The following is a 57,671-nucleotide window of genomic DNA, read 5'->3' as shown; positions in this document are numbered from 1 at the left end:
CTCGGCAAGAAGCACACGCAGATTGGCCAACGCCGGAGGTATGCTCTGCAAAAAATGCGGTTTGCGTTCAAAACGCCCCCTCAACCCATAGGCACCGAGCACCTGCAGCGTGCGTATAAGAGCCATCTCCCTCACCTGCTCTCTGAGCAGCCTGGCGTCCACCGGCCCGTAACGTCGGACCTCGTCGATATATACGTCGGTCAGCCGTTCGCGCAGTTCTGCCGGATATGCGGCCTTGGCCTGCCATAGAAACGATGCAAGGTCATAGGCAGCCGGCCCGCGCCGTCCGCCCTGGTAGTCTATCAGATAGGTCTCGCCATCCTTGACCATAACGTTGCGCGACTGAAAATCACGCATCATGAAACAACCGTGCTCCACACTCAGGCGTTCCACATCGGCGGCCAGCCTTACGAAATCCTCCTCCAGACGGGGTTCGCTGTAAGCTATGCCCGAAGTATTGAGAAACGAATATTTAAAATAATTGAGGTCCCACATCACGGCCCGGCTGTCAAACGTCCCGACAGGAAAACAGCGCGAATAATCCAGACCCACCGAGCCTACGCAATGCAGACGGGCCAGCACACGCATGGCTTTTTCGAGCAACGTGACTTTATCTCTTAGCGAAAACAGCGACACATCGCCAAGATCGCTCACCAGATAAGCCATGGCATCATCGCTCACGGCAAGTATCTCCGGGACAGGCAATCCGCACTCGCCGAAATGACGTGACAGATATATAAAAGCCTCGTTCTCGGCACGGTCGACACCCTCGACACCCACCACGCTGACAGGGCCTGACAGACGGTAATAACGGCGGTTTGATCCCGCGGGAGTGAGCGGTGTCACCGACTCAGGCTCTACGCCCGTGTATTTCCTGTAAAGTTCTTTCAATATCATGATACAAAAATAACGAGAAAAGATGACAAATCCTACAGCCTGGCAATCTGTACTGCGGTTTCATAGGCCTGAGATTTTACCAAGTTATATGTATAATGGCAAATGTACGAAAATTCTATGATTTTTCTTATCTTTGCAATGTGGAAACAGTCACTAACAACATATGCAAATCGGTGGCATCGCTCGATGAGCGCAAACACCGCCGCCGTGAAGGAGCCTTCAAGGCCGAGGGTTCCAAATGTGTGCTCGACACACTCGGCCATTTCTCACTGCGCGCCATCTATGCCATACAGGAATGGATGGACGAGCACCCTGACATTGCCCGCCTCCCCCAAGCCGTGACCGCCGGACGCGGTGACCTGCGCAAGATGTCTTCGCTCACCACTCCTGGACAGGTGATAGCCGTATATGACATACCCGAACGCACTTTCTCGCCGGCCGAGACTTCGGGCTCGCTCATGCTCGCCCTCGACACCATACAGGACCCCGGTAATCTCGGCACCATCATACGCGTGGCCGACTGGTATGGCATCACCGACATTCTTGCCTCGCGCGAGACGGCCGACTGCTTTGCACCCAAGGTAATACAGGCCACAATGGGGTCAATCTCACGTGTGGCCGTGCACTACTGCGACCTTCCGGCCACACTCTCCGCGTTGGACAACGTGAAAATCTACGGCACATTTCTTGACGGCGACGACATCGACACCGTGACACTCTCGCCCCAAGGCATCATCGTGATAGGCAACGAGGGCAACGGCATCTCCGACCCCGTAGCCTCACTCGTCACCGACCGCATCACCCTACCCTCATGGCCGGCCGGACGTCCCACAGGCGAATCACTCAACGCCGCCATAGCCACAGCCATCACAGTCTCTAAATTCCGTGCAGGAAGATAAACGCACCATATGAAAGCCATCAAGACCGTATGGTTCTGCAACAGTTGCGGAGCCGAATCACCCAAATGGGTCGGACGCTGTCCGGCATGCGGAGAATGGAACACCATGGTCGAGGAAAAGGTGCGCCCCGCCTCCAAGAGCCGCATCCTCATCTCCCCGGGGAGCAACCACCACATTTCGGCACCCGTAGCGGTCTCGGCCATCGAGACGGCCGACGAGCCACGTATCAAGATGCCGTCAGAGGAACTCAACCGTGTGCTCGGAGGTGGGCTCGTGCCCGGAAGCATCATACTCATCGGCGGCGAGCCGGGCATAGGCAAGTCGACACTCGTGCTGCAAAACATTCTCTCCATCAAATCGCGCACCATACTCTATGTGTCGGGCGAGGAGAGCGCGCGCCAGATCAAGATGCGCGCCGACCGTATAGGCCGGCCGAGCGATAACGTGTTTATCGTCTGCGAGACATCGCTCCAGAACATCGAGGAACACATCGAGAAGATACAGCCCGGACTCCTGATAGTCGACTCCATACAGACCATCGCCTCCGACGAGCTCGAGTCGGTGGCCGGCAGCGTCTCACAGGTGCGCGAGTGCGCCTCGCGTCTGCTCAAATATGCCAAAGAGTCGTCGGTCCCCGTAATGCTCATCGGCCATATCACCAAAGACGGCAATCTGGCCGGCCCCAAGGTGCTCGAACACATAGTCGACGCCGTGCTCCACTTCGAGGGTGACGGTCAGCACATCTACAGATTGCTGCGTGCCATAAAAAACCGCTTCGGCTCCACCTCCGAGCTCGGCATCTACGAGATGTGTCAGCGCGGACTGCGCGAGGTCAGAAACCCATCCGAAATGCTCCTCTCCACCCACACCGACGAAGACCTCTCGGGCGTAGCCATCGGAGTGACCATGGAGGGCATACGCTCGTTTCTCATCGAAGTCCAGGCTCTCGTCTCGACAGCAGCCTACGGCACTCCGCAGCGATCGGTCAACGGTTTCGACTCCAAACGTATGAACATGCTCCTGGCCGTGCTCGAGAAGCGCGCAGGATTCAAACTCGCGGCCAAAGACGTGTTTCTCAACATCGCGGGCGGACTCAAAGTCAACGACCCTGCCATCGACCTTGCCGTAATCAGCGCGATACTCTCGAGCAACATCGACATGCCCATCCCCCACTCCACCTGCATCACGGGCGAAGTCGGGCTCTCGGGCGAGATACGTCCGGTAGGCCGCATAGAGCAACGCATACGCGAAGCAGAAAAACTCGGCATGGACACCATCCTCATTCCCCGCGGCAACCTCAAGGGCATCGACACCTCATCGTTTGGCATCCGCATCATAGAAATAGCCAAAGTCGAGGAAGCCCTCCGCACACTCTTTGCCTGACACCGGGCCAAAAGAAGAAGATACAAAAGGACAAAAGATTCAGAAGAAACAAAAGTTTTTTTGCCATAAAACTGGGCTATCTAAAAATTTTTGTTTCTTCTGAATCTTTTGTCCTTATGTATCTCCACGCGCCACGGGCAGTATCATCTACCCGGCTACGCTGTCGGCAAACACCGAACCGGCCGCGACTATGACCATCACATAATGCTCGTCGATGTTGCCGCCGAGACGCTCGCGCAACATGTCGAGGAGCTTGGCCTTACGCTTTTTCACCGTAATCTCCGCAACATTGAGCATCGAGGCCACCTCGACATTTCTGAGGCCCTGTTCAAAACTGAGTTCAAAGACACTCCTGTATTTCTCAGGCAGCGACCTGACCACCGAAAACAGTGCCACATACACCTCCTGTTCTATCATCGCGAGCGACACATCCTCGGCCTCATCCTCCGAGAGCATTCCGTGCTCCACATACCGGCGGCCAAGGTCCTCCTTGCGGAGCATCATCAGGGCATTGTTGCGCACAGCCGTCAGCAGCCATGCGCGCCACTTGTTAATGTCAGAGAGTTCGTCGCGTCGCACATAGGTATTCATCACCGCCTCCTGCACACTATCCTCCGCCATATATGACAGTTTCGGCCCAAGTATGCGTGAGGCATAGCTGAGCAGTCGCGGATAGATCACCGAATAAAAAGGTGTCATCCTCCCGGCCAAAAAAGATGTGAATATGTGCTGATAATCCGCCACGTTGTGTAATGTTGCGGATGCAAAGTTAAGGTTTTTGAGCTATTTTTTCGTAAAAAGTATATTTTTCTTCAAAAAAATGTATACTTTTTGAATCCTTACGCATGTATATACCGACATCACACCTCTAACCGCAATGGATAGGATCAGCTTACTCATATTAAAGAAAATCACGTCATCGCTGTCGACCGACGAGGCCATGGAGATTGAGACCTGGATAGGAAACAATCCTGCAAGGCGCAACCTCGTCGACCGTCTCACCGACCCGTCGGCTCTCGACGAAGAGTATGCCGGCGAGCTACGCATACGCCACGAGCGGCCTGCACGCGACATGGCTCTGCGCATACACCACATGCATCGTCAGCATACACGCCGCCGTGTGCTCAGAACGGCAGCAGCCTTCGCTGCGACAACGGTGATCGGAGCGGCCGCATGGCTCTACATTACCGGCGGCTCCGACAGCTCAGGCAGCGCGACACCGCCCCTGGCCGGAGCCATACTGTCGATCGACGACATAGCTCCCGGCAAGACCGGAGCAGTCTATAAGACAGCCAACGGCGATGCCGTTGCACTCGGCGCGTCCGACACAGCCATCATGGCCAACCGACTCCCCATAAGACACCCCGACCGATGCGATGCCAACCGGCCGGCCGACAACCTGTGTCTTGAAGTGGCCCGCGGACACGAATTTAAAATCATGCTCGAAGACTCCACCGTGGTGTGGCTCAACTCCGAGTCGACGCTCAGCTATCCCGAAGTGTTCAGCGCGTCCGAGCGTCGTGTACACGTGACCGGCGAAGCCTATTTTGCCGTCAAGCCCGACGCCTCGCGCCCCTTCTATGTCGAGACCGACGAGCAGGTGGTGAGAGTCTACGGCACGGCTTTCAACGTCAGGACCTATGCCGACGACCCATGCGTATGCACCACCCTCGAGCACGGCTCCATTTCCATCTCGCTCGCCGAGACACCGTCGGGCGAAGTGCGCCTCTCACCCGGCCATCAGGCCAGGCTAAACCGTCAGGACAGCAAGCTTGACATGCTCGTGGTAAACCCTCAGGTCATCACCAGCTGGCGCAACGGACGCTTTGTGTTTCAAAACCAGCCTCTCTCCGTAATCATGCGCGACCTCGCCCGATGGTATGACTTTGAATACGAGTTTGACGACCCCGACCTTCAGGACATAATATTCATGGGCAGCATACCGCGTTACAGCGACTTCTCTGTAGCCAAACGCATCCTCGAGCGCAGCGGCGGCATCGAACTCAAGGCCTCGGGCAGCAAAATTATAATCACCACGTGCAGTAAATAAACCAAAACCAATTATTCATCATATTATTATCACGTCATGAGAAAAAGTTTTTTGATTTTCATTGTGTCGGCCCTGCTGCTAATCCCGTTGGGCGGCTATGCAAGGAGCTTCAATGTAACGTTTCGCAACGATAACGTCGAGGCCGCGCTCAACATTCTCCAGAAAGAGACCGGCTATGACTTCGTGTATCGCAAAGACCTTATCAACGGCATCTCGACGCCCGTCTCGGGCAGCTACCGCAACGTCGACCTCGACTATCTGCTGCAACATGTCGTGACCGCACAGATGGGCCTCGGCTACGAGGTAATCGACAAGACGGTCATACTGCGCAAAGGCGAACCCGCCTCATCGGAAAAGACAACCGTCTCAGGCACCGTCACCGACGAGCACGGCGACCCCGTGATAGGCGCGAGTGTCATCATGAGCGGCTCCACCAAGGGCGTGGCCACCGACATGGACGGACGTTTTACGCTCAATGATGTCCCGGCCAACGGTTCGTTCAACATATCATATATCGGCTACAAGCCTGTGACCGTCCACGTCAACGGACGCTCATCCTTCAGCCTCTCGCTCGTGCCCGACCAGCAGAAACTCGACGAGGTGGTAGTGGTGGGCTACGGCACAACCAACATCAAAGACCTCACCGGCTCGGTATCGTCAATCGGCGAGCGCACACTGAGCCAGCTCAACGTGCCCAACGCCTCGCAGATGCTGCAAAACCTCGCCGCCGGCGTGCAGGTGTCATCAGGCACAGGCGTCCCCGGCGAGACTGTCAGAGTGCGTGTGCGCGGTGCCACATCGCTCACAGGCAGCAACGAGCCGCTGTTTGTAATCGACGGCATACCCGTCACCGACTCGAGCGCGCTCAACGACATTCCTCCCAGCGACATCAAGTCGATGGACGTGCTCAAGGACGCATCGGCAGCCGCCATCTACGGCTCCCGCGCAGCCAACGGTGTTGTACTCGTGACCACCAAGCGCGGTGAAATCGACCAGAAAGCCACCGTATCGTTCTCCTACAATGTCACAACCGACAAGCAGATCAACAACTTCCGCATACTCTACGGCAACGAATGGCGCGAGACCATCAGACGCTTTGCCCGCGAGACTCTGGCCATCGACCCCTCCAACTCAGCCGCCAACAGTATTCTGGCCGAAGGCTCGACCGACCTGGGCTCGGCCAACACCAACTGGTTTGACCTCGTGAAGCAGACCGCTATACGCCACAACGCCACAATGAGCGTGTCGGGCGGCGGCAAAAGCTCCAAATATCTTATGTCGCTCTCGCTCATGGATCAGAAAGGCATGGTGATAGGCGACCGCCTCAAACGCTACAGTGCGCGCATCTCGGCCGAGGCTTCGGTGCTCCCCATACTGCGTTTCGGCATGAACGCCAACATGACCTACAACGACAGCCACAGTGCCAACACCTCGCTCTTTACCGCCCAGGGGGTGCGTCCCGACCTCTCGCCCTACTATGAGGACGGCTCCTATGACCTCTCCAACTCCAACAATCCCGTGGCGGCTCTCGAGAAGAAAAACGCCAACGAGAACTCGACCATAATGGGTACAGTCTACGGCGAGCTCGACATCATCAAGGGACTCCGATTCCGCACAAGCCTCTCGGGCACATACGGCCACACCGACTCCGAGACCTTCACCCCCTCGGTGCTGAGCACCCGCAAGGAAAACTATGGATCGGAAGGCCACTCGCGCCGCAGCAAGACCGTGTGGGACAACACGCTCAACTACAACAATAAGTTCAACGACATCCATTCGATCGACGCCATGGTGGGTGTGTCGTGGGAACGCTACATCTCCAAGACCCAGAGCCTCAGCGGACAGACCTATCCCGACGATGAGATATTCACCAACATAGGCAGCGCGGCCACCCTATCCAACTGGAGCAGCGGCTACTCGTCGACAGGCCTCTTCTCGTCATTCGCTCGCGCCAACTACCGATTGTTTGACCGCTATCTCTTCACATTCACATGCCGCTATGACGGCTCGTCGATGTTCGGAGCCAACAACCGCTACGGCTTCTTCCCCTCGGGAGCCATAGCCTGGCGCATCAACAATGAGCGATTCATGCGCGACCTCACATTTATCGACGACCTCAAGCTCCGTGCGAGCGCGGGTGTGACAGGCGTGCAGAACTTCGGCTCCTACACCAACCGCGACCTCTACTCGTCGGGCAGCTACAACGACGGCAGCACCATCTACCACTCACGTGTGGGCAATCACGATATACGCTGGGAGAAGTCGACACAGTATGACCTCGGTCTTGACTTCTCATTCCTCAACAGCCGTATACGCGGTTCGCTCTCGGGCTATTGGAAAGTCACCAACGACCTCATATGGTCATTCTCATTCCCGTCGAGCGCGACAAGCGGCACCATGTCACGCAACATCGGAGCCGTACGTAACGCCGGCGTGGAGCTTAACGTCACAGGCCGCGTCATCGACACCCGCGACTGGAATCTTGAACTGACACTCAACATGTCACACAACCGCAACAAGGTGACCCGTCTCGTCGAGGAGGGCCGCGCCCAGTCGGCGATGACCGAAGTGGTGCAAGGCTCGGGCAACCAGGTGCTTGTCGAGGGTTATCCCATGGGGGTTTTCTTCGGCTACAAATACAACGGCATCATCCAGTCCCAGGCCCGTGTCGACGAGCTCAACGCGTGCGCCCAGTCAATGGGCAACTCCTATTATGACAGCAACACGCTCAAGCCCGGACATCTCGAGATAGCCGACCTCAACGGCGACGGCATCATCAACTACTATGACCGCACCGTCATCGGCAGCCCAGAGCCCGACGTGTATGGAGGTCTCATCGCCAACCTCGGCTACAAGGACTTCACGCTCTTTTGCAACTTCGGCTATCAGATAGGCGGTAAAAAACTTTACACCAAGGCTCTCCAGAACCTTCCCGGCCAGCTCACAGGCCTCATCGACTATGGACTCAACGACCGCTGGACACCTCAGAATCCCGATGCCAAATATCCGGCCCTCTACATAGGCGACGGTGTGCCCAAGCTCACCGACCACCAGCTCTTTGACTCCTCGTTCTTCCGTCTGCAGGAAGTACGCCTGTCCTACAATCTACCCCTTGGCCGCGTGGCCCGCGGCAGCCTCTTTGTCTCGGCCACCAACCTCTTCACCATCACTTCCTATCCCGGCACCGACGCCGCCACCGTCAACCAGGCGAGCAACTATGGCGGCAACTACGAGACAAGCAACTATCCCGGTCTGCGTTCGTTCTCGGCCGGCGTGCAGATAACACTCTAACCGATAAATTTGTGTACAAAACGATGAAAAAGATATTATCATTAGCCCTCATATCGCTGTGCGTATCGTCGTGTGAGCTTACCGACGTTCTGGATCTTCCCCCGAAATATCAGGCCGACCTCGACGGAGCCATCACTACCCCGGCCGCAGTGGAGCTTGCCCTCAACGGTGTGTATCAGCAGATGCCCGGCTCTGTGGCCAACGTTGTGTATCCCACCGTCAGCGGCTCGTTCAAAGCCGGCACCATGACCCGCCCCGACGAAGTGACCGGCACACTCAACTGCGTGTATTACTCCGAGCGCACACTCCCGCTACTGAGCTTTGCCGACGCTACAGAGTGGAGTGCCGACTATGCCGTGATCAAGAACGCCAACTTTCTTGAAGTAGCCGTCAACCGAATGGCCGACTCGGATTTCTCCGGCAACCGACGCCGGGAGATACTCGGCGAACTGGCCTATTTCAAAGCCTTCGCCTACTTCCGTATTCTCTGCCGCTACTGCGAGTTCTGGGACGAGGACAGCGAGTATGGCGTGGTGTTTCGCAACGAAGCCCCCTCGGTCGAGAATGCGCCAATGGCACGAAGTTCGGTCAAGGCCTCATATGACTACATACTCTCGCAGCTTGACATCGCCGTAGCCAATACACCGCAGTATACCAACCTGTCAAAAGTCAACGTCAAGGCCGCCGGAGCCCTCCGCGCCAAGGTGCTCTTCTATGCCGGAAGATATGATGAGGCCATCCGGGCCGTCGACGATGTGGTCGACACCAACGCTCCCCTGGCTGAGACAAGCTATGGCGGCATCTTCGACAACTTCGGCTCCACTCCCGAGATTTATTTCGCAAGAGTGTTTGACAAGAACGACGCCGGCCGCTCGATGCGCACATCGGCCTTCGGCGACGGCTCCAAGACACAAGGCTACTGGGGCCCGTCAGTCAAGTTTATGGATTATGTAGGCGATGACCCGCGCACGACTGCCATATACCGCAACATACCAGAGCTGCTCGTCAACCGCAACACCCAGACTCTCTATGACTATCAGACATGCCGCAAGACCTGGAACCAGGCCGACAACATGCCCGTGATATTCAGCCGCGAGGCCGAGCTGTATCTCATCAAGGCCGAGTCGCTCTTCCGCACAGGAGCCGCCATCGCCGACTGCTATGCGCCCGTCGCCAAGATACGCTCACGTGCCGGCGCGACAGTGGAGGCTCCCGCCTCACGCGAAGAACTTGAGGATGCTATCTTCCGCGAGTGGATGATAGAGATGTCGTTTGAAAACTGGCACGAATGGTTTGCCATGATTCGCTTCGCCGGATATGAAAACCCCGATTTCAGCCGTCTGCTGGCCATGAATCGTCATCTGAAAGAAGCTCTCGACAAGGAGTATGAGAAGTCGCAGGCGAGCGGTGACACATATTACAAGCGCATCACTGACCGCCGCATCGACGCCATCCCGACTTCCGAGACAAGTGCCAATCATCTGTGCAAGCAAAATCCAGGTTACAACTAATCAGTCCGTCACATGAAAAGATTATTCACCATAATTCTCGCCCTCGGCTGTCTCGCCGCAATGTCAGCCAAAGAGCATGGCATAGAGTTTCGTCACGATCTGAAGTGGCAACAGGCACTCGAGGAGGCACGAAAGTCGGGCCGGCTGGTGTTTGTCGACTTCTACACCCAATGGTGCGGCCCCTGTTACAACATGGCCAAGACCGTCTTCACCCTTCCCGATGTTGCCTATTTCTACAACAACAACTTCATCAATCTCAAGATTGACTGCGAGGAGCCTGAGGAGGGCGTGGAACTCGCCCGCAAATATGGCGTACGCTCATTTCCCACTTATGGATTCATCGACCCTGCAACGGGCGAGATGGTCCACCGCAGCGGCAGCCGTCAGAGCCCCGAACGGTTCATACGCACAGGCCAGGATGCCCTCGACCCCGCGCTGCGCTCGTTCAGACTCGACTCGCTCTACGAGAGCGGCGACCGTTCGCGCAAACTTCTCGCCGACTACATCCGATATTACGCCTCGGTTTACAAGCAGGAGAAAGTCAGCAAAGCGTTTGACGAACTCATCGCTTCAGGGGCCCGGCTGTCTGACCCCGACGTGTGGCCGCTGTTTGATGAGCACATCAAGGGTGTCACCACCTATCTGACCGAAGTCTCCGACAATTATGCCTCATACTGCTCACTCGTGGGCAAAGAGGCTGTCGACAGCAAACTGAGCCGCGAGACACAGTATGGCGACCCGCAACGCATCGCATCGCTGTGTGACTTTGCCGGCAAGGACTTCAACCTCAGGATGATTGACATCAACCGGCAGCTACAGCAGAAAGATTATGAAAACGCGGCCGCCACAATCGATGCCATGATAGCCGACAGCTCGGTCGACCGCCAGACGCTCATCGACCGTCTGAAATTCATGGTCCGTCTCAGCTACAAATCCGACGAGATGCCCGACTTCTGGTTTGAGAAATGCGTCGGCTACCTTCGCTTTATCGCCTACAACAATCGTGAACGCGATGACGCGCAGGTGCACCAGCAGTATGCCGACGCCCTCGAACAGTTGATCACACGCCGTCAGTTTGCCGCCCCGACCGTCACCGCCGTGCCGACCGCCGGCAAGACAGTCTATGACATGAGGCCCGACGACCTCAAGCAGAAACCGCGCAAATAACCACGGCCCACCAGCCGCAATCACCCCCCTCGGGTACACATTAAGAACGATAGTCCCGGAAGAGACATCAGCTTTCAGTTATGGCTGCCTATCAGCCGTGTAACAAGGCCGGTGTCACTCCCGGGACTATTGTCTCTACAGATCTCCGGCCCGCGGAAAACTCCCCTGCACGGCAGGTCGATTTTTATATTTTGCAATCTCGACTAAAATCGCTAATTTTGCCGTCGGAAATAATCCCAATATTATAATAAGGTAAAAATGAGAAAAAACATCGTTGCAGGCAACTGGAAAATGAACACCACCCTGCCCGAAGGTATCAAGCTCGCCGAGGAGGTAAACGCCGCCCTGGCCGGTTGCACCCCCAAGTGTGACGTGGTTATCTGCGTGCCTTTCACCCACCTGGCATCCATCAACAACGTTATTGACAAGACCCGTCTCGGTCTCGGAGCTGAAAACTGCGCCGACCACAAGAGCGGAGCCTATACCGGCGAAGTGTCAGCCCCCATGGTGGCATCGACCGGTGCGACATATGTAATCCTCGGCCACTCGGAGCGTCGTCAGTATTATGGCGAAACCGCCGAGACCCTCCGCGAGAAGGTGCGTCTGGCCCTTGACAACAACCTCACCCCCATCTTCTGCATCGGCGAGGTGCTAGAGGAGCGCGAGAACGGCACATTCTTTGACGTAGTGAAGGCTCAGATCGAGGAAGGCCTCTTCAACCTCTCGGCTGAAGAGTTTGGCAAAATCATTCTCGCCTACGAGCCCGTATGGGCTATCGGCACCGGCAAGACCGCTACCGACGACCAGGCTCAGGAGATGCACGCCTTCATCCGTCAGACCATCGCCGACAAGTATGGCAAAGAGGTGGCTGACAACACTTCAATCCTCTACGGCGGTAGCTGCAAGCCCTCCAACGCCAAGGAACTTTTCGCCAAGCCCGACGTTGACGGCGGTCTTATAGGCGGCGCAGCCCTCGAAGCCGAATCATTCATGGGCATCGTTACAGCTTTCTAAAAAGCCTTGTAAAGCCATAAGTCACAAAAGTTAAGATAATGTCATGAAACAAGGGATATTATCTTAACTTTTTAAACTTTTTCTCAATCTCCCCACCCCACCACCACAAATTCTGTATCAGCATGCGCGCCTATCACATAGCAATCATAACGCTTGCCCTCAGCGGACTCACTGCCCGGGGCGAGGAAAAGGTTGTGACCATCGTCGACCACATTACCGAGGGAACGGCCAACACAGTCACCCAGCCCGAGGCACTGCTCAAACGCCTCTGCAAGATAGTCGATAACACTGAGAAGGAGGACCGCACAGAAGAGCCCTCCAAGCCCGTTGCAGGACGTCTGGCCGGATATAGAGTACAGGTGTTCAGTGACAACAACGTGCGCACCGCCAAAGCCGAAGCCGCCTCCAAGCAACGCGTCATATCGGCACGCTTCCCCCAATATCAGACCTATGTGCGCTACACCTCGCCCTACTGGCGACTCAAAGTGGGCGACTTCAGGACTCAACAGGAAGCCAACGCCGCCGCCGAGGAGCTGCGCAAGGCATTTCCCGCCTACAGCAAAGAGATACGCGTGGTACGCGACCGTATAAGTATGCCCCACGACTGATAGACACCCCTCTCACCTCCAGATTAGCCCCCTCTCAATCCAACCATCAACATCCGACAATGAGCACACAGGTATCCAACATTTCAGACGAGACTATCGCAGAGATCGCGCGCCACTATAAGGCCATAATCACTCTGCTTGGTGAGGACATAGAACGCGAAGGACTGGTCAAGACCCCCATGCGCGCTGCCAAAGCCATGGTATATGCCACACGTGGCTATCGTCAGGATGCCGACACGATTATCAACGAGGCCATATTCACCCACGAGGGATCCGACATGGTGATTGTGCGCGACATCGAGTTTTACTCGCTGTGCGAGCACCACATACTCCCTTTCTTCGGCAAAGTGTCGATAGGTTACATCCCCGACGGCCGCACCATCGGACTTAGCAAACTCGCCCGCCTGGTCGACTTCTACGCCCGCCGTCTGCAGGTGCAGGAGCGCATGACTGCGCAGATATGCCGGATAGTCATGGAGAAACTCGGAGCCAAAGGCGTGATTGTGGCATGCACGGCCGACCACCTGTGCATGAAGATGCGAGGTGTCGAAAAACAGATGTCGGCCACCACTACTGTAGAGAGCGCGGGAGCGTTCAAAGAGTCGGCTTCGCTGCGCGAGGAGTTTTTCCGCGCCCTCGCTCAAGGACGCTGACACCGCCCGGCATCCCCGGCCCCACCCGGCCCGGCTGACCGACAGGCAATACATCCCCCCACACAACCGTTTTTTACATTATTTTAGTAAATTTACAGTCAAAATCCACCCTGGCGACGGGGCGGATGTTAAACTGCGCTCCGGTTTAACCAATTAGAGTTAAAGCTCTTGCGCATAATTGATTAATGCAGTAATTTTGCATCAGAAAAATAACACAATACTATCGGAAAACACACAAATAATAGTCTACAATTAAAATTTTACTAAAACTACACAGCAAATAATCTTCAGCCATTATCTGATACTTATTTTAAGAAACGTTCATTCCTTTTTTTACCATTAATGTCAAATCTAAGATTGCTGACACCGCCTGACGATCAAGGCTCATAAAAGCATACCGATAATTAGAATTGATGATTATAATTACGGGCACTTTCTGCGCGACGCAGAGGGTGCTTTTTTAATTGTTTCTGAAATATCATCTTAGGGAGATACAAAAGGACAAAAGACTCAGAAGAAACAAAAGTTTTGAATAATTCATCGGCAAAGCAAGTGCTTTATGAAATAAAAAAACTTTTGTTTCTTCTGAGTCTTTTGTCCTTTTGTATCCTCTCCCCCTGTTTTTACCGCAAAGTCAGGGCTACGACGTTTTCGACGTGCTGTGTGTGGGGGAACATGTCGACGGGCTGCACTGCCTCGATGTCATATTTTTCATGAAGCAGGGCGAGGTCGCGGGCCTGTGTGGCCGGATTGCAGCTCACATATACTATGCGGGCCGGAGAGGCTTCGAGTATCACCTTGACCACATCTTCATGCATGCCGGCACGCGGGGGGTCGACTATCATCACGTCGGGACGGCCGTGACGCTCTATAAACTCGGCCGTGAGCACGTTTTTCATATCTCCGGCATAAAACTCGGTGTTGTCCAGACCGTTGACACGGGCATTGACCTTGGCGTCCTCGATAGCCTCGGGCACATACTCCACACCCACCACATGGCGGCATGAACGCGCGAGGAAGAGCGCGATGGTGCCGGTGCCGGTGTAGAGGTCATAGACGAGTTCGTCGCCCGTCAGACGCGCGAAGTCGCGCGCCACGCTGTAAAGGCGGTAGGCCTGGCGCGAGTTGGTCTGATAAAACGACTTGGGACCGATGCGGAACCGCAGCCCTTCCATCTCCTCCTCGATATATTCACGACCTTTCCACGTAACGATGTCGAGGTCGCCCACGGTGTCGTTGACCTTGGTGTTGATCACATATTGCAGCGAAGTGATTTCGGGAAACTCCGCGTCGACGGCCTTCATCAGTGCCTCGATGGCCTCGGGATTGTCCTCACCGACGGCCATAAGCACCATCACCTCGCCGGTCGAGGCTATGCGTATCATGAGTGTGCGCAGAAAGCCGTGGTTGGCGCGTATGTCGTAAAACTCCAGATTGTGCTCCTTGCCGTAATTCTTTATAAATGTGCGTATGCGGTTGCCGAGATCGTCCTGAAGATGGCATGCGTTGATGTCGAGCACCTTGTCAAATCCGCCCGGGATGTGAAATCCGGCTGCGCGGCGGTCGGGAAACTCCACGCCTGATCTCATCTGGTCAAACGTAAGCCACATTTTTGACGAGAAAGTATATTCCATCTTGTTGCGATAGTGCCATATCTCCTCCGACCCGAGTATGGGGGTGATTTCGGGAAACGGCACCTTGGCTATCCTCTCGAGCGCGTCCTTGACCTGACGCTGCTTGCACTGCAACTGAAATTCATACGGCAGATGCTGCCAGCGACAGCCGCCACATACGGTGAAGTGCTCGCAGCGCGGCTCCACTCTGACGGGCGAAGGCTCGACAAGACGCTCTATATGCCCCTCGGCATATGACTTCTTCTTGCGGTCGAGCTTGACGTCGGCCACATCGCCCGGCGCGCCAAACGGAATAAACACTACCATATCATCGACGCGCGCCAGGGCATTGCCCTCGGCGGCCACATCGGTTATCTTGACCCCTTCGAGAGTGGGGAGCTCTTTGCGTTTTCTGCTCATTCAGAATTATATGTGATAATATTATTGGCTGTGACAATCGGTCGAGGGTGAGGAGGACCAAACCGAGATTCAAAATTACGCAATAATTCCGCTCGCGCCCCTTTCTATCACATTTTTTAACATTTGCAAGGCTCATCTCACATCCGTTATACGGCTGAAAACCACGTGATTTCAGCATGATGAATTTCACCACGCGGCACCACCGAACAAACTACTGATTAACAATGATTTATAAACGTATTGATGAATATTTTTCAGCTTTGATTTTTTGCAATCATCCACTTCTTCCTATAACTTTGCGACATCATCAACCAACAAAAATTTCACATTTTATGAAACATTTAATCAAACTGCCGTTCATCGCACTGCTCCTCTCGGTCCTGTGCATCGCGTCATGCTCATCGGATGCTGATTTATTAGACATTTCAGAAACCTTCACCGACCAAACATTCACGACAAAGAATAACGATTCTTGTTTAGAAAAAACAGACCGCATTCTATATATGCACACAATATATCCGGCAACCGACTCCACACCTAAATGCATAATAAAAACCCCCGTTAAAATCATTAAATTAGATGACACAAGAACTTCACGTGTATTACGTGCATCTAATGACACCATCAAAACAACCATAACAGAAGATTGATGAAATATCAAGCGACCCAACATTATCAATATCTCCAAAAAAAATTTTAATTTCATTTTATGTATACAAAGTTATTAATGGCACTCTATATGAACCAAAGGAAGTGTCCTGTGCTTTTTACATTAATGAAAAGGGGGAATTTTGTGTTTAAGTATATTACACCATTGCTATAACAAAATTCTAAAAATATTATCTAAATCAGCACTTTTTGCTCTTTAATTTAATTCAATCTAATTTGCATAGAGTGTTTTCATTTCATATCTTTGCAATATGCAATTTTCATACCATAAATTCATATTGCTCATACTTGTTCTTCTGTCCTGCTCATGTAGCGGGTCAGAAGACTTGGATGCATACAACTATTATCTGAAAGGCAAAGCAAAACTCGATCTCCACAACTATCCCGAAGCCATGGAGGCGTTTCTTAATGCCGAGAAATGTGCCGAGCAGACAGGCAACGACAGTGTGCTCGCACTATCGAGAGTAGGCATGATGAATCTTTACGACTCGATATGCGACATTAACGAGAAGGGTCACTATGCCGTTAAAGCATGCGAGGTATACGAAAAATATCACGACTATGACAATATGTATGCCATACTGTCAGATTTTACCAATTACATTACTCCCGAAGAAAGGCTCGCCACTCATGCTGACAAAATAAAGCACTACGCATCAATACTTAACGACAACGATACGACTCGTTGCTATTTCTATGCCAATACATTCGAGCGACGGAGCGAACGGCTGTATCGGCAGTTGGAAAATTTCAACTCTCCTGATGTAACATCATGGCTTATGATTGATGGACTCAAAGGCTTCAATCCATATAATCTTTCCGAAAAAATTAAAAATGACGATGGGTGGCGTGAGGATATTTCCAGCGATTCGGCCAATATATCCGCAAAAAACGCCCATCTTGTAACCCGGTTGCTGTGGGAACAAGGCCTTGATGAAAATGCCAATGATTTCATAAACTATTATAGGGAAGAATACCGCGAGCCGATCATAAACCAGACATTTGACACCATAAACCAACAGGTTATATCATATGTGTCCTTCCGGTTTAAGGGCGATATAAGAGATGAGTTCAGCTCCACATTTCAGGAAGATGTCAGAGCGGCGGTCGTGCGGTTTAACTATGAAGAGGTGCTTATGCGCGAGCAGACCATCCGCTTTCAGCGCGTAGTGATAATACTCATCTCCGCTCTTGCCATAGCCGTAATGTCGGCGATTGCAATATACATACGCACAGCCACCATACGTCGCCGCCGTCATCAGGAGCAGGACATGCTGACAGCCTCGGAACTGCGCACCGCCCTCCACGACCTCGAGGAGCTGCATCTCAACACACTCTCACACCTGTGTGACACATATTACGAGAATTATGCCAACGAGTCGGTCAAGTCAAAGGCCGCACGCGACACACTCAGAGCCATCTCGGAACTGGCCTCGTCGGACGACTTCGTGACAAGGCTTGAAAAGCATCTCGATGACACCGCCGACGGCCTCATGAGCTGCCTGCGCGCCGAGATGCCCGACCTCAAGGAGTCAGACACGCGACTGTTTCTCTACAACGCTCTGGGCCTGTCGATTCCCTCAATGTGTCTGATGCTCGGCGAGCGCAGAGAGGTAATCTACAACCGCCGTCTGCGTCTGCGCGCACGCATCCGCGAAGTCGCCCCGACTCACATGGAAATATTTCTGAATTATCTGCGCTAAGCGACATTATCGCACCTTTGCGTGATAAATCATGGCGTAACTTTGCAGCACACATCCTCCACACACCCCCGCACACACCCGCATCAATCACCCGCATCAATCACCCCCCTTTAATCAACCCAACCCCCACACAACACCTCCCCCATCAGCCATCCACCCCACCCATCCCCGCCACGCTCCCGCAAAGTCGGCCGGCACATGGTCACTCCCCCATCGTTCCGGCAAGCCCCCTGTCGTGATTTTTTCGCCATTTTATTAGCCCCGAAGTAACAATGCTTTGAAAAAAAATTATTACCTTTGTGGGTAAATTTGTCGTAAAAAATCACATTTCAATTAAACGATGATTGAAGAAGACCGAATAATAAAGATAGACATCGAAAACGAAATGAAGAGTGCCTACATCGACTATTCAATGTCGGTGATAGTGTCGCGCGCGCTTCCTGATGTGCGCGACGGCCTGAAGCCCGTCCACAGGCGTGTGCTCTTCGGTATGAACGAGATGGGCAACACATCCGACAAGCCCCACAAGAAGTCGGCCAACTGCGTCGGCGAGGTAATGGGTAAGTATCACCCCCACGGCGACTCGTCGATCTACGGCACCGTAGTGCGTCTGGCACAGCCCTGGGCCATGAGATACTGCCTGGTCGACGGCCACGGCAACTTCGGCTCGGTCGACGGCGACGGAGCGGCAGCCATGCGTTACACCGAGGTGCGCCTCGACCGCCTTGGCGAAGAGATGCTTGCCGACATCGAGTCGGACACCGTTGATTTCCAGCCCAACTATGACAACTCGCGTCAGGAACCCGTCGTGCTCCCCACCCGCTTCCCCAACCTGCTGGTCAACGGAGCCTCGGGCATCGCCGTCGGCATGGCCACCAACATGCCCACCCACAACCTGGCCGAGTCAATCAACGCCTGTGTAGCCTATATCGACGACCCCGAGATCGACATCCCCGGTCTGATGAAATACATCCCCGCCCCCGACTTCCCCACCGGCGGCACCATCTACGGCTACAACGGAGTCAAGGAAGCCTATGAGACAGGCCGCGGCCGAGTGCTCATACGCGCCAAGGCCGAAATCGAAGCCGAGGACAACCACGAGAATATCATCGTAACCGAGATACCCTATAACGTCAACAAGGCCGAGCTCATCAGCTACATAGCCGACCTCGTGACCGACAAGAAGCTCGACGGCATCGCCGACATCAACGACGAGAGCAACTACAAGGGCATGCGCATCGTCATCAAGCTCAAGAGCGACGCCAACTCCAACGTGGTGCTCAACAAGCTCTACAAGATGACCCAGATGCAGGCCTCGTTCAGCGTCAACAACGTGGCCCTCGTCAACGGACGTCCCCGCACACTCAACCTCAAGGAACTCATCAGCGAGTTTGTGGCCCACCGCCACGAAGTAGTGATACGCCGCACTAAATATGAGCTGCGCAAGGCCCAGGAGCGTGCCCACATACTCGAGGGTCTCATCATAGCCTCGCAGAACATCGACGAGGTAATACGCATCATCCACGGTGCGGCCGACACTATGGACGCACGCGAGAAGCTCAAGGAGCGTTTCACCCTCACCGACCCGCAGACCGCGGCCATCGTCGAGATGCGTCTGCGTCAGCTCACCGGTCTGGAGCAGGACAAGCTCAAAAACGAGTATGACGAGCTGGAGAAGGAGATAGCCCGCCTTGAGCTGATACTCTCGGACGATGACGTGTGTCGCGCTGTAATCAAAGAGGAGCTAATCGAGATACGCGACAAGTATGGCGACGCGCGCCGCACCGACATAGACTACACCGCCGGAGACTTCAATGCCGAGGATTTTTATGCCGATGACGACATGATCATCACCATCTCCCACCGCGGATATATCAAGCGCACACAGCTCAGCGAGTTCCGCGCACAAAACCGCGGCGGCGTCGGTGCAAAGGGCTCCGACACCCGCGACGAGGACTTCATCGAGCACATCTATCCCGCCTCGATGCACAACTACATGCTCTTCTTCACCCAGAAGGGACGCTGCTACTGGCTCAAAGTCTATGAGATACCCGAAGGAGCGAAAAATTCCAAAGGCCGCGCCATCCAGAACATGCTCAACATCGAGCCCGACGACGCCATCAAGGCCTTTATCTGCACCAAAAATCTCGGTGACGAAGAGTTTGTCACAAGCCACAACCTCGTGTTTGCCACCAAGAAGGGCATAATCAAGAAAACAAGTCTCAAAGCCTACTCACGTCCCCGCGCCAAGGGCGTCAACGCCATCATCATCCGCGAGGGCGACGAGCTGCTCAGCGTCGAGATGACCGACGGCAACTGCGACATACTCATGGCCAACCGCAACGGTCGCGCCATCCGATTCCCCGAAAACAAGGTACGCGAGATGGGACGTATGTCCACTGGCGTGCGCGGCATGACCCTCGACGGCGATGATGACGAAGTGGTAGGCCTCATATGCATGCCCGCCGACACCATAAATAATGTAATGGTGCTCAGCGAGCGCGGATATGGCAAGCGCACAGCCCTCGACATCGAGACCGAAGTCGACGGCAAGATGGAGCGTGTGCCCGTCTACCGCATCACCAACCGCGGCGGCAAGGGTGTACGCACCATGAACATCACCGAGCGCACCGGCCGCCTCGTAGCCATCGAGAGCGTCAACGACGGCAACGACCTCGTTATTATCAACAAGAGCGGTATCACCCTGCGCATCCACGTCAGCGACATAAAGGTGCAGGGCCGCTACACCCAAGGCGTGAGAATCATCAACCTCGACAAGCGCAACGACACGATAGCCTCGGTGTGCTGCGTGGATTCCGACCCCGAAGAGGAAGTGACCGAAGTGGAAGCTCAGACAGAAGCACCCGAAGAGCTGATATTTGACGACCCCGCTGCCGACGAAACCGACGACGACACCATTACCGATGACATCGACGAAGCCGACCAGCCCGCGGCCGATGACGAACTTGATTAAACAAAACCAAGGAATTTGGAGTTATAAAGATTATAGCATGAAGTCTCAACTGTCACACCAACCCGACATACGCAGGCCCCTTCATCACATGATTTTTTTAACTCCGGATTCTCCCGTTTTTTTAACTCTACAAATACATTACCAATTCTAATAACCCCCGATTATGAAAAAGATCTGCGTCCTGACGCTCGGGCTACTTGCCGCAGCGTCGATGTCAGCCCAGACCGCTACCGTAAAAGAAGCGGAAAAGGCTTTTAAGAATGTCAATTCTTATAGCAGCTATCAGAATGCCGTAAAGGCCATCACACCCGCGTTTTCCAACGCCGAGACTTCAGCCAACGCCCAGACCTACTGGATCCCCGGCAAGGCAGGCTTCAAGCTCTATGACGACATGTATGGTCAGAAAGTCATCGGCAAGGATGTCAACCTCGACGAGATGGGCTCCGCACTGCTCGACGGTTACAACTACTCGCTCAAGGCTCTCAGCCTCGACACCGTGACCGATGCCAAAGGCAAGGTTAAGACCAAATTTTCCAAGGACATCGTAGCCACCATCGCCTCTCACCACGCCGACTTCGCCAACTCCGGCTCAGGCTTCTGGGATTCCAAAAACTATCCCAAGGCCTATGAAGCGTTCATGGCTTACATCAACATCCCCGGCAACGCCAGCCTCGGCCAGTCGGCCCCCAAGGCTCTTGCCGACTCCGTAGCCGCCCAGATGGCCTACTATGCAGGTCTCGCCGCATGGCAGGCCGAGATGCTCCCCGAAGCCGCCAAGGCTTTCGAGCAGATGATGGCTATCGGCTATGACGAAATGGCCGCCTATGACTATGCCTACTCTGTGGCCTATCAGATGAACGACGAGGCCAAGAAGCTCCAGTATTCCAAGATTGCCTATGACAAATTCGGCTCAGCAAAGCCCGAATTTCTCCAGCGCATCATCTCGTCCTACATGGCCGAGAAGAAGTATGACGAGGCTATGAACATGCTCGAGACCGCCATCAAGAACGACCCCACCAACGGCACCAACTATTACCTCATCGGCGTACTCTACGACGACAAGGGTGAAAAGGAAAAGTCGCAGGAGTCATTCAAGAAGGCTGTGGAAATCGACCCCAACAATGCCATGGCCAACTTCAGCTACGGCACAGCCCTCATCCAGCAGTATGAGCGTCTCGACGAGAAGACCGGCGAGATGAGCCAGGGCGAATACAACAAGTATAAGGCCGAGAACATGAATCCCCTTCTCAAAGAAGCCGCTGTATATCTCGAGAAAGCCTACGAGCTTGACAACGAGATGACCAACGCACTCACCAACCTCAAGATTGTATATTACAACCTTAACGACGGTGCCAACCTCGACCGCGTAGAGAAGCTCCTTCTCTAATCACGTCAGATAAAGCCGTCGCAAGAAGCCATCACCGACCTCTTGCGACGGCATTTTTTATTATCTATCTGATTCACACTCACAGATTCAGACCATCCATCACAATCCAATGAGCGACACACTCTCACAATTTGACTCCGCCCTGGCTCTATGCCGTGACATCTTTGACAAAAAGCTCCGTGACTACGGAGCCTCATGGCGCATAATGCGTCCGCGCTCCATCACCGACCAGCTCTACATCAAGGCCAAGCGCATCCGCACACTCGAGGAAGAGGAAGCGATGGTCGACGAGGGCGTGCTCGGCGAATTTATGGCCATAATAAACTATGGACTGGTCGGGCTGATACAGCTCCAGCTTGGATATGCCGACAACGCCGACATCACCCCCGACCGTGCCATGGCTCTCTATGACGAAAAGATGAAGACCGCGCGCGACCTAATGGCCGCCAAGACCCACGACTATGGCGACGCATGGCGCGGAATGAGAGTTAACTCCTACACCGACTTCATACTCACCAAGATACAGCGTGTCAAAGAGATTGAAGGCAACTCAGGCCACACCATCATCTCGGAAGGCATCGACTCCAACTATCTCGACATCATCAACTATGCAGTCTTCGCAGTCATCAAACTCACCCAAGCCGACTGACACCCCTCACCGCCCGCTGCGCGAACGGCTCTATCATCCGGCAGCCGTGTGGCTGCTGCGCATACTCATCGGTGCGACCTTCATCATGTCGGGCTTTGTCAAAGGCATCGACCCATGGGGCAGTGTAATAAAAATCAGCGAATACTTCACCGTATGGGGCTGGGACGTGCCGCGCTCGCTCGTGACATGCGCCGCCTTTGCCCTCGGAGCCTACGAATTTGTATGGGGCTTCATGGTGTTGCTCGGATGTTACCGCCGCGCAGCCGTGTGGCTGCTCTCGGCCATGATGGCCGTGATGCTGCCGCTCACACTCTATATCGCCCTCTATTCGCCGGTCGACGACTGCGGATGTTTCGGCGACTTTCTCATCATCTCCAACACCGCCACGTTTGTCAAAAACATATTCATCTCGGCGGCACTCGTCTATCTCATCCTTTACAATACACGCGTGTCGGGATTGTTTTTCCCTTACACACAATGGATTGTGGGAGGCCTGGTAACCCTCTATATTCTGGCCATAGAGTTTTACGGCTATAACGTGCAGCCGCTCATCGACTTCCGCCAGTACACAGCCGGCACCACACTCCTGCCCCCCGACTATGACGACGACACTGATGACGACACGGCTGCCGAGACAGTGTATGAATACACCTATTCAAAGGACGGACTCGAGGAGACCTTCACCATCGACGCTCTGCCCGACTCCACCTGGACCTTCGTGAGCCGCAGGCTTGTGAGCGGAGGCGAAATAAATACCGACGGCTTCACCGTAATCGAGGACGGCGAGGACATCACGGCCGACATCATCGACAGCGAGACCGAACAGTTTCTCGTCACCATCCCCGACATCCATGACGTCGACCTCTCATACACCTATATCATCAACGAGCTCAACGACTTCATCACCGGTCGCGGCGGCTCGCTCATAGCCCTCATCAACAGCGATGAAGAGGGCATGGAACACTGGAAGGACATATCCATGGCCTCCTATCCCATCTATCAGGCCGACCCCAAGATGCTCAAGGAGCTGGCCCGCGGCAATGCCGCTCTCGTATATCTCGACCACGGCACCGTGATGTGGAAGCGGACGCTCTCGTCGATAGGCTATTCATTCATCACCGAGACCCCCCACGACAGGCTGATACGTTCGCTCAACCCCGAAACGGGCTATGTGCTGAAACTTGTCACCACGCCGTTTGTTATAATTTTGCTCATACTGCTCGCACTCGACCGCAGCGGCAAACTTCTGGCATGGCATCTGGCCCGCCGCCGCAGACTCAAAAAAGCAGCGTCGGCCGACGATGATACCTCAGAAGCCAAATAGACACCTGTCAGCCTTAACCACAATCCATCCTCAACGACCGCTATGCCTGACTATACTTCCGACACCATGAAATGGGACAAGCTGATTTCCGACAAACGATTTGGGCTTGAACATTACCACGACCCCAAGCCGGGAGCGCGCAACGACTTTCAACGCGACTTTGACCGGCTCGTGTTTTCCTCGCCCTTCCGCCGTCTGCAGAACAAGACACAGGTCTTCCCCCTCCCCGGCAGCATATTTGTGCACAACCGTCTGACCCACAGCCTCGAGGTGTCGTGTGTAGGACGCTCGCTTGCCAACGAGGTGGCCATACGCCTGCGCCCGCGCTATGCCGACGCGCCCGAAGTGCTCGACTCGCTCAACTATCTCGGCGACATCGTGGCGGCAGCCTGCCTGGCCCACGACCTGGGCAATCCGCCGTTTGGCCACTCGGGCGAGAAAGCCATACAGGCCTACTTCAGCGAAGGGGCCGGACTGCGGTTCAGAGAGCACCTGAGCGAGCGCGAATGGAACGACCTGACCCACTTCGAGGGCAACGCCAACGCCTTCCGTCTGCTCACCCATCGCTTCAACGGACGCCGCCAGGGAGGATTTGCAATGACCTACTCCACACTGGCCTCGATAGTCAAATATCCCTTCGAGTCGACACTTGCCGGAAGCCACGGCAAGTTTGGATTTTTCTCGTCGGAACATGCCGACTTCATAAAAGTGGCCGACGAGCTGGGCATGCTGCGTCTCGCATCGCCCGACGACACCACCCGCTACTCGCGCCACCCGCTTGTCTATATAGTCGAGGCGGCCGACGACATCTGTTATGAGATAATGGATATCGAGGACGCCCACAAGCTCAAGATACTCACCACCGGCGAGGTAATCCCCCTGCTGCTGGGCTACTTTCCCCAAGAACGGCAGGAACATATGCTCAAGGTGATGAGCCACGTCGACGACCCCAACGAAAAGATAGCCTATCTGCGCTCATGCATCGTGGGAGTGCTGGTCGACCGTTGCGCCGACGCCTTTGCCGCTCATGAGGAGGAGATACTCGGCGGCACATTCCGCGGCAGTCTGCTCGACCACATCACCCCGCTCGAAAAGGAGGGCTATCGACGCTGCGAGTCGCTGTCGTGGGAAAAGATTTACTGTGCAAACGATGTGATCGAAATCGAACTTGCCGGCACGCGCATCATTTCGTTTCTGATTGACGAGCTGGTCAAAGCCGTCACCGACCCGACACTCAACTACTCGCGTCTGCTTCTGGCCAAAGTGCCCGAGCAATATGAAATAAACGCCCCTACCCTCTACGGCAAGATACAGGCCGTGCTCGACCACATCTCGGGCATGACCGACGTCTATGCCCTCGACCTCTATCGCCGTCTCAACGGCATGAGTCTCAAGATCAACAACTGACACAAGGATGATACATCAGATGATACAACGCCCTGCCCGTCTGCTCGCACTGCTGGTGAGCATATTTGTAACACTGGCCTCACAGGCCATGACAGTCGACGAAGTGCCCAACGTACACGTAGCCTCACGCACACGCTACGTGTCAAATCCCTCAGGAGTGCTCTCGCCACAGGCCGAAGCTCGTCTCAACAGGGCTATCGCCGACCTGTGGGACAAGAGTTCGGTCGAACTTGTCGTGGTGGCCATCGACAGCATCGACCCTTCGATGACCCCCGAAGAGTTTGCCACCGCGCTATTTGAGAAATGGGGCATAGGCAAAAGCGACAAAGACAACGGACTGCTCCTGCTGGTGGCCCGCGATGACAGGAAAGTGCAGATACGCACCGGCTACGGAGTGGAGGGCGCGGTGCCCGACATCATAGCCGGACGCATCATCCGCGAGAACATGTATCCTTATTTCCGCCAGGGCGACTATGACGGAGGTGTCGAGGCCGCTGTGGCCCGACTCTCGGAGGTAATCCTCGACCCGTCGGTGCGCGACGAGCTCATGTCGGGACAGGCCAACGACAGCCGCGTAACAACAGGTATGTCGGATTTCAACGGCGAAGAGGTGTTTGCCTTCTTTCTCAAGATAGCCGGCTTCATTGCCGCAATCATGCTTGCGATAGTCATCTACTTCATCACCAAGACGCGCCATGTCGACGACGTGGAGCGTTGGCGTCGTCTCAACACCCTGTGGCTCCCGGCGGCCATCGTGGCCTTTGTCACACTCGGACTCGGAGCCATCCCGTTTGGTCTGCTCTCATGGAAGATGTATCGCGTGAGACGCCACAAGCGCATGTGCTCACACTGCGGCACCCGCATGAAACTCATCGACGAAGTGCACGACAACGACTACCTCTCCCCCTCGCAGGACCTCGAGGAGCGGCTCAATTCGGTGGACTATGACGTTTGGCACTGCCCGCAGTGTGCCCAGACCGACATCTACCCCTATGTCAACCGCTCCACACGTTTCATCGAGTGTCCGCGCTGCCATGCCCGCACCATGAGCCTGTCTGACCGCCGCATACTGCGCCCGGCCACCACACGCAGCCAGGGCGAGGGTGTGGACATATATTATTGCCGCAACTGTGGCAACCACACCGAGAAACGATTTAAAATCGAACGCAAACGCGACGACAGCGCGCTCGCAGCCGGAGCTATACTCGGCAGCACGCTTGGCGGACGCGGAGGCGGCATGGGCGGAGGCTCCTTCGGAGGAGGCTCGTTCGGAGGCGGTCACACCGGAGGCGGCGGTGCCGGCGGCAGTTGGTAAAAAACGCGTCAGCCCAAAAGACATCTGAAAGAGCCGCCACGAAAAAAAGTTTTCAACATTTTAACACGTTTTGTTACTATCCGGCATTGATTTTCGGCATATTTTTTCTTACTTTGCATATTCAAATCACGCGCTCAGAGTCAAATACTTGGCCCAGCGCGGTACGCTAAACCGAAGAAATGGGTAAAATCATCGCCATAGCCAATCAGAAAGGCGGAGTGGGTAAAACCACCACCACCATCAATCTCGCGGCCTCACTCGCGGCCGAGGGTAAACACACACTCATCATCGACGCCGACCCACAGGCCAACGCCACATCGGGCTACGGCATTGACCCCAAAAAAATGCCGTCGTCAATCTATGAGTGCCTTGTCGACGACTATCCCATGGACGGCTCGCAGGTGGCCACATGCTGCGAGCGTCTTGATCTGGTGGGCTCACGCATCGACCTGGCCGGAGCCGAGATAGAGCTTATAAACAAACAGGCACGCGAAAACGTGCTCAAAAAAGCCATCGCCCCGCTGGCGCAGAAATATGACTACATACTCATAGACTGCTCCCCCTCGCTCGGACTCATCACCGTCAACGCCCTTACAGCCGCAGACTCTGTGATAATACCCGTGCAGGCCGAATATTTCGCACTCGAAGGCATCACCAAGCTGCTCAACACCATCCGCATCATCAAGTCGCGGCTCAACCCGTCGCTCGAAATCGAGGGATTTCTGCTCACGATGTATGACGCACGTCTGCGCCTGGCCAACCAGATATACGAGGAGCTCAAAGGCCACTTCGGAGCCATGGTGTTCGACACAGTGATACCCCGCAACATACGTCTGAGCGAAGCCCCAAGCCACGGTCTGCCCGTCATACTCTACGACCCGCTGTCACGCGGAGCCACATCACACATCTCTCTGGCCAAGGAGCTGATAGCCAAAAACTCATGAGAGCCTAACGCCTCACATCATTAACAGAATCTCACCCACGACCGAAATATGCCACCAAGCAAACGACCCGCCCTTGGACGCGGACTCGACTCACTCATAGCCATGGACGACGCGCCCGCACGCGACGCCTCGGCAATCAACGAAATCGAAATCTCACGCATCTCGCCCAACCCCGACCAGCCCCGTACGATTTTTGACGAAGAGGCTCTTGAGGAGCTGAGCCGCTCGGTACGCGAATATGGCATCATACAGCCCATATCGCTGCGCAAGACAGGTCCCGACACCTATCAGATCATAGCCGGCGAACGACGCTACCGTGCCGCCCTCATGGCCGGACTCTCCACCGTGCCGGCCTACATACGCACGGCCGACGACGCCACAATGACCGAGATGGCTCTCATCGAAAACATACAGCGCGAGGACCTCAACGCCATAGAGATAGCACTGACATTCAAGAAACTCATCGACCGCTACGATCTGACACAGGAGCGACTGAGCGAACGCATAGGCAAAAAGCGCGCCACAGTGGCCAACTTTCTGCGTCTGCTGCGTCTGCCGGCCGAGGTGCAGCTCGGACTGCGCGACCGCCGCATCGACATGGGCCACGCACGTGCCCTGCTGAGCATCGACGACCCCAAGCTGCAACTGAAACTCTACAACGAGATACTCGCCCAAGGCCTGTCGGTGAGACGTGTCGAGGAACTTGCCAAAAAGTATCAGCAGGCCGCACTCAACGGTGAAAATCCCGAAAAGAAGGACGATAAAAGGTTTTCTAACAAAGATTTTGATATTTTAAGAGACCACCTCTCACACCGCTTCTCGACCCCCGTGAAAGTGTCGTGTGACGCTTCAGGCAAGGGAAAAATCTCCTTCTCGTTTCGCAACGATGATGAACTACAAAGATTAATTGCTATCTTTGACACAGCAAAACAGTAACCCCACGCAATGTATCCCTGCAAGGAAACTAAAGCTACATATATACGTCACTCCATAGCGGCTCCGGTCATCGCACTCCTGTTTGCGTTTGCCGGGTCGTTGGGTGTATACGCACAGGCCTCGGAGCCCGAGACCGCCACACCCGAGACTCCCGCAGTAACGGCCGACACTCCGGCTGTGACCGCCGACGAGCCCGTAAGCGACACCCCGCGGCGCAACCGACCGGTGCGTCCGCAACGCCGCCCCACCTCACCCATCAGCGAGATGCCCGACTCCATATCGCTCGGCCGGCCTTCGGGCGTGCCCGTCATGGTCGTGGGCGACAGTCTCGCAGTCTCGGGCGACTCGCTTGCCATAATGCCGATCGACTCCGTAATGGTTGCTCCGTCGGAATATGCCGAACGACGGTTTGAATTTATGCCCGATCCGACCAAAGCCGTGTGGATGTCGGCACTGTTTCCCGGCCTCGGCCAGCTCTACAACCGCCGCTACTGGAAACTGCCCATCGTCATCGGGGCATTCATGGGACTCGGCTACGCCACTTCATGGAACAACACCATGCTACGCGACTACACCACGGCCTACAGCGACATCATGGACAACGACCCGACCACCAAGAGCTACATGGACTTTTTCGCCCCCACCGTCAAGGAAGAGGACCTCGACCATGCATGGCTCACAAGTCTGCTGCGCACCCGCAAAAACTATTTCAGGCGCAACCGCGACCTGTGTATCATATGTATGGTAGGCGTCTATCTGCTGGCTATGGTCGACGCTTATGTCGACGCACAGTTGGCACATTTCGATATAAGTCCGTCATTGTCGATGGACGTCGCGCCGGCATTGATGAACAATGACCTGCGCAACGGCTCTACGCGCCCGAGTCTCGGGCTATACTGGGCCTTGAATTTCTGAAACAATCACCCCATCCATTCATCCCCGCTCCCGCATGAGGCAATCATCCGGCAAGAGTGCGGAAAGTCAACATATCACTCCATCCAACGATGAAACAAACCTTTATATCTCTGATTCTCGGACTTAGCGGCAGCCTTATGGTTTCGGCCGCCTCACTGCCATCAATACTCGAACTCCGTCACTCCATCACCGACGACAATATCATAGCACCCGAGAGTTTCGAAACACAGACACGACTGCTTGAGGAGAACTTCTATCTGAAAAACTACGTGGTGCCCGGCATCGACACCGGCAACTCGACCACAGCCACCGCCGCCGAGTATGAGCAGCGTCTGGCCAAACTGCCCACAGTGATAGACCTGCCCTACAACTCGATAGTAGGCAACTATATCGACATGTATCTCACACGCAAGCGAGGCCTTGTGGCCGACATGCTCGCGCTCCACAATTATTACGGACGCTTCTTTGAGGAGGAGCTGCTCAAGGAAGGGATGCCCCTCGAGCTGGAATATCTCCCCGTCATCGAATCGGCCATCAACCCCAACGCCATGTCACGCGCCGGAGCCGTAGGCCTGTGGCAGTTCATGCCCGCGACAGCCAAGGGACTGGGCATGGAAATCAACTCGCTCGTCGACGAACGCCGCGACCCGCGCATATCCTCGCGCAATGCCGCCCGCTATCTCAAGCAGCTCCATGACATCTACAATGACTGGTCGCTCGCCATCGCCGCCTACAACTGCGGCCCCGGCAACGTCAACAAAGCCCTGCGCCGTGCGAGCGGTGACAGCGAGGAAATCAAGGACGAGAAAAAAGACTTCTGGGAGATATACAACTATCTGCCCGCCGAGACACGCGGATATGTGCCGGCATTCATCGCCGCCAACTATGTGATGAACTATTACCGCCAGCACGGCATCTCGCCCACCATTGTGAAACGTCATCTCACCACCGACACCGTGCGCATCGACAAGAATGTACACTTCAACCAGATAGCCTCGGTGCTTAACATCCCGGTCGAAGAGATAAGGATGCTCAATCCCCAGTTTCTGAAAGACCAGATACCCGGCGCATACCGCCCCTACTATCTCACACTGCCCACCCAGCAGTGTCTGAGCTACATCATGAGCGAGAAAAGAATACTCGACTATGACAAGGACCTCTATGCCCGCCGCACCACCGCCGAGCCCGGCGGTAGCTCGGGCGAAAGCTCGATAATAACCTCTGACGGCGGCAAGGCCAACCTTGCCAACGCAAGCCGCCAGTCGGACAACGCCGAGACCAACCACGAGATAGCCACACAGGCCACCGAGCGCACCGTGACAAAGATCCACGAGGTGCAGCGCGGTGAAAATCTGCGCGACATAGCCAAGATGTATGCCGTATCGGCCACCGACATCAAACGCTGGAACAAACTGCGCGCCGGCAAGGTCAAGGAGGGCGACCGTCTGACCATCGAGGTGGTCGAGCATATCACTCCCGACGAAGTGCGCGTGGTGGCCGTTCCCGAAGTGGCGCAGGTATTCCCCAAGGACAACACCGATACATCAGCGGAAGCCAAAGCCGACACCAAGACAGAGACCACCGAGACCAAAGCTGCTCCGGCAAAGCCTAAAGAAAACACCCAGCGCACCAAGGCCACTCACACCACTACCCACAAGGTGAAAAAGGGTGACACACTCGACCGCATAGCACGCAAATATGGCACAACCGTAGCTGCCATTCAGGCTGCCAACGGCATGCAGAAAAACAACACCCGCATACAGATAGGCCAGAGCCTGAAGATACCCGCCAAGGGCAGCGCGGCCTCGACCACCAGAAAATCAACCGCAAAAAAATCGACAAAGCGCAAGGCCGCACGCCCCAGAAAGTGAAAATCCCGACCGATTAAATGAAAGACAACCGCACCCAATTTGCCACACGATTAGGAGTAATAGCCACCACAGTTGGCTCGGCCGTAGGGCTGGGCAACATATGGAGATTTCCATATGAAGCGGGGGTGCATGGCGGCGGAGCCTTTCTGCTTATCGACCTGTTTTTCATATTTATAATAGGTGTGCCCGTGGTCTGTGCCGAGTTTATCATCGGCCGTCACACAGGGTCAAACATACGCGGAGCCTTCCGCGCTCTCGCACCCGGCAAGCCCTGGGGACTGGTGAGCTATATTGGACTGGCCGCATCGGTGCTCATACTGAGCTTCTACTCAGTGGTGGCCGGATGGACCATGCACTACACGGTGAAATCGGCCGGAGGATTTACGGACAGGATGACCGCCGACGCGCTCCATGCACAGTTTGACGCCTTCGCCTCAAGCGATGTGCTGCCGGTGGTGTGGACGCTGGTGTTTCTCGCTGTCAATTATTTCATACTCTCACGCGGAGTGCAGAAAGGTATAGAACGTATGAGCAACATACTGATGCCCATGCTGTTTGTGATACTGCTGCTCTTCACCGTCAACTCGCTCACGATGCCCGGAGCGGCCGAGGGCATGAGATTTCTCTTCATGCCCGACTTCAGCGCAATCACACCCTCGGTGGTGCTCGGAGCCATGGGACAGGCGTTTTTCTCGCTGAGTCTCGGACTTGGATGCCTCATCACCTATTCGAGCTATTTCAAACGCGACACCCCGTTGCTGCGCACCTCGCTCATAACAGCCGGACTCGACACGCTCGTGGCCATACTGGCCGGCATAATCATCTTTCCGGCAGTGTTTACGTTCGGTCAGGAACCGGCCGCCGGCCCCAAGCTGGTGTTTGAAGTCCTGCCGTCTATATTTGCCAACATGAGCGGCGGAGCCGTGTGGTCAACACTGTTTTTCCTGCTACTGTTTCTCGCGTCGCTCACCTCGACCATCTCCATGGCCGAAATCACCATAGCCTATTTTGAAGAAGAGTTTGGGATGTCGAGAAAAGCGGCCACAGCCCTCAGCATAGGCTTAGCCATGACGCTCGGCACGCTCTGCGCGCTGTCGTTCGGCTCACTGGGCGGGATAAAGATATTCGGCATGACACTGTTTGACTTGTTTGACTACACATCGTCCAATATATTGCTGCCCGTGGGAGGCATGATAATTTCGATATTTGTCGGCTGGGTACTTGACCGCTCGGTAGTGAAAGGCGAACTCACAGCCGGAGGAGGCCACATCACAGCCATGGGTGTGAGATGCGTGGTGTTTTGCCTCAGATGGCTCGCCCCCGTATGCATCGGGCTTGTATTTCTCTATGGTCTGGGGATAGTGTGACAACATGTCGATGGCCTCCAATTGCAGCCGAGACCATATGCAACTCATGATAAATGAGAGCAGGATGTGGATTAAGCTGTTTTTTACGGAAAAATTTCTTTAATTAGAAAATATTCTTTTATCTTTGCATCTGAAAACTTGCAAGATTGGAATGATGCGTCCCTACTCGAGCAAGTGAGTGGGACAATGCAGGATTTCACCTTACATATCAGACTGAGAATTAATACCATAAATCATGGCAGAAAAAAAAGAAAAATTGTTTGACCAGTTTCCTCCGATTTCCACAGCAGAATGGAAAGCTAAAGTGGAGGCTGACCTGAAAGGTGCTCCCTTTGACAAAAAGCTCGTGTGGCGCACCAACGAGGGATTCAATGTACAGCCCATGTACAGGCTCGAAGACATCGAAGACCTTGCCACCACCAACTCACTGCCGGGAGAGTATCCATATCTCCGCGGCACCCGCACCGATAATGACTGGCTCGTGCGCCAGGAAATTATCGCCGAGACACCCGCAGAAGCCAACCGCATAGCACTCGACGTGCTCACCAAGGGTGTTACTTCGCTCGGATTCAAGGTGCAGGAACCCACAGCCGAGACAGTGGCCACACTGCTCAACGGCATTGACACCGCCAAGGTCGAAATCAACTTCAGTTGCTGCCTGAAAAAAGCTCTGCCTCTGGCCGAAGCCCTCGTGGCTTATGTGAAGGAGAACGGCACCGACGAGACCTTCAAAGGCTCCATCGACTTCAACCCCTTCAAGAAACCTCTGCGCAAGGGCGCGGCTTTTGCAGCCGACGAACTCGTGAAGATGGCCGGCGAACTGCTCGACGCCGTCAAGGACGTGCGCGGCCTGCGCGTGCTTGCAGTTGACAGCGACATGCTCAGCAACGCCGGTGCATACATATATCAGGAACTCGGATATGCTCTGGCTTGCGGAGCCGACTGGATGAGCCTGCTCACCGAGGCCGGACGCAACGCATCGGAAGTGGCCTGCCGCATCAAGTTCAATATGGGCGTATCGAGCAACTTCTTCATGGAACTTGCAAAATTCCGTGCCGCCCGTATGCTCTGGGCCCAGATTGTGGCCCAGTACAAGCCCGAGTGTGAGTGTGCCGCCAAGATGAAGGCCCACGCCACCACCTCGCGCTTCAACCAGACACTCTATGACGCACACGTCAACCTGCTGCGTAGCCAGACCGAATCAATGTCGGCCGCTCTCGCAGGTGTCGACTCGATAACCGTCACTCCGTTTGACGCACCGTTCAAGACTCCCGACGAATTTTCAGAGCGTATCGCCCGCAACCAGCAGCACCTGCTCAAAGAGGAGAGCCATCTTGACAAAGTAATCGACCCCGCCGGCGGTTCGTATTACGTAGAGACCCTCACCATGGCTATCGCCAAGGAGGCATGGAAGCTCTTCCTCGACGTAGAGGAGAAGGGCGGATTTCTCGCTTGCTGCAATGACGGAGAGGTACAGAAAGCCGTGCGCGAAAGTGCCGAAAAACGTCACACCGACGTGGCCAAGCGCAAGGAGATACTCCTTGGCACCAACCAGTATCCCAACGTCAACGAGATGGCAGCCGACAAGATTGTAGAGCTTCAGGGCTCGGTGCCCTGCACATGCAACGGTGGAAATGGCTGCGAAAACGAGGGTGGTCTTCCCACCAAGCGCGCGTCGAGCGACTTTGAGGACCTGCGTCTGGCCACCGAGGCAGCCGCCAAGCGTCCCAAAGTGTTTATGCTCACCATCGGCAATCTCGCCATGCGTCTGGCCCGCGCCCAGTTCTCGGGCAACTTCTTCGGCTGTGCCGGCTATGAGATTATCGACAATCTCGGCTTCAACAGTGTGGAGGAAGGCGTGGACGCCGCTCTCGAGAAGGGTGCCGACATCGTGGTGCTCTGCTCAAGCGATGACGAGTATGCCGAATATGCTCCCGCCGCGTTCAAGTATCTCGACGGCCGTGCCGAGTTTGTAGTGGCCGGTGCGCCCGCATGCATGGACGATCTCAAGGCCCTGGGCATCAACGACTATGTACACGTGCGCTGCAATGTGCTCGAGACACTGCGTGACTTCAACAACCGTCTGCTCAACAAGTAAACCATTCCATCCCCTATAAGATATGAAACCCAATTTCAAAGACATTGACATTGTAAAAGACGCTTTCGGCGACCGTCACGTCCCCGAGACACAGGGGGAAGAGTGGCTCACCCCCGAGCTTATCCCCGTCAAGCCCATATATACCAAAGATGACCTCGAAGGTCTGGAGCACCTGAACTATGTGTCGGGTATTCCCCCCTTCCTCCGCGGCCCGTACAGCGCGATGTATCCCCTTCGCCCCTGGACCATCCGTCAGTATGCCGGATTCTCGACCGCAGCCGAGTCAAACGCCTTCTACCGCCGCAACCTTGCCGCCGGTCAGAAGGGTCTGTCGGTGGCCTTCGACCTTGCCACTCACCGCGGTTATGACGCCGACCACGAGCGTGTGGTAGGCGACGTGGGCAAGGCCGGTGTGTCAATCTGCTCGCTCGAGGACATGAAGGTGCTCTTCGAGGGTATACCCTTGAACAAGATGTCCGTCTCCATGACCATGAACGGAGCCGTGCTGCCCGTACTCGCGTTCTACATCAACGCCGGTCTGGAGCAGGGAGCCAAACTCGAGGAGATGGCCGGTACGATCCAGAACGACATTCTCAAGGAGTTCATGGTGCGTAACACCTATATCTACCCGCCGGAATTTTCGATGCGTATCATCGCCGACATCTTTGAGTACACCTCGCAGAACATGCCCAAGTTCAACTCCATCTCCATCTCGGGCTATCACATGCAGGAAGCCGGCGCGACATGCGACATCGAGCTTGCCTACACCCTCTGCGACGGTCTGGAATATCTGCGCGCAGGTGTCAACGCCGGCATCGACATCGACGCCTTCGCACCCCGTCTGTCGTTCTTCTGGGCTATCGGCATGAACTACTTCATGGAGGTGGCCAAGATGCGTGCCGCACGTCTGCTGTGGGCCAAGATTGTCAAGCAGTTCAATCCCAAGAATCCCAAGTCGCTCGCACTGCGCACCCACTCTCAGACCTCGGGCTGGTCGCTCACCGAGCAGGACCCCTTCAACAACGTAGGCCGTACATGTATCGAGGCCATGGGCGCGGCTCTCGGCCACACCCAGAGTCTCCACACCAACGCACTCGACGAGGCTATCGCACTCCCGACCGACTTCTCGGCACGTATAGCACGTAACACCCAGATATATATCCAGGAGGAGACCATGGTGACCAAGCAGGTCGACCCGTGGGGCGGCTCATACTACGTGGAGGCTCTCACCAACGAGATAGCTCACCGCGCATGGGAGCACATCCAGGAAATCGAGAAGCTCGGCGGCATGGCCAAGGCTATCGAGAGCGGTCTGCCCAAGATGCGTATCGAGGAGGCTTCGGCCCGCACCCAGGCCCGCATCGACTCGGGCCGTCAGACCATCGTGGGCATCAACAAGTATCGTCTTGACCACGAAGATCCCATCGATATCCTCGAAATCGACAACACCGAGGTGAGAAAAGACCAGGTGGCCCGTCTCGTTGACCTCAAGGAGCACCGCGACGAAGCAGCCGTCAAGAAGGCCCTCGAGGCCATCACCGAATGTGTACGCACCAAGGAGGGCAACCTCCTCGACCTTGCAGTCAAGGCAGCCGGCGTGCGCGCAACCCTCGGAGAGATTTCAGATGCCTGCGAAGAAATCGTAGGCCGTTACAAAGCAGTAATCAGAACTATTTCAGGCGTGTATTCATCAGAGACCAAGCAGGACCCCGACTTTATCAAGGCCCAGCAGATGTGTGAGGAGTTTGCAAAACGCGAAGGCCGTCAGCCCCGTATCATGATTGCCAAGATGGGTCAGGACGGACACGACCGCGGAGCCAAGGTTGTGGCCACAGGCTATGCCGACTGCGGCTTTGACGTCGACATGGGTCCGCTGTTCCAGACTCCGGCCGAGGCTGCCCGCATGGCTGTGGAGAATGACGTCCACATCCTCGGAGTGTCGTCGCTCGCCGCCGGCCACAAGACTCTCATCCCGCAGGTAATTGAGGAGCTCAAGAAACTCGGCCGCGAGGACATCCTCGTGACTGCCGGCGGTGTAATCCCCGCTCAGGACTATGACTTCCTCTACAAAGCGGGCGTCGCAGCTATCTTCGGTCCCGGCACACGTATTCCCGTGTCGGCCATCAAGATGCTTGAGATACTCTCTGACGGAGAATAATCCACCGAAGCGTGATGTGAAGAGCAATGCTCCCGCGCCGCGCTGACGCATAAAAGATTCAAAAGAGACAAAGGCTGTAACAGTTACAGACCATTGTCTCTTTTGAATCTTTTTTTGTGCGTCATCCGGGCCGGAAATATCATTCCGGGAAGCCGCACGGGCAATCAATATGTCACTATCGGGGGAAGCTCCTTGGCTTGCTCTATCATGCCTGCAAGCTCAGTCTCGGAGGGCACACGTCCGCAGAGGTGTTTCTGCCCGTTTACCTCGACAAGCCGCGGATAAAGGTTGGCGGCCACGCGATGACGAAATTCCTTGACAGTGTCCACGCCGGCAGCCTCGAGGAGTTCGGCAAACTGTCCGGCCACGCCCTTGATGCGGAATAGGTCGGCGTGATTGGTCCATTTCAGTATCAGTTTCTCGCTGATGCCTGTCTGCTCGCTTACCTTCTCGCGACCCGACTTCTTGGCACACGCAGTCAGCAACTGTTCGGTGGTTGAGATACCGATACTTTCGAGTTTGCGGGCATATGACTCGCCTATACCCTCGATTTGTTCTATCTTATAAGCCATAGGAAAGAGGTTTTTGTTAGTTGGATGCTTACTTGATATATAAACAACCGAGCTGCGAGGGTGGTTGCGGAATGAGAGACCTGAAGTCGGGAAGACGTGAAAGTTTTTTGTTTTGAGTGGAGGTGATATGATTATTTTCGCTATTTTTGCGGGAAACAATCGTTACCGAAAAAACATAATTATTTATCATGAACAATTTCTCATATATCACCCCTACCCGATATATCTTCGGAAGAAAAGCCGAGGATGAGACCGGACGACAGGCCAAAACCCACGGCATGACCAATGTGCTTCTTGTCTATGGCAAGGGAAGCGTGGTGCGTAGCGGACTGCTCGACCGCGTGAAAGCCTCACTTGCCGAGGAGGGTATAAAGTTTACCGAACTGGGTGGCGTACAGCCCAATCCCGATGACGAAAAAGTGTATGAAGGCATCGAGGCGGGACGCTCTGCCGGCGTGGACGGTGTAATAGCCGTTGGCGGAGGTTCGGCCATCGACACAGCCAAGGCCATTGCCGCAGGCATAGTGTATGACGGAGACTTCTGGGACTTCTATGCGGGCAAGACCGTAGTGGAGAAAGCGTTGCCCATAGGTGTCGTGCTCACCATCCCGGCTGCCGGAAGCGAGGGAAGCGGCAACTCTGTGATAACCCACCGCAACGGCATGAAAAAGATTTCGCTGCGCACGGATATGGCTCTGCGCCCCAAGTTCTCGTGCCTCAACCCCGAACTGACATTCACGCTTCCGCCCTATCAGACCGCATGCGGCGTGTGCGACATGATGATTCACATCTTCGAACGCTACTTCTCCCCCACTCCCGAGGTGGAGGTGACCGACCGTGTGGCCGAAGGGCTGATCAAAGCCATCATGACCGAGGCACCCAAAGCACTCGAGACGCCCGACAACTATGATGCCCGCGCCAACATAATGTGGAGCGGCACGCTGGCTCATAACGGACTGTGCGGCACGGGACGTGCCGAAGATTGGTCGTCACACTTCATGGAGCATGAGGTGAGCGCGCTCTATCCCGAGGTGGCCCACGGGGCCGGACTGGCCGTCATGGTGCCCGCATGGATGACCTATGTGGCACAACGCAATCCGGCCAAAGTGGCTCAACTGGCCCGACGCGTACTCGATGTGACTGCCGACGATGACATGACCGCGGCTATGGATGGCATAGAGCGTCTGAGAGAATTTTTCACCTCGCTCGGGCTGCCGTCACGCCTCGGAGAGTTTGGAGTGAAAGAGGAGGACATTCCCGTGATGGTGAAAAAACTGCATGAAAACAAAGGCCCGAAAATCGGAGCATACATACCGCTCGAGGCCAATGACACTGCGGAAATATATCGTATAGCACTATAATCAGGCATATACAAAACCGACAAAAGTTTCAAACGAAACAAAGGCTTAGGCATATTAAAAGCACTTGTTTCGTTTGAAACTTTTGTCAGTTTTGTATCTCTTTTAAGACAAAGAGTTATGAGTAGAGTTTTTCGCGGGCGGCAAGGACTTTGGCGTCGGTGATGTAATCGTCATAGTCCATGAGCTTGTCGATGGTGCCCTTGGGTGTCAGCTCGATGATGCGGTTGCATACAGTCTGTATAAACTCGTGGTCGTGGCTCGAAAGGAGGATATTGCCTTTGAAACCCTGGAGTGTATTGTTGAAAGCCTGTATCGACTCAAGGTCGAGGTGGTTGGTGGGCGAGTCGAGCACAAGGGTGTTAGCATCGGTCATCATCATGCGGGCTATCATGCAGCGCATCTTTTCGCCACCGGAAAGCACGGATGCTTTTTTGAGCACCTCTTCGCCCGAGAAGAGCATCTTGCCGAGGAATCCTTTGAGGTAGATTTCGGAGTTGTCAGACGAGTATTGCGACAGCCAGTCGACGAGATTGTGGTCAGTGTTGAAAAACGCCGTATTGTCGAGAGGCAGATAGGCGGTGGTGATGGTCTGGCCCCATTCATACGTGCCGGCGTCGGCCTTGCGGTTGCCGGTGATAATCTCGAAGAGCGCGGTCATGGCACGGGGGTCATGGCTGAGGAAGGCAATCTTGTCACCCTTCTCAATCTGGAAATTCACGTCGCTGAAGAGCACCTCGCCGTCGACGCTTGCCGAGAGCCCCTTGACTTCGAGTATTTTGTTGCCCGGCTCGCGGTTGGGGGTGAATATGATGCCCGGATAGCGGCGCGACGAGGGCTGAATCTCCTCGACATTGAGCTTTTCGAGCATCTTCTTACGCGAAGTGGTCTGCTTTGACTTGGCAACGTTGGCACTGAAACGCTGTATAAACTCGAGGAGTTCCTTACGTTTCTCCTCGGCCTTCTTGTTGGCCTGCTGCTGCTGACGCAGAGCGAGCTGCGATGATTCATACCAGAAGCTGTAATTGCCGGCAAAAAGTGTAAGTTTGTTATAGTCGATGTCGAGAGTGTGGGTGCACACCGAGTCGAGGAAGTGACGGTCGTGACTCACCACAAGCACGGTGTTTTCAAACTTGGAGAGATAATCCTCAAGCCAAGCCACAGTCTCGAGGTCAAGGTCGTTGGTGGGCTCGTCGAGCAGCAGGTTGTCGGGGTTGCCGAAGAGGGCCTTGGCCAGAAGCACACGCACCTTTTCGTTACCGCTCATGTCGCGCATGAGGGTGTAATGCTTGTCCTCACGTATGCCCAGACCGCTGAGCAGCGCGGCGGCCTCGCTCTCGGCGTTCCATCCCTCGAGCTCGGCGAAACGTTCCTCAAGTTCGGAGGCACGTATGCCGTCGGCGTCAGTGAAATCTTCCTTGGCATAGAGGGCATCTTTTTCCTGCATTATGTCCCAGAGCACGGTGTGGCCGCGGAGCACTGTCTCGATGACCGTACAGTCATCAAACTTGAAGTGGTCCTGTTCAAGCACGCTCATACGCTCGCCGGGACCCTGTGTCACATTGCCGTGAGTCGGGGTCAGTTGGTCGCTGAGTATGCGCATGAGAGTCGACTTGCCGGCACCGTTGGCACCGATTATACCGTAGCAGTTACCCGGGGTGAATTTCAGGTTAACATCCTGAAACAATACCCTCTTACCAAATTGTATACCTAAGTTATTTACAGCTATCATAGTGGAGCAAAAAATTTCGAGGTGCAAAGTTACGAAATTTTTTGCAATCAGACAATTAGTCAGGTCGGAGTTGATGGGGAGGGAGTTTGGGGGCCTATGAGTCTGATGAGGCCAATGGGCAACCATCGCCTCATAACCCTATAACCTCATAACCTCATAACCTTATAACCTTTGCTCGAAGAGCAAATTCAAATGAATTTGGCTTTACGCTGCACGTAGTTAGTGAGGTAGACGGTGAAGAGCGGAAAGATGACCATGCCCATAATTGGGAGCACCACGGCTACGATTTTGCCGGGAACAGTGACGGGCGATATGTCACATCCGACAGTCGACATGTTCATGAACGACCACCAGAGTGCCGACCAATAGGTCTTGACCTGGGGATTATAGGGCTGCTCCATGTCGAAAAATATGAGTGAACAGAAGTAGGTAATCATCAGCAGTATCACGAGATATGACATAAACAGACTCGTGACGGCGTTGCTCGACAGGTAGCCTATGACTATCGACATGGCCAGGGCTCCGCGCGCAAGGGGGATGAAACGGACAAAGTAGAGCACGTCGCCCGACAGGTGCATGCCGGTCATGTTGATGATGTTGAGATAGGGGACGGATAGAAGCAGAAACGCCATGCGCCGCTTGACAAAACCGAGTTTGTCGGAGGTATAGGCCAGTTCGACAAAAAAGTCTATCATGAAAAATATGCACACCCAAAACTGAAACACCATATACTGATGGTTTTCCAGAAAGTTGACCTCCTCGAATGTGTCGACCGAGATGAAAAATATAAGCAGTCCGGAGAGCACAAGCACAATTAGATTCATGACCGTGAGAATGCGCGGAGTATGATGCTTGTCGGCAGGCTGAGTAGTTGTAACGTGAGAATTGTTCATGGCCTTAATTGCTTTAACATAAGTTAAACAATTAAGCCCGCCTAAAAGTTGACACCACCCCCCACTCTAATGTCTGTCAGGAAGCCGCAGCGAAATAACAACCTAACAATGAATACAATACACAATCGGGAGGGGTAATTTCACCAAGCTGTTCACGTAACATTACGAGTATGCCGGCCTTCCACTTCTTGACAGTGATCTCAGCCACACCGAGCCGCTCGGCTATCTCGGCATTTTTAAGTCCGTCGTGATAACTGAGCCTCAACACCTCGCGATAACGTGGCGGAAGCGACTCGATGGCTGCATAAAGCATGTCGAGCGTCTCCTGCTCAAGCATGGCTACATCCAGACCGGGGGCCACGTGCGAGACATCTCCGCTGTCAAGATAGTTGTTGCGCGAGCGATGCTTTCTGATCAGAGCTATCGAACTGTGATAAATACATTTGAGTATGTAGGCATACCATGCCGGCGACGATTTGAGACGGCGACGCTCGGTGAAAGAACTCATCACGGCATCTTGCACACAATCCTCGGCAAGATATGACAACTCATCACCGAGCTGACGCGAGGCATATACGAGCAGACCCGGATACAAATCCTCATAGAACGGCCTGACATTGCCGGCTATGAATGATTTATATATGTAATCGTAATCATACACACTGCAAATTTAACGAAATAATCCCGAAAAGCAAGCGTGAAACAACAATTTACCAAAAAAGCGAAAAATAATGTAAAAATTTGATATACTTTTTGCACCCTATCGCCTTTTATCAATACAACACGAAAAAACAATGGATCCGATAGCATCTCTACTATACCGTCTTTCGATAGGCCGCATCACTCCCGAGGAGCGGCAGACTCTCGAACAATGGGCCGGCGATGACCCCGACCGCCGCGCATTGCTCGCCCGTATGGCCGACCCCGACTACGTGTCACGCCAGTTGGGACGCAGGACACTGGTCAGGACGGAGCGTCCGATGGCCGACATGCAGCAACGCATCTCGGCCGTGCGCCGCAGTCGCGTCATGCGCGTGCTCTCGATAGCCGCGATGATAGCCGTAATAGCAGGCATTGCCGCCACATTTATTATATATAACCGCTCCGACATCTCCACTTCCGTCCCCACAGAGATAGCCGCCACAACCGACGGACCTTCAAGCCTCGTGGAGATAGCCCCGGGCACCACCCGCGCCCGACTCATAGCTCCATCGGGCGAGACACTTACTCTCTCGGCCTCCGACACCGCCGGAGTGCATGGCAGCCGGATGATACTCGCACAAAACTGTCAGGTGGAGGCCCCGCGCCAACTGTGTCTCGACGTGCCGCGCGGCGGAGAGTTTAAAATCATACTCGAGGACAGCACCGAGGTGTGGCTCAACTCTGAGTCGACCCTCAGCTATCCCGAAGTGTTCAGTCCCACCGAGCGACGCGTGCACGTGACGGGCGAAGCCTATTTTGCCGTAAAGCGTGACGAGAAACGCCCCTTCTATGTCGAAACCGACAAACTTACGGTGAGGGTATACGGCACAGAATTCAATGTGCGCGCCTATGCCGATGACCCATATGTCTACACCACACTCGAGCGTGGCTCCATAGCCGTCACCCGCGCCGACATCCCCTCGGGTGAAGTGCTGCTTTCACCCGGCCACCAGGCCATGCTCAGCCGCGAGGACAACCGACTCAACATGCGCACCGTCGACCCGCAGGTAATAGCCGGGTGGCGACACGGACGGTTTGTGTTTGAGGAACAGCCTCTCTCGAGCATCATGCGCGACCTGAGCCGATGGTATGATTTCGAGTATGAATTTGAGTCGCCCGAAGTGGCACAGATAGTCTTCATGGGCAGCATCCCGCGCTATGCCGACTTTGCCTCGGCCATATCCATCATAGAGATGAGCGGAGGACTGCGCTTCACCACCCGCGACGGCAAAGTGATAATATCGTCGCAATAAAAACGAAACTAACCTTTACACATTACTCACCAATCATTTTTTTTACACAATGAAAAAAGTACTATTAGCCCTTCTGCTGGCAGTGACGATGCTTGTGCCGCTCGACCTTGCGGCGCGCTCGTACAACGCCAAGTTTGACAAGGCCACTCCCGAGGCGGTAATCAACGCGCTCAAACAGGAGACCGGCATGGACTTCGTGTATCAGAAAGAGCTTCTGAAAGAGGCCAAGAGTCCCGTAACGTGCAACTACACGGGGCTGACACTCGAGCAGCTTCTCAACCGCGTGCTGTCGGTCAACATGCTGCTCGGCTACGAAGTGGTCGACAAGACCGTGGTGCTCAAACGCCCCAACATCAACGTCGATTATGTGCAGGGCGACATCAAGGGCATAGTATGGGATGCGGAAGAAAACGAGCCGTTGGCCGGTGCGACCGTCATGATCGACGGCACCACCAACATCACCGTCTCGGATGCCGACGGACACTTCACGCTCAAGAATGTCCAGGCCCTCAACCCTATGGTATCGGCCATATTTGTCGGCATGAAACCCGCATCAATCAAAGTGACTCCTAAAAACCAGAACAATATCCGCTTCAATCTCGAGACCCACGTCACGATGATGAGCGAGGTGGTGGTGACCGGCTATCAGGACATCAAGAAGGAGAAGATGACCGGCTCGGTGACCACTATCAGTGCCGACAAGCTCGACGAACGCTACACACTCAACCTTCTCGACAATCTCGAGGGACGCGTGGCCGGTCTGTCGACCTACGGAGGCAAGCCCATTATCCGTGGCGTGGGCACACTCGGCGGCTCGACCGCCCCGCTGCTCGTGGTGGACGGTCTGCCCATCGAGGGTGACATCGACGACCTCAACCCCTACGACATCGAGAGTGTCAATGTGCTGAAAGACGCATCGGCATCGGCCATCTATGGCGCACGCGCGGCAAACGGCATTATTGTCGTGACAACCAAAAACGCCAAAAAGAAAGGTAAAATAGACATCGACTTCTCGGCCAACGTAACATGGTATGAGAACAAAAACATGGACTATCACGACAACTTCTACATGACTCCCGAGGAGCATATCAAGGCTGAGAGCGAATATCTGGAGTGGAAGTATTTTGTCAACGACCCCGCCTACAACAATGATCCCGTGAGAAATCTCGAGAGTTTCGCCACCGATATCAAGAAAGGCACCTCCTACTCGATAACACCTCTTGAATATGCCTACTATCAGTATGCCACCAACAGCTTCTCGCGAGAAGAACTCGACCGTCATAAAGCAGCCTTCGCGCAAAACAATTATGCACAGGACTATGCCGACAACATCTATCGCCGCCAGGTGATACAGCAATATAACCTTGCCCTGCGCAGCTCGTCGGACAAGTCGCGCAACAATGTGGTGCTCAACTACAAGCGCGACAACAGCGGCATCATCAACCACAAGGAAGAATGGCTCAACGTGTCATACAAGGGCGCGTTTGATCTGGCCAAATGGCTCACCGCCACAGTGTCGATCAACTCCATCTATTCGACCTCACGCAAATATGGCTATGACTACAACAGCAGTGCCAGCAATCCCTGGGCCTATGCCGGTTATTATTCATTCTATAATGAAGACGGCAGCATCGCGAAACAGTATCCCTGGTATAGCGGCACACGTTACTGGGACCCCGGTGAAGGCATGCATGACCTCGGAGTGGACGCAGTGAGCGAGATGTATGACAACACCCAGACCAACCGCCGCCAGAACATGCGCTATCACGCCGACCTGCTCTTCCGCATCATACCCGGCCTGACAGCCAACGCACAGTTTATCTACGAAGTGGACGAGCGCAACGAGCAGCACCTCGCCAACGAGCAGAGCCACGCCTCACGCACGCTGCGCAACGCATTTGCCTACATGAAAGACGGCAAAATCGATTATATGACACCCCGCTCGGGCGGTTTCCTCCAGACCAACGAAAGCACCGGCAACTACTGGACCGCCCGCGGCCAGCTCAATTACTCGCGCACATTCGGCCGCCACGACATCGCAGCCATAGCCGGTCTGGAGTTCCGCGAGACCAAATACAAGGGCACCAAGTCGCTCGTGCTCGGATATGACGAACAATTGCAATCAAGCTCGACCCACACCGTCGACTTCGGCACCATGAGCCAGATGAGAAACAGTCTCCTGTTCATGGCCTCCGACGGAGGATTTCCCTGCTCACAGTTTGCCTTCAACCCCTATCTCCGCGACGGCATGGGGCTCGTGCCTGAGGTGCGTCACCGCTACGGCTCCGGCTATGCCAACGCCACTTACACCTATGACGAGAAATACAATGTGTTTGGCTCGTTCCGTAAGGACTATGCCGACGTCTTCGGCCTCAACTCAAAATTCCGCGGCAAACCGCTGTGGTCGGTAGGCGCGGGCTGGAACATACACAATGAGGACTTTGTGCACGACATGGCTCCATGGCTCTCATTCCTCAAGCTGCGCTTCTCCTACGGTGTGACAGGCAACATCTATCAGGGAGCCACATCGGTAATGACCGCATCGGCCGGCTCGATCAACAGCACTACCAATGTGCCCTACGGCACCGTGACCTCTCCGGCCAACCCCGACCTGCGCTGGGAGCAGAACCGCACCACCAACGTAGGTCTCGACTTCAGCCTGTTCAATTACCGTCTGCGCGGCAACATCGACTTTTACAACAAAATAGGCAAGGACATTTTCAACGGCATGAATCTCGACCCGACAACAGGCTTCACCTCCATCGTGGCCAACGCCGCCTCCATCCGCAACCGCGGTCTTGAAATAGCAGCCTCCTATGACTGGTTTGTACCCCGCTCGCGCAGCGATTTCTCTTGGACAACAAGCGTGACATTCACCTACAACAAGAATGAAGTGATCGATGTGGAAAACGACGCCACCTCAGCCTATCGTCTTATCTCCACTCCCTACAAGAAAGGCTATCCCGTCAACGCATTGTGGAGCTATCGATTTGCCGGCATCTCAAGCGATCCCGGCACCGAGGGTCAGACACTGTTTTATGTAGAGAACGGCGGCACATCACACAATGCATCAGGTAAAAGCGTCGATATACTCGAGTTTTCAGGTCAATCCGATCCCAAATATATCGTAGGTGTCGACAATACATTCAAATGGAACGGCCTGAGCCTCGGATTTGTGCTCGCCTACTACGGAGGCCACAAGATGCGTTGTCTGCCGCAATCCGAAATATTTGCAAGCAGCTTTTATGCACCTATCGCTTCATATTTCAATAATGCATGGACACCTGAGAATCCGACATCTATCCCCGGTCTCGGCAAATACGCATCAAGATCTCTCGGAAGTGAAACTACATATGCCAACAATGCCGTGCATGACGCCTCGTTCCTCAAACTCCGCAACCTCGTCCTGGGCTACACGTTGCCCGAAGGCTGGACCCGTCGATTCGGCGTCAACCTGCTGACCGTCCGCTTCCAGGTCAACAATCCCAAGGCACTCTGGACAGCCAACGACCTTGGCGTAGACCCCGAGACACTTGGCATACGTAACCCCGCCTCCTATATGGTAGGTCTTAACCTTAATCTCTGATCGGGGAGTTTACACGTTTAACGCTTAAAGTTTACATTATGAAAATCAAACATATAGCCATAGGCATGCTCTCCGGAGCGATGATGATGACCTCATGCGCCGACTTCACCGAGATTGACCCCAAAGGCAAAAATCTACTCTCAAGCACAGCCGACCTCGAGCTGCTGCTCAATGCCGAATATTCTGTCAATGTAACTGACATGCAGCAAGTGTGCGGTGATGTGATATATGCCACCAGCACTCTGAGCACTCTGCTCCAACCGGTGGTCAAGACCAAATTTTCAATCCTTGCCGGCTGGGATGAAGCCGGTCACGACAAAGAGCTGCCCGAACTCATCGCCTCCGACAGCTACTATGCATCATGCTACGAATACATCGGGCGCATAGCCAACCCCATCCTCGCAAAAATCGACGATGCAAGCGGCTCGGACACCGACCGTCTTGCCATCAAGGCCGAGGCTTACGTTATACGCGCCTACTTCCACTATCTCGCGGTGCAGAAATTCGCTCCCGCCTATGACAAGGCCACGGCAGCCAACACTATGGCTCTCGCCTATGTCAAGGAGGACCAGGATATCAAGCAGCCTACAGTGCCTGTATCGCTTGAGGAATATTACACCAATATTATCGCCGACATCGATGCGGCCCTGAGCCTCAACGCACTCCCCGAGATGCCGCTCAACCGTATGCGTTTCGGTCTCGCAAGCGCGTATGCCGTCAAAGCCATCGCTCTCATGTCCATGCAGGAGCCCGGGCGTGCGGCTGCCGAGGCTCAGAACGCGCTCAATGTCAACAGCACTGTAGCCAACTACAACAATATGCTTGTCGACACAGCCGACCCTGTTGGCGGAAGCTATAAGTCGATATTCCGTAAGAAGATGGAGTGTCCCGAGGACTATTTCAGCACCGATGACATCAACTTCTTCACATCCTATCCCACATGGGACTTGATGGAGAACGGACACGCCGTGCGCGACCACTTCAACACCATGAACAAAGCTTACGCTCCGATGGGCATGGACCCGTCGCTGATGATGCTCGGCGTGCCCGGCTACACCATGACCTATGATCTCACCTCGTCATGGCCCACCATCGGCCTTAGCACCCCGCAGATGTATCTGATACTCGCCGAAAACGCCATCGACAACAACCGTTATGACGATGCCATGGGTTATCTCGACGCCATCCGCGCCAACCGCATCAATCCCGCCGCATATGCACCGCTCCAGGGAACTGTAAGCGACAAGGCCACAGCAATAACGCATCTCAAGACCACAGCTCATGCCGAGGGCATATTCTCGGTGTGGAACTTCATCAACCGCAAACGCTGGAACCGCCTCGACGACTATAAGGAGACTTTCACCCGCACCATATGCGGCATCAACATGTCTCTGACTCCCGACTCAAAACTGTGGGTGTTCCCGATACCTCAGAATGTAATCAACAATAATCCTAACTTTACTCCATATCTGAACTAAAAAAACGACGGTGTGTCGGAGAAAGTGTCATCACGACTTTTTCCGACCCACCATTTACTATCAATCTTTATGAAAAAATTATCCATTATTGCCCTCGGCTCATTAGCCGTGTTAGGAGCATGCACTTCGCATCCGGCCAACCAGTTTGACCTCAAAGGCGACATCGAGGGAGCCGACGGACGCACCATCTATCTGACTTACTATGCCGGAGACTCGGCCGTGACCGACAGCACAGTCATAACCGACGGCACCTTCACTTTCACGGGCACAATCGACCGCCCAGTAAGAGGTGTGGTGTATTTCGGTGTGCCCGACTGGAACAACAAGGCCCAGGCAAACGCCTATTTCGAGCCGGCCGAGATGACAGTGACAGGTCTTAAAGCCGATGATTTTTCTGACGCGGTGTTCAGTGGTTCCGCGACACAGGACGATATGACGGAGTATGACCGTCTGACCGCCCCTGTCACCGAACGCATCGCCGGCATACGCGCCGCCATGGCTTCGGCTACCGACGATGAAGACCGAAAGGCCCTCGCAGCCGAGTCGGACTCGCTGGGGAAAGAGTATGAAAAAATCACGATTGATTTCATTAAGAATCATCCGTCGTCATATCACTCCGCCTCACTTCTGGTCATGACCTGCGGCCGCATGAACTATCCCGAGCTCAAAGCCGTCTACGAAGGTCTCACCCCCGAAGTGCAGGCCGCGGCCGAGGGTGTCGGCGAGGAGCTTGCAGCTCTCGAGGCCACACAACCGGGCCACATGGCACCCGACCTCATCGGCATCAACCCCGACGGTAAAGAGATACGTCTCAGCGACCTCAAAGGCAAAGTGGTGCTTGTGGATTTCTGGGCCACATGGTGCGGTCCCTGCCGTGCTGCCCTGCCCCACGTCAGGAAGCTCTATGAGAAATATCACGACAAGGGTTTTGAAGTGTTTTGCGTAGCCGACAACGACTCTTCATCCGACGAGTGGAAAAAAGTCATTGTCGAGGAGGGTATGGAAAAATATCACAACATACTCCGCGGCCTGAAGACACAGACTGACGAAAACGGAAAAATGACAGGCTTTGACCGCTCGGGCGACCAGAGTGCGAAATATGCCGTGCACTATCTTCCGACAAAATATCTGATAGCGGCCGACGGCACCGTGATATGCAAAATCGACAAGGATGAGGAGCTCGACAGAATACTCGAGGAACTGTTCTGAAAAGTTGTGTCAAAAAGGTATGTAAAGAGGCTTAATTCTTAACTTTTTTAAGCATTTTAAACTCTTTAAACTTCAAAGAAGTAGTATCTTTGCAGTCAGATAACCTTATTCAAACAACACAATGTCACTTATGCCCTCACGGACAAGGCTCAACTAAACTATCCAATCATTTTTTAACATTATCGTAATGAACAAATTATCAATTCTCGGTATGGGTGCGCTCGCCATCATGTGTGCATGCAACTCCCAGCCTTCGACCGAGTATACCATCAACGGTACCACCGACATCCCCGACGGCGAGACCATCTATTTCGCCTGCATGGTGTCAAACGACTCAACCTACAAGGACAGCTGCGTTGTGGCCAATGGCGCATTCTCATTTGCCGGCTCACTCGCCACTCCCAAGCTGGGTTACATCAGCCGCGGCCCCATCACCTACATGAACGAGAAGGTGCGTCAGCTCATGGTAGAGCCCGGCAATATCACCGTGGCCCTCACCGGCGAGGATTACAGCAACGCCGAAATCACCGGCTCGCCCCTCACTATGGAGATGGACTCGCTCAACGCTATCCAGAAGGAGGTTTACGATCAGCTCATCCCCATGCGCGAGCAGTTTGCCGCCGCTCAGGGCGACTCTGTGGCCATGGCCGAACTCGAGCAGAAGTACACCGCCCTGATGAATCAGGTGAAGGACGCTCAGGTCAACTTTGTAAAGACCCACACCTCTTCGCTCTACGCTCCCGTAGTGATGTCGCGCCTCAAGAGCAACATGAGTCTCGACGAAATCAAGGAAATCTATAACGCCTGGACTCCCGAAGTGCAGGCTGCCGACGAAGCCACAGCCAAATATATCGCCGCACTCGAGAATATCCAGCCCGGCGCAAAGGCTCCCGATATCACCGGCAAAGACCAGGACGGCAACGAGGTAAGCCTCTCGGGCCTCAAGGGTAAAGTAGTGCTCGTTGACTTCTGGGCCACTTGGTGCGGTCCCTGCCGCGCTTCGCTCCCCCACGTCAAGGAGGTTTACGAGAAGTATAACGGCAAGGGCCTCGAGGTGCTCGCCGTGTCGCTCGACCGCAGCGAAGAGCCCTGGAAAGAATATATCGCCAACAGCGGCATGGGCATGGAGAAGTATGTCAACATCTACGACCAGCCCGTCAACAACGCCGACAACTACGCCATCCAGTATATCCCCTCCAAGTTTATCATCGATGCCGAGGGCAACATGGTAGGCCGCTTTGACGGCGAGGAGGAACTCGACGCCAAACTCGCCGAGATTTTCGCTGAATAATACGTTATAATCAAGTCCGTAAGGACGCATAAGTGACATTGTTATTTTTATGAAAAGGTATCTATCAGTTTTAATAGCCGTGGTGTGTGCATGTGTCATCGGCATCTCGGCCAAAGAAAAAGTGAGTGTGCTCTATGTGGGCGGCTCACCTGACTTCAATACAATGGGCGGTATGCCGGCCGATCCGGCCGAAGTGGCCAAATCGGCCAAGGAGCGCGCTGCCGACTTCACACGCTTTCTCAAACAGCGTTTTACCAAAGTCACCGCCATCGACGGCAAGGACTACAGGCCCGAAATGTCAGAGGCCTATGATGTGACTGTATTTGACGGCAAGCCGGCTGTGCTCAGGCCCGAAGTGATGGAGCGCGACGAGAACGGACGCGTCATCCGCTATGAAAAAGCTGCCTATCTGCCCGACGATTTTGACGACGCCGTGATATGTATCGCCGAGGCAAGCGAAAATATCGGCCGCTCGCTGGGAAACAAAAATGACTGGTTTTGCCTCTGTCTCGACAATTACGCGCTCGGATGGAAAAAAGACCACCCGGTATTTAACGGCCCCTTCAAAGTAAACATCGTGTCGGAGATGCGTCCCACTCCCGACAACGCCAAAGAATACGCTCCGATGTATGGCTACACCCTCCCCGAGCAGACCGAAATGTGGATGGTGAGCAAAAACGGCGGTTTTGAGAACGGCCAGCGCATAGGCATGGTGTCGCGCCCCTGGGGCTACACCGACTCGCCCGAAGCCGAGGTAATATCGGGCGGACTGTGTGCCAAAAGCATCGATGCTGTGGCCATCGGACGTCACGGCAACTTTTTCCACTGGGGATTTGCAGCCAAGCCTTCCGACCTCACCGAGCCGGCCAAGGCCGCACTCGCCAACGCGATTGTCTACATGAAGGACTTCAAAGGCAAACGCATCATAGCCCGCAAACTCAACGAAGGCATAGCAACCCGTGACGCTGCAACTGCGTCGAAATACACCATGTCGCGTGCCTGCTGGAAAGAGATGGAGGCCGTAAACATGAAATATTATCTCATGATGGACAGTGCCAAACGTGCCATCACTGCCAAACAGGCCGCCGGTGAAGAGCTCTCGCCCGCAGAGATGATGCACCTGCAATTTCCGGCAATTCCCAAACCCAAGTCCGTGCCCTTCTCGGAATACCTCAAGGGACGCAATCCGGAACTATACAAAGTGTTTGGCGAAGATGAGGCCGAGTATGCACGCTATTATGACAAAAACCGTCCATATTTCCGCGCCGACAGCAACGAGGGCTACAGTCTGGAAATCGACCAGGAGGCCCGCGCGCTCGGCATTGCCAACAATGACATACGTCTGCTCGACAAGGCTGTCGAACTACTCGAAAAAGGTGGTGATGACGCCGTGACCGGTCGTACACTGCTTGAACGCTACACACTGTGCCGCTTCGCAACACCCGCCGAGTGGAAGGCGTGGCTCGATGCCAACCGCGACCGTATGTTCTTCAGCGAAAGCGGCGGATGGCTGTGGCTTGTCGACACACTCGACCCCTCGGTGCCCGGCAACGACTACTCGGTGCTTACCGCTCCTGCACAGCCTGAAAACACTGCTCCAGTCGCTCCGGCCGGTGACACAGACCGCAACAATCCTGTGGCACTGAAAGCCGAAATCGTCGATGCTCCCGGCGGTATGAAAGACGTGGTCATCACCATGACCGTACACGAAGGTTTCCACACCTATGCCTATGTGGCCGATGAAGACCCGTTTATCCCGACCGAAGTGAGCATAGAACTTCCGGAGGATTATGAGAAATCGGGCTCGCTCGTCACTCCCACCCCCACCCCTTCGTCGACAGCAACGACCTATTACACCGGCAACGGAGCATTCCGCCAGCGCATCAAGGGCAACGGCGACGGCGAGGTCGTATGTAAAGTTAAATATCAGGCATGCGACGCGTCAATGTGTATGCCCCCGGTAACAATGACTATAACATTAGCTATCCGATAAAGATAGATTTGATAAAATAGCAAGAGGCCGAGTCCTGAATGATAACAACGTCAGGATTCGGCCTCGTCTTGTATCGGTGTGCAGGTATCTTTACGGACACACTTTGGCTGTAAGTCAAAAAAACACTACCTTTGCAGTCACAAAAATTCATAGTGATATGGACGAGAAATTAGAGCGGCTGTGGAACCGCGAATACTGCAAGGCGATGGCAGGTAATTTCATGCTGTTTTTTTCGTTTTACCTACTCACACCTTTACTCCCCATCTATCTCGACTCTCAGTTTAAAGCCGACAAGGATATGATAGGGCTTGTGCTGTCGGGCTATGTAGTCGCAGCACTCATCATCCGCCCGTTCAGCGGATTTATCGTAGACAGCTTCAACCGCAAGAAAGTGTTGATGCTCTGCTTCTTTACTTTTTTCATATGTTTTACGGGCTACATCGGAGCCGGCACGCTGCTGATGTTTGCCATCGTGCGCACCATCCACGGCATCCCCTTCGGAGCCACAACGGTGGCCAACAGTACGGTGGCTATAGACGTATTACCCTCCTCGCGACGCAACGAAGGCATAGGCTACTATGGACTGAGCAACAATCTGGCCATGGCGATAGCACCTTCGGCGGGCATATGGATATATGGTGCCACAGGTGATTTCACACTGCTGTTCTGGATTTCGCTCGCTGTGGCTTTCTTAGGTTTTTACTGCTCGACGGCCATCAGACTCCCGGCCCGCACACCTGTGGAGGGTAAACCTCATCTGAGCATGGACCACTTTTTTCTCACACGCGCATGGCTCATGGCCATCAATATATTCCTGTTCAGCATCTGCTGGGGCGTAATGAGCAACTATGTGGCCATATATGGTAAAGAAGTGATGGGTATAACCGATGGCACCGGCATATTTTTCGCACTGCTTTCGGGTGGTCTGTTCGCATCACGTCTGTATGGCGCGAAATCTCTACGCGAAGGTCGCCTGACCGAAAATGCTCTCGAAGGCGCGTGTATCTCGGCTGTAGGTTTCACACTCTTTGCTATCGCTCCTGGTGTGTGGGCATTTTATGTGTCGGCCTTGCTCATCGGTCTCGGCAACGGACGAATGTTTCCGGCCTTTCTCAATATGTTTATCTCCGTTGCCCGCCACGACCAGCGCGGCACAGCCAACTCGTCAATACTCACTTCATGGGACCTCGGCATGGGTGTAGGCATACTCCTTGGTGGCATACTTGTGGAATATGCCGGCTACTCGACAGCTTTCTGGTTTACGGCCGCATCACAGACTTCAGGCGCGTTGCTGCTCTACTTCTTCACCCGCCGTTTCTTCCAGGCAAGAAGAAGAGTTTAAAGTTTAGAGAGTTTAGAAAGTTTAGAGAGTATATCGTTTAAACTTTATAAACTTTATAAACTTTATAAACTCTCTAAACTTTAAGCTCTAAACTCTATACTCAATACCCTTAAGATAGACTGTTTCAATGACCGGTTCGGTATAGGAGTAGAGCATATAAGCCGCAGAAGTAAGCGGTTTGGTGAGGAAGAATGACGCCACTTTGCCGGGAGTTATCGAGCCATAGTCGGCGGCAAGTCCCATAGCGGCGGCACCGTTGAGCGTCGAGGCATTGAACGACTGCTCAGGCGTCATGCGCAGTTGTATACATCCAAGCGATGACATGAAACGCATGTCGCCCGATGGAGATGAACCGGGATTATAATCCGAAGCTATGGCAACGGCAGCCCCGGCCTTTATTAGTTCTGGAGCCGGAGCATGACACATGTTAAGGAAAAACGATGCGCCCGGCAAAACTGTAGCTATCGTAGGCGACACGGCCAGAAGTTCAATCTCGGCCTGTCCGATATTTTCAAGATGGTCGACCGAAGCGGCTCCGTGGGCCACACCCACCTGCACTCCGCCCGAGCAATGAAGCTGATTGGCATGCAGACGCGGAGTGATGCCATAACGGGCGGCTTCATTAAAAATCCTGTCTGTCTGCCCGACAGTGAAAAATCCCTGCTCACAGAATACGTCGACATAATCGGCCAACCCTTCGGCCGCCACTGCCGGGAGCATCTCACGGCACACATGATCGACATACTCGTCCTGACGCCCCTCAAAAGCACGGCCTACAGCATGTGCACCGAGAAATGTCGAACGTACGGCGAGCGGGAAATCCTGACGTATGCGTGCTATGACCCGCAGCATCTTGAGCTCATCGTCTAGAGTGAGTCCGTAGCCGCTCTTGATTTCCACGGCACCTGTGCCAAACGATATTATATCACGTATACGCGAAGATGCTTCGTCATACAGGCGGTCCTCGCTATATTCGTGCAGCCTGTCGGCTGAATTGAGTATGCCACCGCCTCGTGCGGCTATCTCGGCATAACTCAAGCCATTGATTTTGTCGACAAACTCCCGCTCCCGGCTGCCGGCAAAGACCAGATGGGTGTGCGAGTCGCAAAACGACGGGAAGAGCCAGCGTCCGCATGCATCGATAGTCTCACACTCCATGGCCGGGCACTCCGACATCTGACCATAGGAGTGAATCCTCTCACCCTCCACGGCCAGCCACGCGTCATGAAGCACGGGCAGAGCGTCCATCTCACTACCACGCAGGGCCTTGCCGGCTTCGTGGCGCACACCGACTATGGCTCCGATATTTCTGATTAACAGCATATTGTATCCTTTATTTAAAAAGTTAAAGGAGTCATAAAGTCAAGACAACACTTTATAGCCTCCTCTAACTTCTTGTATATTAGTTATTATCACATATTATGCCTGGCGCAGAAACTGCACAGCCTTCTCGATGTAGGTATACATCACCGTATCGTTCTGGATAAACGGAACTTCACGACGGAAAGCATCGTGGAACTCCTCGACTACAGGCGAAGACTTCAACGGACGGCGGAATTCGAGAGCCTGGGCGGCATTGAACAGCTCGATAGCCAGTACGCGCTCGGTGTTGTCAGCCACACGCAACAGTTTGGTGGCTGAGTTGGAGCCCATCGACACATGGTCTTCCTGACCCTGCGACGAAGGTATGGAGTCGACACTTGCCGGCCAGCAGAGCCCCTTGTTCTGGCTTACGATGGATGCGGCGGCATACTGAGGTATCATAAAACCACTGTTGAGTCCGGGTTTGGCCACAAGGAACGACGGAAGCGAACGCGCCCCCGAAATGAGCTTATAGATGCGACGCTCGGAGATATTGGCCAGTTCGGCGAGAGCCACAGCAAGGAAATCCATCGGCAGAGCTATCGGTTCGCCATGGAAATTGCCGGCCGACACGATGAGGTCGCTGTCGGGAAACACGGTCGGATTGTCGGTAGGACTGTTGATTTCGTCCTCAATCTTGCCCTTGACATAGGCTATTGTGTCCTTGACCGCGCCATGCACCTGAGGTATGCAGCGGAACGAATAGGGATCCTGCACATGCTTCTTGGGATGGACTGCAATCTCGCTGCCCTCAAGATATTCACGCATCACGCGGGCGGTCTCGATCTGACCCTCGTGGTGACGTATGCGGTTGACCTCATCGCCAAACGGTTCGAGACGGCCGTCGAAAGCGTCAAGCGACATGGCGGCAATCTTGTCGGCCTGACGGCTGAGACGCAGAGCCTTGATGAGCGCGTCGGTGGCGTGGGCCGACATGAACTGTGTGCCGTTGAGCAGGGCAAGACCCTCCTTTGACTGGAGCTCGATAGGACGCCAGCCCATATTGTCGAGAGCCTCGGAGGCAGGGATAATGTGGCCGTGCCACATCACTTCGCCAAGACCGAGCAGAGGAAGGCTGAGGTTGGCGAGCGGTGCAAGGTCGCCCGACGCACCGAGTGAGCCCTGACTGAACACGACAGGAAGTATGTCGGCGTTATAGAAATCAATCAGACGCTGCACAGTGGCCAGTTGCACACCCGAGTTGCCATAGGAGAGCGACTGGATTTTGAGCAGAAGCATCAGACGCACTATCTGCGGAGCCACACGTTCGCCAAGCCCGCAGGCATGCGACATGACAAGATTTTTCTGAAGCTGCGACAGTGCCTCGCGGTCGATAGATATGTTGCACAGCGAACCAAAACCGGTAGTGATGCCGTAGATAGGCTCGGTCTGCGACTCCATCTTCTCGTCAAGATATTTGCGGCACTTCTTGATGCGCTCCTTTGCGTCGTCAGAGAGCGAGAGTGAGGCGTGAGAGTTGAGTATCTCCTCAACTTTCTCTATGGTAAGCCATTCGGCTGATATTTCGTGATTCATAGTTTCTTGCGGTTATTCTTGTTATTTCATTTATAACAATGATTCGGTAAAAATTACAGAAGTAGTTGAAACTTAAGTTAATATAACGAATTATCAAATACAAATGAATCGCCAAATCGTTCATTATAAAAAAACTTAGCG

41 protein-coding genes (1 of these 41 running past the window's edge) are annotated in these 57,671 nt (G+C 54.4%); 32 read left to right on the top strand and 9 right to left on the bottom strand.

Annotated elements, in window-relative coordinates; all coding sequences use genetic code 11:
- Positions 1-897, bottom strand: partial view of a RapZ C-terminal domain-containing protein gene (locus QGT73_RS04440; protein WP_280121595.1) — the 5' portion only. Its footprint begins 495 nt before the window's first position; only the first 897 of its 1,392 coding nucleotides appear in the window; the start codon lies at positions 895-897; its stop codon lies off the left edge, out of view.
- Positions 898-1,037: 140 nt separating this feature from the next.
- Between QGT73_RS04440 and QGT73_RS04435 the strand changes: the two genes are divergently transcribed.
- On the top strand, positions 1,038-1,796 hold the full coding sequence (locus tag QGT73_RS04435) for an RNA methyltransferase (RefSeq protein WP_280121594.1): 759 nt from the start codon (positions 1,038-1,040) through the stop codon (positions 1,794-1,796).
- 9 nt (positions 1,797-1,805) lie between these two features.
- Positions 1,806-3,179, top strand: coding sequence for a DNA repair protein RadA (gene radA, locus QGT73_RS04430; protein WP_123616283.1), 1,374 nt, complete (start codon positions 1,806-1,808; stop codon positions 3,177-3,179).
- Between the two features lie 147 nt (positions 3,180-3,326).
- On the opposite strand, the gene QGT73_RS04425 is transcribed toward radA, so the two are convergent.
- Positions 3,327-3,878, bottom strand: a complete 552-nt coding sequence (locus tag QGT73_RS04425; RefSeq protein ID WP_280121593.1) for a sigma-70 family RNA polymerase sigma factor — start codon at positions 3,876-3,878, stop codon at positions 3,327-3,329.
- 178 nt (positions 3,879-4,056) lie between these two features.
- On the opposite strand from QGT73_RS04425, the gene QGT73_RS04420 reads away from it, so the two are divergent.
- From QGT73_RS04420 to folE, 7 genes are all read left to right on the top strand, one after another.
- Positions 4,057-5,229: a FecR family protein gene (locus QGT73_RS04420; protein WP_280121592.1), complete on the top strand. Its 1,173-nt coding sequence runs from the start codon at positions 4,057-4,059 to the stop codon at positions 5,227-5,229.
- 36 nt (positions 5,230-5,265) lie between these two features.
- Complete coding sequence (locus QGT73_RS04415) at positions 5,266-8,520, top strand: SusC/RagA family TonB-linked outer membrane protein (RefSeq protein ID WP_280121591.1); 3,255 nt, start codon at positions 5,266-5,268, stop codon at positions 8,518-8,520.
- Between the two features lie 23 nt (positions 8,521-8,543).
- On the top strand, positions 8,544-10,031 hold the full coding sequence (locus tag QGT73_RS04410; RefSeq protein WP_280121590.1) for a RagB/SusD family nutrient uptake outer membrane protein: 1,488 nt from the start codon (positions 8,544-8,546) through the stop codon (positions 10,029-10,031).
- Between the two features lie 12 nt (positions 10,032-10,043).
- Positions 10,044-11,198 (top strand): thioredoxin family protein, encoded by a 1,155-nt coding sequence (locus QGT73_RS04405; RefSeq protein WP_280121589.1) that lies wholly within the window; start codon positions 10,044-10,046, stop codon positions 11,196-11,198.
- A gap of 258 nt (positions 11,199-11,456) precedes the next feature.
- Positions 11,457-12,212 (top strand): triose-phosphate isomerase, encoded by a 756-nt coding sequence (gene tpiA, locus QGT73_RS04400; protein ID WP_123616289.1) that lies wholly within the window; start codon positions 11,457-11,459, stop codon positions 12,210-12,212.
- A gap of 122 nt (positions 12,213-12,334) precedes the next feature.
- Positions 12,335-12,820 (top strand): SPOR domain-containing protein, encoded by a 486-nt coding sequence (locus tag QGT73_RS04395; RefSeq protein ID WP_280121588.1) that lies wholly within the window; start codon positions 12,335-12,337, stop codon positions 12,818-12,820.
- A 59-nt stretch (positions 12,821-12,879) separates the two neighbouring features.
- A complete protein-coding gene (folE, locus tag QGT73_RS04390) occupies positions 12,880-13,473 on the top strand; it encodes a GTP cyclohydrolase I FolE (RefSeq protein WP_280121587.1) in 594 nt (197 codons plus the stop codon).
- Between the two features lie 623 nt (positions 13,474-14,096).
- On the opposite strand, the gene rlmD is transcribed toward folE, so the two are convergent.
- A complete protein-coding gene (rlmD, locus tag QGT73_RS04385; protein ID WP_280121586.1) occupies positions 14,097-15,506 on the bottom strand; it encodes a 23S rRNA (uracil(1939)-C(5))-methyltransferase RlmD in 1,410 nt (469 codons plus the stop codon).
- A 224-nt stretch (positions 15,507-15,730) separates the two neighbouring features.
- On the opposite strand from rlmD, the gene QGT73_RS04380 reads away from it, so the two are divergent.
- The 15 genes from QGT73_RS04380 to scpA all read left to right on the top strand — a co-directional run bounded on the left by QGT73_RS04380 (position 15,731) and on the right by scpA (position 37,223).
- The gene (locus QGT73_RS04380) at positions 15,731-16,156 is read left to right on the top strand and encodes a hypothetical protein (protein ID WP_280121585.1); all 426 of its coding nucleotides are present in this window, start codon (positions 15,731-15,733) and stop codon (positions 16,154-16,156) included.
- A 345-nt stretch (positions 16,157-16,501) separates the two neighbouring features.
- Complete coding sequence (locus QGT73_RS04375) at positions 16,502-17,878, top strand: hypothetical protein (protein ID WP_280121584.1); 1,377 nt, start codon at positions 16,502-16,504, stop codon at positions 17,876-17,878.
- Between the two features lie 340 nt (positions 17,879-18,218).
- Entirely contained in the window at positions 18,219-20,852 is a 2,634-nt protein-coding gene (gyrA, locus tag QGT73_RS04370) for a DNA gyrase subunit A (RefSeq protein WP_280121583.1), read from the top strand.
- A 163-nt stretch (positions 20,853-21,015) separates the two neighbouring features.
- Complete coding sequence (locus tag QGT73_RS04365) at positions 21,016-22,239, top strand: tetratricopeptide repeat protein (RefSeq protein WP_280121582.1); 1,224 nt, start codon at positions 21,016-21,018, stop codon at positions 22,237-22,239.
- 109 nt (positions 22,240-22,348) lie between these two features.
- Complete coding sequence (locus QGT73_RS04360) at positions 22,349-22,888, top strand: DUF1599 domain-containing protein (protein WP_280121581.1); 540 nt, start codon at positions 22,349-22,351, stop codon at positions 22,886-22,888.
- Positions 22,848-24,212, top strand: coding sequence for a BT_3928 family protein (locus QGT73_RS04355; protein ID WP_280121580.1), 1,365 nt, complete (start codon positions 22,848-22,850; stop codon positions 24,210-24,212). The genes QGT73_RS04360 and QGT73_RS04355 overlap by 41 nt, the downstream gene beginning before the upstream one ends.
- A 66-nt stretch (positions 24,213-24,278) precedes the next feature.
- The gene (gene dgt / locus QGT73_RS04350) at positions 24,279-25,619 is read left to right on the top strand and encodes a dGTP triphosphohydrolase (RefSeq protein ID WP_280121600.1); all 1,341 of its coding nucleotides are present in this window, start codon (positions 24,279-24,281) and stop codon (positions 25,617-25,619) included.
- A gap of 7 nt (positions 25,620-25,626) precedes the next feature.
- Entirely contained in the window at positions 25,627-26,934 is a 1,308-nt protein-coding gene (locus tag QGT73_RS04345; RefSeq protein ID WP_280121579.1) for a TPM domain-containing protein, read from the top strand.
- Between the two features lie 179 nt (positions 26,935-27,113).
- Positions 27,114-27,878: a ParA family protein gene (locus QGT73_RS04340; RefSeq protein WP_280121578.1), complete on the top strand. Its 765-nt coding sequence runs from the start codon at positions 27,114-27,116 to the stop codon at positions 27,876-27,878.
- Positions 27,879-27,926: 48 nt separating this feature from the next.
- Entirely contained in the window at positions 27,927-28,814 is an 888-nt protein-coding gene (locus tag QGT73_RS04335) for a ParB/RepB/Spo0J family partition protein (protein ID WP_280121577.1), read from the top strand.
- Positions 28,815-28,823: 9 nt separating this feature from the next.
- Positions 28,824-29,729: a DUF5683 domain-containing protein gene (locus tag QGT73_RS04330; protein WP_280121576.1), complete on the top strand. Its 906-nt coding sequence runs from the start codon at positions 28,824-28,826 to the stop codon at positions 29,727-29,729.
- 89 nt (positions 29,730-29,818) lie between these two features.
- Positions 29,819-31,600 (top strand): transglycosylase SLT domain-containing protein, encoded by a 1,782-nt coding sequence (locus QGT73_RS04325; RefSeq protein ID WP_280121575.1) that lies wholly within the window; start codon positions 29,819-29,821, stop codon positions 31,598-31,600.
- Positions 31,601-31,617: 17 nt separating this feature from the next.
- A complete protein-coding gene (locus tag QGT73_RS04320) occupies positions 31,618-32,967 on the top strand; it encodes a sodium-dependent transporter (protein ID WP_280121574.1) in 1,350 nt (449 codons plus the stop codon).
- Between the two features lie 235 nt (positions 32,968-33,202).
- Positions 33,203-35,065, top strand: coding sequence for a methylmalonyl-CoA mutase small subunit (gene mutA / locus QGT73_RS04315; protein WP_280121573.1), 1,863 nt, complete (start codon positions 33,203-33,205; stop codon positions 35,063-35,065).
- 22 nt (positions 35,066-35,087) lie between these two features.
- Entirely contained in the window at positions 35,088-37,223 is a 2,136-nt protein-coding gene (scpA, locus tag QGT73_RS04310; protein WP_280121572.1) for a methylmalonyl-CoA mutase, read from the top strand.
- Positions 37,224-37,387: 164 nt separating this feature from the next.
- Here the strand turns inward: scpA and QGT73_RS04305 are convergent, their stop codons facing one another.
- The gene (locus QGT73_RS04305; protein WP_123616305.1) at positions 37,388-37,795 is read right to left on the bottom strand and encodes a DUF4332 domain-containing protein; all 408 of its coding nucleotides are present in this window, start codon (positions 37,793-37,795) and stop codon (positions 37,388-37,390) included.
- 188 nt (positions 37,796-37,983) lie between these two features.
- On the opposite strand from QGT73_RS04305, the gene QGT73_RS04300 reads away from it, so the two are divergent.
- Positions 37,984-39,156, top strand: a complete 1,173-nt coding sequence (locus tag QGT73_RS04300) for an iron-containing alcohol dehydrogenase (protein WP_280121571.1) — start codon at positions 37,984-37,986, stop codon at positions 39,154-39,156.
- A gap of 115 nt (positions 39,157-39,271) precedes the next feature.
- Here QGT73_RS04300 and QGT73_RS04295 read toward each other — a convergent pair whose 3' ends face one another.
- From QGT73_RS04295 to QGT73_RS04285, 3 genes are all read right to left on the bottom strand, one after another.
- Positions 39,272-40,885 carry an ABC-F family ATP-binding cassette domain-containing protein gene (locus QGT73_RS04295; protein ID WP_123616307.1) on the bottom strand — a complete coding sequence of 538 codons (1,614 nt, stop codon included), beginning with the start codon at positions 40,883-40,885 and terminating at the stop codon, positions 39,272-39,274.
- 188 nt (positions 40,886-41,073) lie between these two features.
- Positions 41,074-41,778: a potassium channel family protein gene (locus tag QGT73_RS04290; protein WP_280121570.1), complete on the bottom strand. Its 705-nt coding sequence runs from the start codon at positions 41,776-41,778 to the stop codon at positions 41,074-41,076.
- A gap of 76 nt (positions 41,779-41,854) precedes the next feature.
- Positions 41,855-42,439: an RNA polymerase sigma factor gene (locus QGT73_RS04285; RefSeq protein WP_280121569.1), complete on the bottom strand. Its 585-nt coding sequence runs from the start codon at positions 42,437-42,439 to the stop codon at positions 41,855-41,857.
- 133 nt (positions 42,440-42,572) lie between these two features.
- On the opposite strand from QGT73_RS04285, the gene QGT73_RS04280 reads away from it, so the two are divergent.
- From QGT73_RS04280 to QGT73_RS04250, 7 genes are all read left to right on the top strand, one after another.
- The gene (locus QGT73_RS04280; protein ID WP_280121568.1) at positions 42,573-43,733 is read left to right on the top strand and encodes a FecR family protein; all 1,161 of its coding nucleotides are present in this window, start codon (positions 42,573-42,575) and stop codon (positions 43,731-43,733) included.
- Positions 43,734-43,782: 49 nt separating this feature from the next.
- Positions 43,783-47,319 carry a SusC/RagA family TonB-linked outer membrane protein gene (locus QGT73_RS04275; RefSeq protein ID WP_280121567.1) on the top strand — a complete coding sequence of 1,179 codons (3,537 nt, stop codon included), beginning with the start codon at positions 43,783-43,785 and terminating at the stop codon, positions 47,317-47,319.
- Positions 47,320-47,357: 38 nt separating this feature from the next.
- Positions 47,358-48,797, top strand: a complete 1,440-nt coding sequence (locus tag QGT73_RS04270; protein WP_280121566.1) for a RagB/SusD family nutrient uptake outer membrane protein — start codon at positions 47,358-47,360, stop codon at positions 48,795-48,797.
- A gap of 69 nt (positions 48,798-48,866) precedes the next feature.
- Complete coding sequence (locus QGT73_RS04265; RefSeq protein WP_280121565.1) at positions 48,867-50,006, top strand: redoxin family protein; 1,140 nt, start codon at positions 48,867-48,869, stop codon at positions 50,004-50,006.
- A gap of 187 nt (positions 50,007-50,193) precedes the next feature.
- Positions 50,194-51,297 carry a TlpA disulfide reductase family protein gene (locus QGT73_RS04260; RefSeq protein ID WP_280121564.1) on the top strand — a complete coding sequence of 368 codons (1,104 nt, stop codon included), beginning with the start codon at positions 50,194-50,196 and terminating at the stop codon, positions 51,295-51,297.
- Between the two features lie 49 nt (positions 51,298-51,346).
- Positions 51,347-53,290, top strand: a complete 1,944-nt coding sequence (locus QGT73_RS04255) for a protein-disulfide reductase DsbD domain-containing protein (RefSeq protein ID WP_280121563.1) — start codon at positions 51,347-51,349, stop codon at positions 53,288-53,290.
- Between the two features lie 157 nt (positions 53,291-53,447).
- Positions 53,448-54,632 (top strand): MFS transporter, encoded by a 1,185-nt coding sequence (locus QGT73_RS04250; RefSeq protein ID WP_341874106.1) that lies wholly within the window; start codon positions 53,448-53,450, stop codon positions 54,630-54,632.
- Positions 54,633-54,719: 87 nt separating this feature from the next.
- On the opposite strand, the gene hutI is transcribed toward QGT73_RS04250, so the two are convergent.
- Together hutI and hutH are read right to left on the bottom strand one after the other, a co-directional pair.
- Complete coding sequence (hutI, locus tag QGT73_RS04245) at positions 54,720-55,955, bottom strand: imidazolonepropionase (protein ID WP_280121561.1); 1,236 nt, start codon at positions 55,953-55,955, stop codon at positions 54,720-54,722.
- A gap of 96 nt (positions 55,956-56,051) precedes the next feature.
- The gene (gene hutH, locus QGT73_RS04240; RefSeq protein WP_280121560.1) at positions 56,052-57,530 is read right to left on the bottom strand and encodes a histidine ammonia-lyase; all 1,479 of its coding nucleotides are present in this window, start codon (positions 57,528-57,530) and stop codon (positions 56,052-56,054) included.
- Positions 57,531-57,671 lie beyond the last annotated feature (141 nt).

This window comes from Duncaniella muricolitica (assembly GCF_910574735.1).
GTDB lineage: Bacteria > Bacteroidota > Bacteroidia > Bacteroidales > Muribaculaceae > Duncaniella > Duncaniella muricolitica.
Note: the sequence above shows the minus strand (reverse complement) of the source record. Positions and strands in the feature narration are given on the sequence as shown.

What these genes read in the sequence shown, in the direction of transcription:
- radA (WP_123616283.1), top strand. Translation starts at nt 1,806, where the DNA reads ATGAAAGCCATCAAGACCGTATGGTTCTGCAACAGTTGCGGAGCCGAA.
- QGT73_RS04425 (WP_280121593.1), bottom strand. Translation starts at nt 3,878, where the DNA reads ATGACACCTTTTTATTCGGTGATCTATCCGCGACTGCTCAGCTATGCC.
- QGT73_RS04420 (WP_280121592.1), top strand. Translation starts at nt 4,057, where the DNA reads ATGGATAGGATCAGCTTACTCATATTAAAGAAAATCACGTCATCGCTG.
- QGT73_RS04415 (WP_280121591.1), top strand. Translation starts at nt 5,266, where the DNA reads ATGAGAAAAAGTTTTTTGATTTTCATTGTGTCGGCCCTGCTGCTAATC.
- QGT73_RS04410 (WP_280121590.1), top strand. Translation starts at nt 8,544, where the DNA reads ATGAAAAAGATATTATCATTAGCCCTCATATCGCTGTGCGTATCGTCG.
- QGT73_RS04405 (WP_280121589.1), top strand. Translation starts at nt 10,044, where the DNA reads ATGAAAAGATTATTCACCATAATTCTCGCCCTCGGCTGTCTCGCCGCA.
- tpiA (WP_123616289.1), top strand. Translation starts at nt 11,457, where the DNA reads ATGAGAAAAAACATCGTTGCAGGCAACTGGAAAATGAACACCACCCTG.
- QGT73_RS04395 (WP_280121588.1), top strand. Translation starts at nt 12,335, where the DNA reads ATGCGCGCCTATCACATAGCAATCATAACGCTTGCCCTCAGCGGACTC.
- folE (WP_280121587.1), top strand. Translation starts at nt 12,880, where the DNA reads ATGAGCACACAGGTATCCAACATTTCAGACGAGACTATCGCAGAGATC.
- rlmD (WP_280121586.1), bottom strand. Translation starts at nt 15,506, where the DNA reads ATGAGCAGAAAACGCAAAGAGCTCCCCACTCTCGAAGGGGTCAAGATA.
- QGT73_RS04380 (WP_280121585.1), top strand. Translation starts at nt 15,731, where the DNA reads ATGATTTATAAACGTATTGATGAATATTTTTCAGCTTTGATTTTTTGC.
- gyrA (WP_280121583.1), top strand. Translation starts at nt 18,219, where the DNA reads ATGATTGAAGAAGACCGAATAATAAAGATAGACATCGAAAACGAAATG.
- QGT73_RS04365 (WP_280121582.1), top strand. Translation starts at nt 21,016, where the DNA reads ATGAAAAAGATCTGCGTCCTGACGCTCGGGCTACTTGCCGCAGCGTCG.
- QGT73_RS04360 (WP_280121581.1), top strand. Translation starts at nt 22,349, where the DNA reads ATGAGCGACACACTCTCACAATTTGACTCCGCCCTGGCTCTATGCCGT.
- QGT73_RS04355 (WP_280121580.1), top strand. Translation starts at nt 22,848, where the DNA reads ATGCAGTCTTCGCAGTCATCAAACTCACCCAAGCCGACTGACACCCCT.
- dgt (WP_280121600.1), top strand. Translation starts at nt 24,279, where the DNA reads ATGAAATGGGACAAGCTGATTTCCGACAAACGATTTGGGCTTGAACAT.
- QGT73_RS04345 (WP_280121579.1), top strand. Translation starts at nt 25,627, where the DNA reads ATGATACATCAGATGATACAACGCCCTGCCCGTCTGCTCGCACTGCTG.
- QGT73_RS04340 (WP_280121578.1), top strand. Translation starts at nt 27,114, where the DNA reads ATGGGTAAAATCATCGCCATAGCCAATCAGAAAGGCGGAGTGGGTAAA.
- QGT73_RS04335 (WP_280121577.1), top strand. Translation starts at nt 27,927, where the DNA reads ATGCCACCAAGCAAACGACCCGCCCTTGGACGCGGACTCGACTCACTC.
- QGT73_RS04330 (WP_280121576.1), top strand. Translation starts at nt 28,824, where the DNA reads ATGTATCCCTGCAAGGAAACTAAAGCTACATATATACGTCACTCCATA.
- QGT73_RS04325 (WP_280121575.1), top strand. Translation starts at nt 29,819, where the DNA reads ATGAAACAAACCTTTATATCTCTGATTCTCGGACTTAGCGGCAGCCTT.
- QGT73_RS04320 (WP_280121574.1), top strand. Translation starts at nt 31,618, where the DNA reads ATGAAAGACAACCGCACCCAATTTGCCACACGATTAGGAGTAATAGCC.
- mutA (WP_280121573.1), top strand. Translation starts at nt 33,203, where the DNA reads ATGGCAGAAAAAAAAGAAAAATTGTTTGACCAGTTTCCTCCGATTTCC.
- scpA (WP_280121572.1), top strand. Translation starts at nt 35,088, where the DNA reads ATGAAACCCAATTTCAAAGACATTGACATTGTAAAAGACGCTTTCGGC.
- QGT73_RS04305 (WP_123616305.1), bottom strand. Translation starts at nt 37,795, where the DNA reads ATGGCTTATAAGATAGAACAAATCGAGGGTATAGGCGAGTCATATGCC.
- QGT73_RS04300 (WP_280121571.1), top strand. Translation starts at nt 37,984, where the DNA reads ATGAACAATTTCTCATATATCACCCCTACCCGATATATCTTCGGAAGA.
- QGT73_RS04295 (WP_123616307.1), bottom strand. Translation starts at nt 40,885, where the DNA reads ATGATAGCTGTAAATAACTTAGGTATACAATTTGGTAAGAGGGTATTG.
- QGT73_RS04290 (WP_280121570.1), bottom strand. Translation starts at nt 41,778, where the DNA reads ATGAACAATTCTCACGTTACAACTACTCAGCCTGCCGACAAGCATCAT.
- QGT73_RS04280 (WP_280121568.1), top strand. Translation starts at nt 42,573, where the DNA reads ATGGATCCGATAGCATCTCTACTATACCGTCTTTCGATAGGCCGCATC.
- QGT73_RS04275 (WP_280121567.1), top strand. Translation starts at nt 43,783, where the DNA reads ATGAAAAAAGTACTATTAGCCCTTCTGCTGGCAGTGACGATGCTTGTG.
- QGT73_RS04270 (WP_280121566.1), top strand. Translation starts at nt 47,358, where the DNA reads ATGAAAATCAAACATATAGCCATAGGCATGCTCTCCGGAGCGATGATG.
- QGT73_RS04265 (WP_280121565.1), top strand. Translation starts at nt 48,867, where the DNA reads ATGAAAAAATTATCCATTATTGCCCTCGGCTCATTAGCCGTGTTAGGA.
- QGT73_RS04260 (WP_280121564.1), top strand. Translation starts at nt 50,194, where the DNA reads ATGAACAAATTATCAATTCTCGGTATGGGTGCGCTCGCCATCATGTGT.
- QGT73_RS04255 (WP_280121563.1), top strand. Translation starts at nt 51,347, where the DNA reads ATGAAAAGGTATCTATCAGTTTTAATAGCCGTGGTGTGTGCATGTGTC.
- QGT73_RS04250 (WP_341874106.1), top strand. Translation starts at nt 53,448, where the DNA reads ATGGACGAGAAATTAGAGCGGCTGTGGAACCGCGAATACTGCAAGGCG.
- hutI (WP_280121561.1), bottom strand. Translation starts at nt 55,955, where the DNA reads ATGCTGTTAATCAGAAATATCGGAGCCATAGTCGGTGTGCGCCACGAA.
- hutH (WP_280121560.1), bottom strand. Translation starts at nt 57,530, where the DNA reads ATGAATCACGAAATATCAGCCGAATGGCTTACCATAGAGAAAGTTGAG.